Consider the following 57,671-nt stretch of genomic DNA (forward strand, 5'->3'; position numbering starts at 1 on the left):
TGAATGCTCTTCGGTCACTCCAGGCTCCCTGCATCGACCCAAATGCTTTTTCTGAATGCTCTTCGGTCACTCCAGGCTCCCTGCATCGACCCAAATGCTTTTTCTGAATGCTCTTCGGTCACTCCAGGCTCCCTGCATCGACCCAAACGCTTTTTCTGAATGCTCTTCGGTCACTCAAGACTCCCTGCATCGACCCAAACGCTTTTTCTGAATACTCTTCGGTCACTCCAGACTCCCTGCATTGACCCAAATGCTTTTTCTGAATGCTCTTCGGTCACTCCAGACTAACATGCTTTCATAGTGACCGTTACCTCGGTTTCTCCTTCATCTCAGTCACTATAACCCCTTCATAGTGACCGTACCTCTGGTTTCTCCCCCATCTCAGTCACTATAACCCCTTCATAGTGACTGTACCTATGGTTTCTTCCCCATCTCAGTCACTATAACCCCTTCATAGTGACTGTACCACTGGTTTCTCCCCCATCTCAGTCGCTATAACCCCTTCATAGTGACAGTCCTTAATAAATCTCCATCATCTCGGGCTCTATGAAATATTGTTGATAGGGACCGCTGTGTAACATGTTTGAAAAATCTAGCAGCAACCCTACTTTTCACTAAATTTAGTTTGCGAAAATTGTTGTCTCAAAGATATAGAACCAGCAGGGATAATGCACCTTCTAAGCAAAATAATAACCGTAGTACCTTTGCAGGGGGATTACTAAACAAAGTACTTTGGCTTGTTCTTAGTATCCTATCTTATTTTTTCCTGGCGCTTTAACTAATACTATCTTCAATTTGGGTATCACCCATTTTCTCCTCATATACTTTTTCAGCAATTCTACGAATATATATCTTAATCGCTAATAAACTTGCGGCTCCAACCAATAGTGTGGAAAGATTCGGAATAAAAATCGTCCAAATGATCGAAAGCAAATAAAAGAAATAATAGCTACCGATCGATAAATAGGTTTCCTTTACAGAGATTAGCCCGCTTTTCAAAAACTCAAATTTTAATGCACGTAAATATTTGACTGATAAAATCAAAATAATTCCTATAACTCCAGTGAATATATAAATATCTTCTGCTATAAATACAGCAATACAAAAGGCGTAAAACATATAATCAAGTCTAGCAATCGCATGATTGATAGGTGTTTCATCTAATGCTTGCCCCATCTTATAAAATAATTTGACTTCCTTCATGAAATCAAATTGGTGCACTTCGACTATTTTCTTTATTTTATAGTTTAGGAGATTTGAAACTATAAAAAGAATAATGAAAATCGTTATTGGTAATACCATATTCTTTGTATAGATCATATGGCCAAAAATGAGGTATGAAATATTTCCGCAACACATAATTCCTACATTGATATTTGAGTATTTCCTTACAGCGCTAATCTTTTTATTAAAAGATAATACGATGTAAAACGTACATAAAAAAATAAATACCCCCAAAGTGAGTAAAAACAATACCAGTTTAAGAATATTGGCATCCGTTGATAGCTGTGGAATGAATAAGATAAAGAGTAATAGGCATAGATAATAAAGAATATGGAGTCTCATCAGTATTTTCATTTTTATTATCTCCCTTATTTCGAATTTTCTTATTTCTCATTTTATTGTTCCATACTTATCTTATGTCCTCAAGTATTTTTCCGAAAATATACATAAAATACAATGACTGCACGACTACCTATTGTCCTTCTGATAAACGCGAATAATTGCCAGATACAGCGAATACCCATTAAAAGGGGGAACTCGGATGAAAAAATGGATATTTCATTTGATTGTCGTTCTAAGCATTTTGCTCATGTTTATGAATTATATTATACCGGGGGTAGCGCTTCTCCTCATATCGACTTTCGCTTTTACACCTGGAAAAATGAAACCAAATGAAAGGTGGCAGCGGTTTTATCAGAGCCCGAAGATGAAAAAAACAAGGAAAGCAATTATGATTCTTATTTTTCTTAGCATTGTTGTACTGATGATTACCTACCCAAAACTAAATATTATCGTCCCGTTATTTTTTATCGTTGCTTTAATTTCGCCATCCAAAAGAGGTCCAAATACCAGCTATTATAATCATGATATATTTTAACAAAATTTAGTTGAAATTTTTTTGAATTACACTATTGCTATTATTAAAATATATTGATAATATAAAATAGCTAATTGGAAAGCTACTATTCAACCTATCTAGAGTCTTTCCAAGCAGATAATTTTGACCACTTCCTGACGGGAGTTAAGGCCATACGGACAGCCGGGTCAAATGCCGATTGGCAACTTTAGTTGCCTTATTGATTGAGTTAAAAGCTCAAATTTTATAAGTTGGTTACTTTACAACCAGTGCATATGCACAAAACTTGTGAAACGGTCAATAAGAGTGGTAAAAGTAATTATTTGCTATATAGACTCTGATCTCATTATGATATAGTTGAATATTAAAGAGCTTTCTTAGCTATGGTCCTAGGACTTTTATAGTAGACGTATGACGTTTAGTCATTCGTATGCCTTTTAATATTGATATTATATCTAAAGCAAGTGTTGTGCGCAGATGGTGCGCTTTTTACACTTGCTTTTTTTGTTGTTTACTGGGTTTTCACGGGTTATCAAACAAAAACTATTAAGTTAGGAGATAAAGAGAATGGGAAAAGCACTTATTATTGGCGCCGGCGGCGTAGCTTCAGTTGCAATTCATAAATGTGTACAAAACAGTGAAGTTTTCGAAGAAATTTGTATCGCAAGTCGTACAAAATCAAAATGTGATGATTTAAAAGCGAAACTAGATGGCGGGAAAACAAAAATTACCACGGCACAAGTGGATGCAGACAATGTGGATGAATTAATCGCCTTAATTAATGAAGTAAAACCAGATATCGTAATGAACTTAGCATTGCCATACCAAGATTTAACTATCATGGATGCGTGTCTTGCAACAAAGACACACTATATGGATACAGCAAACTATGAGCCAGAAGATACAGCTAAATTTGAATACAAATGGCAATGGGAATACAAAGAGCGCTTTGAAAAAGCTGGCATTACAGCTCTTTTAGGCAGCGGATTTGACCCAGGTGTAACAGGTGTATTCTCTGCATATGCACTAAAGCATTATTTTGATGAAATCGAATATATCGACATTCTTGACTGTAATGGCGGTGACCACGGCTATCCGTTCGCTACCAACTTTAACCCTGAAATCAATATCCGCGAAGTTTCTGCTAACGGCAGATACTGGGAAAATGGTGAATGGATTGAAACAGAGCCAATGGAAATTAAACGCGAATATAACTTCGCTGAAGTTGGCCAAAAAGACATGTACTTGCTTTACCATGAAGAACTTGAATCTCTAGCGCAAAACATCCCTGGAATTAAGCGAATCCGTTTCTTCATGACATTTGGTCAAAGCTATATTACTCACCTTAAAGCACTTGAAAATGTTGGTATGACTAGCATTGAGCCAATCGAATTTGAAGGGAAACAAATCATTCCACTTCAATTCTTGAAAGCAGTATTACCCGATCCAGCCTCCCTTGGACCACGCACAGTTGGTAAAACCAACATCGGCTGTATCTTCAAAGGGAAAAAAGACGGCGTAGACAAAACATATTATGTTTATAATATTTGTGACCACCAAGAGTGCTATCGAGAAGTTGGTTCTCAAGCTATCTCTTATACAACAGGCGTTCCTGCCATGATTGGTGCAGCGATGGTCATGACTGGCAAATGGAATAAACCAGGCGTATTTAACATTGAAGAATTTGATCCAGATCCATTCATGGAAGAATTAAATAAATGGGGACTTCCATGGGTAGAAGATTTTAATCCAGTTCTTGTAGATGCTTTGCCTGAAGAAAAAAAAATTCCGGAGCTTGTCCGATAAATGCGGTTTGAAGAACTACCAACACCGTGTTATGTAGTCGATAAAGAGCTGATTGAAAAAAATCTTAAAATCCTAAACGGTGTTATGCAGCGTACCGGAGCTAAGATTGTTTTAGCACAAAAAGCCTTTTCGATGACAACAATGTATCCCCTCATTGGAAAATATTTAAGCGGCACAACGGCAAGCGGTTTGTATGAAGCACGTCTAGGCTACGAAGAAATGGGCAAAGAAAATCATGTCTTTGCCCCTGCCTACCGTGAGGATGAAATCGACGAAATTATTTCAATTTGCGACCATATTATCTTTAATTCCTTCTCACAGTTGGAAAAATACAAAGATAAAGCACTGAAAGCTGGCAGAAAAGTAGGCTTGCGCATCAATCCTGAATGCTCCACCCAAGTGGGACATGCCATCTATGACCCTTGCTCACCAGGTTCAAGATTCGGTGTAACGCTAGAGCACTTTCGCCCAGAATTGCTGGATGGCGTTTCAGGACTGCATTTCCACACCCTTTGTCAACAAAACTCTGACGACTTAGAAACTACGCTAAATGCAGTCGAAGAAAACTTCGGCGAGTGGCTTCCGCAAATGGAATGGATTAACTTTGGCGGCGGTCACCATATTACAAGAGAAGATTACGATATTCCAAGATTAGAAGCTTGCATTAAGAGAATGCAGGAGAACTACGGATTAGAGGTATATCTTGAGCCAGGCGAAGCAATTGCTCTGAATGCTGGATATTTGATTACATCCGTACTAGATTTACATCAAAACAAGTTAGATATTGCCATTCTTGACACGTCTGCAACCTGTCATATGCCGGACGTATTGGAAATGCCTTATCGCCCACCTCTTTTTGGATCAGGTGAAGTAGGAGAAAAACCATTTACATACCGACTTGGCGGGCAAACCTGTCTGACAGGCGACGTAATTGGAGACTATTCTTTTGACCAGCCACTAAAAAGCGGTGATCGATTAGTTTTCGGAGATATGGCCATTTACACAATGGTAAAAAACACTACCTTTAACGGTATGCCGCTTCCAGCTATTGCAGTTCAGGATAAAGATGGAGATTGCCAAGTAGTACAAAAGTTTGGCTATCAAGATTTTAAAATGAGACTTGCTTAATATAAAAATCAGATTCTGAAACATGAATCTGGTTTTTATAAAAATAAATAAATCTGAATTTTTTGTTAACATGAGATGTTTGGATGGATTTTTGAAGACAGAAGGTTATAATAGAAAGAAACTGGGAAAAAGAAGATGATATTTTGTTGTTGTATAAAAGTCTAGAGTTCAAAAATCTGGCTGGACAGAAAATAAAAGTAATTGAAATCCCTGTAGTAGAAATAAACAATCCATATTACTTTACGATTCAAGTTCGTTTGCAAACCTTTATTTCTTTTATTTACAACAATCCAGATGAAAAAAGCAGCTATTCCTTTCGAGAATATTTGAAACGAAAAATAAGCTGGTCAGATTTCAGGGACTTATACAGTCTTAAAGAAATTCAAAATAATGCTTAATTTAGTGAAATTTGATTTGATAAAAAATCCAGGAGTCATGAGCTTCTGGATTTTTTATATGATATTTAATATTTCGATGCACATCAATCCGAGACGAAATACCAGAAGAGGGACAGATAAGCTGTCTCCCTCATTTTTCATTGAGCTGTTTTAAAAGGATCTTAATAGATCAGGCTTTTAATCGCAGAAAGCAAATGCACCAATAATAATTAATAAAATAAACAAAACGATGATAATGATAAAGCTTTCGCAACCTCGAGTTTGAACACACGGAGCCGCATATCCGTAATTCATTTGCGGTTGAAAACATGGAGCCGCGTATCCGTAATTCATTTGCTGCTGGGGCAGCGCATTAGCCCCCATTGTAAATTGTGGAATCATATTATCCATTGTGACACTTCCTTTCATTTGCATGGATAGCTGGTATGTCAATACATCATATAATATACAAAGAAAAGAAATTGGAGCCCGTCTAGATAAAAAAAGAACCTTGACACACTCTTTAACCAAACAAACCATCCTGCCAAGTAATGTGCAGGATGGTTTGTTTCGAGTAAGTTACTACTCTTTTGAAGTTTGTCTTCTTTTGAAAATTACTACAATTCCTCCGATTACAACAAGCATTAATCCCATTACTATAAGATTAAAATGGTTTGTCGCTGTATTAGGCAGTTCATTTCCAGTATTGTTATTCTTAGATTCGACCACTGGATTAGTAGTATTATTTTCTGAAGAAGCCACTTCAAATACTCCATATGTACTAAAATGACTTACTTCTGCCCAAATATATCCATTCTTAGAATCATTTTTAGTAGGGATGATTTTCTCAGCTTTATTGCCATTTTCGTCAATATAGTATACGACTACATTATTCCAATTTTTAACCTTTGATGGATCTACTTTGAATTTTAAAGTAATTTTATGATTTTCAAATTTATTAATCTTCGTTCCATCTTCCGCTTGGATCGAGAAGTCATAGACTGGACCGATTGCACCATTAAAGGACATTGGCTTTATTTTGACCGTTATCTTTTGATCTATACCTTTGAGTAGAGCTAAAGGCAATTCAACCTCAACATCACCTTTATTAATCTTTACTTTTGCATTTGGATGGCTGCTTAAAATATCATTGACTTTATCAGTTGTTAATTCTAAACTCAATTCCGGAAAATCAGAGTATTCAAATGCAATGTCTCCATCCTTATTAAGTAGACTCTTGTTTAACTCCTGATTATCGCTATATTTTTCCTTAACTGGTGGAAGAGTTGGTTGCGTTACCGTAATGGTAGCTGTCGCTGAGTGAACTCCATTTTTGGTTTGAACAGTAATCGTTGCACTTCCAGCAGCTATGGCCGTTACCAATCCATCTTTTGTTACGGTAGCCACTTTATCATTAGAGCTCGTCCAAGTTACTTCCTTATCCTCTGTTGTATCCGCTGGTTGAATGCCGGCATTTAATTTTACCGTTTCGCCAACTTTAAGACTTGCCTGCGTTTGGTCGAGAGTAATTTCTTCAATAAGTTTAATTGGATCAACTTGAACTTCATTTACAGAAACCGTACCACTTACTTCGTTTCCAACTAAAACAAGTGGACGACCTGTTGGACTTACATCTGCGGCAATAAATTCAAGTCCTTCTGGTGCTACATCTCCTGCAATCGCTTGGGAGAATTCCCTGCTGTTAAGATAGTTGGCAAACTGAGCACTTTGTGGATTTGAAATGTTATAGGTCATAAACCCGCCAATTCTCTCAAGTCCGACAAATGCATATACCTGGTCGCCAATCATGCCCACCTTTACATCTTCAGGCTCAGGTCCTTTTTTCGTGCTGCGTTTTTCAAATTCATCATCATCATTTGACCAGTTGAACACGTCCGGAAAACGTTGAGACGTAATCGTTTCGAACTCACTTCCACTATCATAGACAAGTTCCATGGTGTCTGCATTCCAAATAGAGAAAGAACGTCCGCCTAATGTATAAATGGCATCATTTCCACGATCCGTTAATACTTCAAGTTTATTATAATCCTTTGAATTTTTTATTTTGTCAAATGCGGCTTGTGCTTCATCCGCACTCAACCCTTTAAAAAGTTCAGTGTTTAATGTAATCGTATCTTTTACATCTTTAAAATCAGCTACATTGATAAAAGTTGGGTCTTCCTCAGGCCACTCGGTTGCATCTCCTTCATTAGCCGTAAGCAGATAATCAGTACCGCCAATGTTTACATAGGCAACAGAATCAGGCATATAGGATCCTAGAATCGGAAGTCTTTCGAGTTCGATTTTTCCATTTTTTGCAGCATCCAATTCATTTCCTGCTAAAGAATGGTCCTTATATCCAAGTGATTTTACTGATAATACTTTGCCTGCTTTGATATCAATGGTGGCAATCGCATTATTCTCTTGCAGGGTTACAAATGCTTTGTTGCCATCATTTGAAACGGCAATAAATTCAGGTTCTAAATCTCTAACAGCATCTGCTTTCGTTCCATCTTTACGAATATGCACATCGTCAGCAATAACACTTTCATCATTAAATTTTAATTGGGTTACCTTCCCAGTTTCAGCTTCAACAATCGTAACCGATCCTTCTGGGTCTGCCCCTTCAAGTCCGCCGCGAGGCTCTGCTTCATTTGCAGATAGTATGTACTTGCCATCAGTTGTGATTTTAACCATATCTGGCTGTACACCAGCATCATATGTTTTTTGAATTTCGCCATCATAATTCATCACAACAATTTTTCCGTTTTTTGTATAATCAGCTTCTTGAACAGCTGCCACGATGGTATCGTTAGAAGTATTCATTTCAATGCTTGTTAGATCTCCGTAAACGAAAGTATCTGTGTTTACTGCAGCTGCAATATTAATAGAAGTTTCTTTTTGAAGCTGTTGCACTGTTTCGGTAGATGTTAACCCTTTTAGACTAACAATATCAAGGGTTTGTCCATGGCCATTGATGACGTAAAATTTTTGGTTGTCCGAATTGTATTTAACGATTTCAGCAACGCCGCCATCTTCATTGGTTTGCCCTATGCTATATCCTGCAATTTTTTTGACCTCTAACGTATTAGAAATTCCCGTTTCCGCACTCACATTTTGAACATTAAATGGAACGCCTGTTAATAGTATACTTCCGGCTAATACCATTTTACTGAACATGTTGAGCTTAAAATGACTCTTCATTTCATTTCCCCCTGTTAGTTACTGCTGCCTTATATATAGAGCATTCTACCTATTTTGACAGCTATTACTATAGTAGCAAAGGAATTTATTGATTCCATTGAATATTTGTAAAATTACTGTAAAGATTGGTATGTTGACTCATACTTCTAATTTCTTCTTTAAAATAGCTTTTAAGCGATTCGCTTCGGATACTCGATCATGCAAATCTTCTGCCACTTCCCAAGTGAATTGTCTATTTAAAATAACACTCTTTAATTCTCTTACATTCGTGCATGGCTCATAAAGAACACTGTATACGGATCCGTATTGCATAAAATGATGGGTATCACTTCCACCAACAACAGGTTTATTAAGCGATAAGCCTAACAGCTTTACATCTCTGATATTTTCCTCAATCCCGCGAGTATGCAAATCCTTCCCGTTTAAATCGAAAGCGTCCAGTTGTTTTAACAAAGAAGAATCTAAATCCTTTAATGGCGTAGATGGACGAAAAGGATGGGCACCAATGACAAGCATTTCGTAGTTAGACCGCAGCTTCAATAGCTCAGCAAAAGGAATGAATGATCCCTCTTCTGTATAATCTACTAGCTGCTCTCTCATGGCACGCACATCTTGTAAATCTCCGATACATAAAATATGACCGACTTCTAAAATATCAACTTCCATTCCAGGGAATACCTTTAACCCGAAAATATCATAATAGCCATCTATATATGGAAAATGTGCATCTAATGTATCGTAAACCTCATGAAAATTCTTTGTATTAAAATGCTCCGTTAAGGCTAGACCGTCAAGACCAGATTGCAACGCTTTTTTAGCCATTTCTTCTATATAGGATATTGAAAAATCTGCCTTCTTTGATATTTTAGCATGGGTGTGAAAATCAAAATTCAACTAGAAGCACTCCTTTATTAAGGCTCTTTTAATAAAAAAAGAGCCTGCAAACTAAATTCGAGGAAAAAGTGATTTGGCTTTTTCCCTAAAGCGCAAAATAGCTATTTCCACGTTAAAATCGGCTTTAAGATTTTAACAACAATCTTACGAAAGTAGCCTTTATATAACATAATGTAAAGCATGGACGATAATTAAATAGAATATGGTGATCATGATAAACGCATAATCGATATAGGTTATTTTTAAATAACTCGTTTTCAACTTAATCATCTCTTTGTTCTGGGCACCGTAGCTAAAGCCCTTCGTTTCCAGCGCCTCCACGGTTGTTCTCGAGCGCTTTGCTGTGTTTAAAATAAGTGGATAAAAGGAACGAATAAAAACAATCAAGAAATAAACGATCTTTCGCCAATATAAAATGCCATTTTTAGCAGGTGCTTTGCCCCGCAAGCGATACGATAAAATTATTTGCTGAAACTCTTCTAATAAAGTTGGTAATATTCGATAACCATACGCAACACTAAAAGAAAACTGGGCAGGAAAACCCATTCTTAATAACGCATCACTGAACTTTTCTGGATTTAAGCTTGTAAAAACGGCAACACTTGCCAGCGAAATAGACCCCAGCTTAATGCTTAGCCAAAACATAGGAAGAACAGTCTCCAGATTCCCTCCGAAAAATAATGAAATGATGAAGAGAATCGCCATTTCCCCTAGTAACCCAAGTCCAAGAACTCCTAAAATAAGTGGACTTACTTTGGCTTTAAAGGTTAGAAAAACCATGAATAGTAAATAGCCCAGTAGCACCACATGACTATGAATAAACCAAGGAATAATCGCAAAATAGCTATACCAGATTAGTAGTACGCGAGGATCAAGCTTTGTTAGCAGATTTTCCTCGATCCCATAGGCTGTTCTCACCAGTTCACCTTTCACATATTCAAGCGAAAGTTTTTCATTTAAGAATTTACTAATTTCCATATTAAGCACCTTGCTGTTCCGCTTGTTTCCAGCATTCTACAAAGGAATCAATTGTCGCACAATACGGAAAGTTCAACTGATTGCACAACCTGATTAATTGAGGTGGAACCAGACCAGCCCGATTTAATATCTCTTGTTGTTTAAAAATAACCTCACTGCCATCATCTGCAATCAATTCACCATCATGCATCACCAGCATTCTGTTTGCCCATTCCGCTACAAGCTGCATATCATGCGTGGCAATAATAATGGTGTCGACATGTTTTTTTAAATTCTCGAGCATCATAACAACATTACTCTTCGTCGCCATATCTAAATTTGCTGTGGGCTCATCTAGAATAATGATAGAAGGACGCATAGCTGCACCTATCGCCAGAGAGACTCGTCGCTGTTGACCTCCGCTCAATAAACGTGCATCCTGATTCTGGTAATCTACCAAATCAAAATCCTCTAGAATTTGATCAACTAGAGACGATAAATTTCCAACCTTTCTAGCTTTTAAATAATATTCAATTTCCTTTCGAACACTATCATCGATAAACATTTCCTCTGCATTTTGAAAAACAAAGGCAAGTGTGTCGGATAGTGTTTCAGGTGTAAATTTTTTCAATGGATTTTCGGAAAGCTCCATTACACCTTCTGTTGGCTTCACAATCCCGCCTAAGACCTTTAACAAAGTAGATTTTCCTGCACCGTTATTCCCTACAAGCGCTACTTGATCTCCTTTGTAAAAAGTAGTAGAAACCTGGTGTAGAGCATCTTTTGTTTGCTTATGAAATGTTCGATAACGAACCGATACATTTCGCAAAACGAGAACAGGCACCATCTCGTTTTTGATTGGCTTTGGCAAAGTCTGAAATTCTGGTGAGTCTCCACTAAAATAATCAATTGCTTCGTCCAATGTAATGGGGTAATTATAATCGCGATTCAAGTAATGTGCTGCTAATGTAACTTGCGGCGGAAAAATTTGCTGTGTCAGTAATTCCTCAACAGACGAAAGGGCCGCGCGTACATCCTTTTTCCAACAAACTCTCCCCTGATCCATTAACACCACCTGCTTACAATACGCAGCAATAAACTCTGTATAATGTTCAATCACGATAATCGTCGTCCCATACTCTTCATTCAAGGTTTTCAGTACATCATAAATCGTCTTAGCATGCTGTGGGTCTAACTGGGCAATCGGCTCATCGATAATCAATATTTTTGGCTTCATGGCAATGGCACCCGCTAAAGCAAGTAAATGCTTCTGCCCGCCGCTTAACTGCCAGACAAATTCCTTAGCCAAATGGGAAAGCCCTGTTACCTGCAATGCCCAATTTCCACGTTCTTTAAAATCCGCAAAACCATAATTTAATGGAACAAACGAGGCATCATCTAAGACAGTTGGACGCAGTAGCTGATTTTCAAAGTCTTGATAGACATAGCCAATCGACTTCGAAAGGGTGGCGACATCGTGTTCAGAAGCAGTAAGTCCATCAATCACTACTTCTCCCTCAAATTCACCAACATAAAATTTAGGGATGAGACCATTGATGGTTTTACAAAGGGTTGATTTTCCAGAACCGTTTCCACCAATTATCGCTAAAAAATCCCCTTCTTCAACTGTTAAGTTCGCTTCATTTAGAACCTTTGTGTCATTTCCAGGATATTGAAAAGTCACATTGTGTATTTCCACGATTGGCTTAGACACTCTTATTCATATCCTCTTTTGAATTGGAATCTTTCCCTTTTTTCAATAGATATAAAATAATGGCAACGGAGCATACGGCCGCAACACCAATAATCATCCAGATAAAGGAAGCTCCGTATGTTTCAACAAATTCTGGCTCCCATACGCCTACTTCAAAATCAGATTCTGCTAACGCTTCTGCAAAGAAGGCAACCACCGTTAATACAATACTAATCAAGACAAATTTTGGTGTAAGAATATCCTTTAAAGGAATATTCACCTTGGTGCTTCTTGGCTTCATGCCTAATAAAGGTTCAATTTTTCCATATAAACGAGGAACTAAGTAAAGCGTTGGCAGTAAAGCGAATAAGGTACCAGAGAAAATGAGATCGGTTAAAAATTCAGCACCTTCTACGACAAATATACTTTCTGCTAACCCAGGAACAGCCTCAAAGTCTTCAACCCCAACCACTACTTTGACAATATCAACAATTGTACTTAAAACGAGGAATATACCATAACCAGCAATCGCACCCATCGCTATCTGCGATTTTTTTTGCGGATTACGAACCATCAGTCCTCCGATCACCATACCAAGTGAAAATAAAATGAACTTCTCGACTTCACCAATTCCACCAAACTGCCCTAACATTAACTCGCCAAAAATCAATTCGCCAGTTGCGGCACCAATGGCAGCATACAATGGATGGAATAGCATACATAACGCTAACGGAATAAAGGCAAAAGCATCAATCTGTAATTCTATGGGCCCCACATGGACGGATGGCACAAGCTCGGTAAACATATTACTTAACCCGTAAAGACACATAGACAAAATAAATACCATCATTTTTTGAGATTGCGTTAATTCATATCGCTTTGTTGACATCATTTTTTCCCCCTCAATCCTTTATTACCATTTATTGTAGAGGTGGAATGTAAAGGGGGTATTAAGAAATAATGAGAAAATTGTAAAAAAAATTTATTTTTATAATTTATGAAAAATTATTTTCATTTTGTGATAAATTACATGGGGGAGGTTAAAACTGCTTAAATACACCTATCAGAAACTACAAAATATTTTAAAACCTTTCTAAAGAGATTGCCCTTCTTCCAATAAAACCCTATAATTAACACAGAACCCTTGTTCTAATTAAAAGGAGTGGATGGTATGAAGGTTACAAAAATCTGCTTAATAAGTGATAAGAATGCAGTAGAACTCGAAAAATTAAATCGATTAATGGCTGTTTTTTGTGCTGCATTGCGTTATTCTTTTAATCGCTTAATAGAGGGTGAACAGTCAGGCAAATTAATTAAAAAGGTAAATGCCCTCTTTCGTTTGAATAAGAGATATGCTGAAGATGCTGTGATGCAAGCACAAGCCATTATTTCAAGTCAAAAAAAACTCTTACCATTAAGAATCAAAGAAGTCCAAGGGAAAATAAAAAAGACATCCGTGAAGATAGAGGATTATCAGACAGGTAAGAAAAGACCGAAAAAAGTTTCACTTGAAGTATGTTTAAAAGGTTTGAGGGCCCGCTTAGAAAAACTTCAATTGAGGGAATCTATTTTATTAAAACATCAAGAAGATCAAACTATTCCTACTGTCATCTTTGGTGGAAAAAGGAATTTTTATAATCGTTTGAAGGGTACTCTTTCGAGAGAGGAATGGAAGGATTTACGTTCTAATACGCTTTATTCTCGCGGCGACAAGTCCAAAAGGGGGAATTTAAATACCCGAATCGTGTTTGATGACAAGAAGCAACAGTTTTATTTAGAAGTGGGGAATCCACTGCTCATTGAGGAGAGGGAAATAAGTCCAAGATTACGATTCAAACTCCAAGTTCCAGACAACTATTTCAATGAAATGGTTGCGGTAGTATTACCCAATAAAGTTGGCGTTACCTCAAAGAATAAACCTCTCGAAGAATATAAGCCTTATTCCATTGAGTTAAACCGCAAAAATAGGAAGGTTTATGTCCACATCACCTATGATGAGGATGTCCATGGTTCTATTCTGAACTGGAATGAAAAGATTCAGTCCGATATTGTGGCAGGGATTGATGTGAATGTTGATCGTGTTTCGGTTTCTATTTTAACAAAGCAAGGAAACTTATTGGAGTCTAAAACCTTTTATTGTCATGAAATGGAATATGTAAAAAGCAATCGCAGATCTAATATTTCAGGAGAACTAGCAAAAAACATCGTTCAGTATCTTTTATACTGGAACGTCGGGGCAATGGTCTTAGAAGATATCAAATTAAAACAAGACCATGACACGAATAAACCCTTTAATCGCCGTGTCCATTCGTTTGCTAAAACAAAAATACAAAAGGCACTTATCTCTAGAGGTTTAAGGTATGGATTTAAGATAAAAAAGGTAAATCCCGCTTATACTTCTGTCATCGGACGATTTAAATTTAGTAAAAAATATGGCCTATCTGTTCACGAAGCAGCTTCTTTTGTCATAGGGAGAAGAGGTCTTGGTTTGGATGAAAAAATAACGCAAGAACTCTTAAATCATTTACGTACGATGGTAAAGCCTAAATTGATTTCCATTCTTGGGTCAATGGAAGAATCCGAGAAGGAGTCAAAAGAAGGGAAGCAAAGAAGAAAGTATATTGGGATGTTGTTGAAAAATATTGAAACATTCAAAGAAAACCATAGTTGGAAATTATGGAATGTGATTCATAAAACATTCATGATGAAGAACCAGGAATTACAATTCAAGGAGGTGTAAACTTGGTACTAAAGTCCATTCTTTGCGGCAGGCTGACCAATGGTAGGAATGGTCTGTTGCAAATCGCCGGCTCTAACAGAGCACCGCGGGGTGTCTTGAACAGCAGGTTCATGACAAGGGTCCAAATCCCTTCCTGATGGAATGACGTGAGAATCGTCACGGTATGTCTCTTTTCTTGGTTCGGAGGCGAAATGTAGGTTTTTATAGATTTTAGTAACCAGGGATGAAAATGAAGTGGGATGTTACAAAACTAACTCCTAGCCAAAAAAGAATAGCAGACTTCATCGAAAAAAGTGGGGAACATATTTTATATTTTTCTGAAACGGAATTAGCACAGAAACTGCATGTGAGTAATGCGACCATATCTCGTTTTTGGAAACAGATTGGCTACGACAATTTCAAAGCATTTAAAACAGCAATAAAAGAAAATGAACAGATTTCACCAGAAAGTAAATTGAAAAACTCCTTACTACAAATCCAACATCAGCAGCTTCCCATTCACGAACATTTACTAACCATGACGCAGAATCAGTTTGTTAATACGCTGGAAGCACTGGATCGTGAGCAATTTGAACAAGCGATTACCTTAATGATGAATTGTAGAAAAATTTATATACATGCACCTAGTTCTGCAGAAGGGATAGCGGTGTTAATGAAACACCGTCTTGCACGTTTTGGGCTGGAAATCGAACTGTTACCAAAAAGCGGGCATGATTTGTTTGAGTCTCTCATGCATTTCCAAAAAGAAGATGTTGTATTTATGTTCGGATTTGTTGAGATGAGTCGAGAGGCAGCTGTGCTGTTGGATTATGCAAAAAAAGTGAAGTATAAGACAATTATTGTGACAGACTTGCTGATTTCAGATTTTCATGAGGAGGGAGATTATATTTTCTATACAAATCGAGGAGAGTTGTGGGAATTCCACTCGATGATTGCACCTACCTTTTTAGTAGAAACCTTTATTCTCGGCATTGGCCAGAATCTTGAACAGCAATCACTCGAGAATTTACAAAAACTGAGTGAATTACGAAAAATGTATAAAGACCAATTACCAAGGCTGCCGTAGTTGTTTTTTACGTAGCAAAATTAAGGGACAACAGGCAGTTCCTTTATCACATTACTGTATTTCTTCCTTGTCCGAAGTTGACACGACCTTGCTTTTTTGGCTCTTCTTTGTCCGAAGTTTGCACGACTTCGGACATAATCTTGCTTGTTTAGTGTTACTCTATCCAAAGTTGCTCAGCTTCGATCAATCCTCACCCTTATAGCTTTGCCATTTCAAAAGTTGAACCGATATTTTAAACTAACTCTATTTATGGTAGGGTTCACCTTATTTCTTTGGTAAGTCACTCTAAAAAGTTAGTATCACATTAAAGATGAGTACAACTGATATCCCATATAAATAGCCATAACCCAAATAATAATTGCTGAAACTTGGTTTAAACGTTTTAGGAACTGACCATTTCTATCAATTTGACCAATCTTTCTTCCTAAAATTGCCAATAAAAAGAACCAGATCCAAGATACCACTATACAAGCCAAGGTAAACACCCATTTTTCATATCCTGTATAAACCAATGAACTCGTACCAATAACTCCTATTGTATCCATAATAGCATGAGGATTAAGTAAGGACACTGATGCAGCAAATGTAACCTGACGCCGCGCTGAAAATCGATTTTCCTCTTGCTTAGTGCTTACTTCAGGCGTGTTTTTCCACATAACCCATCCCATGTATGCTAGGAAAAAGAAACCTACTAAAAATAACAAGATTTTTAACCCTTCAAAACTAAAAACAATAATTGATACTCCGGCTACGGCCAAATAAATCAATATTGTATCACAAACTCCTGCTGTTATTATTGCAGGCAAAGCATTGGTGAATTTTTTATGCGTAGCACCTTGATTAAATACAAATACATTTTGAACTCCTAAAGGTAAGATTAAACCAAATGCCAATAGTATTCCATGAAATAATGGTTCCACTATGATTCCCCCTACTCCTTATTAGAATAGCGAAGGATGTCAGGAGTTTCTACTATAAAGCTATTTGATTTAGCCCTTCGAGAAGAAGTTTTATCCTCCTCTATTGAGTAACCACCAGAGTAATAAGCGGAGATTTTCCGGTTAATTTTAGAATGGAGCCCGTTTCGGGGTAAATAAGCGGAGGTTTTCCGCTTATGCAAAGCTAAATTGCCTATTTTCCCGTTTTTCGAGTCAATAGGCGGAATTTCTCCGTCTATTAGGGTTATTTTCAATGATATATACAAATTAGTCGGAATTTTTCCGTCTATTTTTTAGATTGGGTGTTAAACCTGTTCCTATCATTTCTATTTCATTATTAATTCTAAAACCTTACCCGCACACAATTACTTCCCGAGTAAATGCACCTTTTTTCGCAACCGCTCGATCTACAATAACAAATCCAGCACGATTTAAAATCTCATCAATCGGTTCAACTGTTACCACTACGACTCTATCAGCAAACCTCCGCGCACTTTGGAGCATTTCGAGCTGTCCTTCTGGTGATATAACTGAGCACAAGTTGTAGGGTAAATCAATTATTGCTACGTCATAATGTTTGGTAATTTCACGCATGTCTTTAAACTTCACTTCACCCTTAAGCCCAAAGTGTGCGATATTCTCTCTTGTTCCAGCAAGAATTTGAGGGTTATTGTCGCCACCTACGATATCAATTCCCATGGACAACGCCTCCACAAGAACAGTCCCAATTCCACAGCAAGGATCAATCGCCTTGACACCGCTTGGATCAGGAATAGCAATATTCACTACTGCCCTTGCCACACGTGTGCTAAGCGCAGTGGAGTATTGATGTGGCTTCTGTTGATGTCGAAACCAAATAGATTCAGCCTTCACATAATCACCAAAAACCCATCTTCCGTTTACATGCATAATCGCAAACAATCGCTGTGGGTTACGAATATCGGCGACTCCCTTTATTTGTAATCCAACTTCTCGTTCCATCGCACGCCGTTCCTCGAATGATTCCTCACCATTTTTCACAAACACCACTCTAAACGTTTCTCCGGTTACCTCAAAACCACCGACTTTTTCGAGAAGCTCTTGAAGGCTTTCTCCCTCAAAAATCACCGCAATTCTCTCCTTAATAAACGGACTTCGACTAGGATCAATTTTTATAGGACTTTCTAAAACATTCGTTTCCGACTCAACTCCAAACAAGGAGCGCATTTCCAAAGCGCGCAATGACCGTTCATCTTCATAACCTGTGTATGTATAGATATTGGTATCCAATTTGTTCTCATCCTTTAAAATCATGTTTTTTCTAAAATAAGACATCCTATTAATAACCACCTTACTGAAAGGAGATTGATTCGTGAAACTGTATCAAGTACGAAAAGGCCAATTTGTCTATTATAACAATGAATTACACAGGGTATATGGGATAAAACCCATGTATAAACTATCCGTCCATCTTATTAAGCTGCGGGATATGACACAGCATATCACCAATGCCGCAAGTGTAGAAAAATACAAGCCAACGGAACAGGATAGCTTTATCTTCAATCATAAGGCATATACACTCAATAAGGATCGAAAAGCGGAAGAAGGAGATTTTATTTTAATCCATAATCCCCTGCCCGATTCGCTGGATACATATTCGTTAAATGAAATCGATGTGGTTGAAACCGTTGATAAACAAGGGGTCGTTACAAGTAACTCTCACGGAATCAAGCATAATGAGTATTTATTAATGTTACCCGGCCGTGCTTCTGACAGTCACCCTATTGATTATCAAAATAGTGAAAGTGGAGAAATTGATAACGCACAAGACATTCCACCAAGTAATCCTGACATTGAACTGCTGCCATCAATAGGTGACATTTATAAAAAGAACGACATGAATGAAATCGTTGAAGCGATGGTGGTCGCCGTTAAAGGCCATACGGTTTATCTTGGAGGCGGGTTAGAAGTCTCTCAGGAAGAGTTGATGAACACTGAGAAGTGGGAATTTCTCTATAATCTCCTTGATAAGTGATTTTACCTTCAAATGTTGAAAATCTGACTATTCTTCCACTTTACTAGGAGGTTTCTATGACTAGCAAAAAACAAAGCGGTAACAGTGTTTTTATTATCTCATTATTACTAACCCTGATTTTTATTATCTGGGGTGTCTTTTTCACCGACAATCTCGCTAAAGTCACCGATACCATCTATACGGGTTCAATCGATTACCTTGGATGGGTATATCTTAGTGCAACCCTATTCTTTGTAATCTTTTCGGTTTATTTACTTTTTTCCAAATACGGTGATATTCGGCTTGGTAAAAAAACAGACCGACCTGATTTTAACACGGCCTCTTGGCTCGCGATGTTGTTTGGTGCTGGAATGGGAATCGGAATTGTCTACTGGAGTGTTGCGGAACCCGTCACCCATTACACCACCCCTCCTTATGGGGAAGGTTACACCATTGACGCAGCCAATACCGCAATGAAATATACCTTTTTTCACTGGGGCTTGGATCCATGGGCCATCTACACTGTTATCGGATTAGCCCTTGCTTTTTTTCAATACAACAAAAAGCTGCCCGCAGCCATCAGTTCTGCATTTCATCCGATACTGGGCGATCGAATTTACGGACCGATAGGAAAAACCATAGACATCCTTTCTATTTTTGCAACGGTCTTCGGTATCGCAACATCGTTAGGTCTTGGTGCCATGCAGGTGACAGCAGGAATGCATGACATATTTGGCTTTCCCAATACATTATTCGTCCAGCTGGTCGTTATCGTAGTGGCAACCGTTCTATTTATTTTCTCTATCAATACAGGCTTAGAGAAAGGTATCCAATACTTATCGAATGCGGCGATGATTTTATCCTTTGCGATTATGCTGCTGATTTTAATCGTTGGCCCAACCATGACGATTATAAAAGTGTTCTTTAATACGACGGGCCTCTATATTAGTGATTTTATCCATATGAGTTTAAGGCTTAGGCCCTTTGGTGAAGGGGAATGGATTGCGTCCTGGACGCTGTTTTATTGGGCTTGGTGGATTGCCTGGGCACCGTTTGTCGGGATGTTCATTGCCCGAGTTTCGAAAGGCAGAACCGTAAGGGAGTTTGTGATAGGTGTTTTGATTGTTCCCACGCTCGGAACATGTCTTTGGATGTCCATATTTGGCGGCGCTGCACTTGAAATTGTTCAAAACACAGGTAATCGTGATCTAGCCACCTATATTACCGAAAACGTATCATTGGCCATCTTTACATTTTTCGATTATCTTCCATTCAGTTCTTTGCTAAGCATTTTGGGATTTGCTGTCGTAGCCATTTACTATATAACGGTTGCCGATACTGCCACCTTTGTATTAGGTATGCTCAGTGAGGGTGGAACATTAAATCCTTCCAATAAAATTAAAATGACATGGGGGGTCATTCAATCCGCTTTAGCTGGAGTCTTGCTTTTAGCCGGCGGTTTGAACGTATTGCAAACAGCCTCCATCGCAGCGGCGCTCCCATTTACCATTATCCTAATCGTCATGTGCTTCTCTTTACGGAAAGGGTTAAAAAGTGAAGCTGAAATACAAAGAGGGAGTAAACGAGGCGTACCACATTCTTATCCGCAGAAAATAGAATAAATTTAATAAGAAAAGAGCTGCAAACTAAACTCTAAAGCGCAAAATAACTTCATTTCCACGTTAAAATCGGCTTTAAGATTTTAACAACAATCATTTCGAAAGCAACCTTCTTAAAAGAGAAAAAGGCATTAGGTCGATACCTAATGCCTTTCCTTTTGATTATCTAAAAAATACCTTGTCGATATTGTACTTCGCTTTGGACTCATTAACAATGTACGTTTCATAAATTTCTCTATGTACAGGGTCGTCAATCACACAAACCTCAATCCTCGTCACTTCATCGCGATGATTCTTGATTGGCGAAACTGTATCTTCAAAATGCTTCTTAATTCTAGGACGTAGCTTCCTTGCCTTCCCCACGAATAAAAGCTCATTTTCCTTATTATAAAACATGAAAATACCACCCTTTTCACGAGTGATAAGATGAAAATCTGTAAATCCATAAATATTACTCATCTCTGGATTGTCTTGTTTGGTAATCGTAACGTCCGGTTTCGGAACAGTTATATTGATCACGTAAGCTCACTTCCTTTTTCTACAGTGCTTTAAATGCTAACATAAATCCTTAATAAATACTATGTCCAAATCTTGAGGATTCTAACTAAATTGACATAATAGTTGGCTCTACTTCCACTTGCAGTGACCCAAATCCGTTTTCCTCAAGCTCTTCGGTCACTCCAGACCACCTGCACGCTACGACCACGACTCCTGCAATTTTAGAAGTTAAGATGTTTGAAAATCATTAATCCATTAATGAAAGCAACTTTTTCTATGAAATTGTAATCATCCTTAAGCTGTTCCATAGGTATTCTGTCTTGTTAATGGCATATTATTGAATTTGGCCAAAAAAACCCGGGTTTGTGTTGGACCAAACCCGGGATGATAGTGAATCAGAACTAGAAATCGGAAAATCTTATTTTGACACATTCTGCCCCTCGAGGTACTAGAGCTTTTTCCATTAATACTTCAATCGGCCTTAATACGCCCAACTCTGCAGATGATAAGAACTAACCTTAGGTGATTTCTTGTGAATGCATGACTTTTACATCATTACCTATTACAATTGCCATGAGATCCTTCCCAACAACAACTTCCCCAGAAAAATACTTCTTCGTTCTTTCCACTAACCTGGCTTCTTCCTCCGACATTCCACCTAATAAAACGACATGGGTATAAACAGCTAACTTAGGCTGTACTCGGCTGAAAATGTCCCCGGCCTCTTCTGGTGTAGTATGGATTTCCAGTACTCTCTTATATCTGTCAGAATCTTGTTGTTCTAAATCTGCAGCTGCAACCTCATGAATAAGGACATCGATATTTTCGGCATGAAAGATTAAGTTTTCATTATACCTAGTATCACCTGAGATTAACACTGATTTCCCTTTAAAGTCTAAACGATATCCGTAACAAGGTTTTATTTCACCATGATCCACTAGAAAGGCTGTTATCTTTAAACCTTTTTCGTCATACAAAACCCCTTCTTCAATATCATGGGCTTGAATATGCCTGCTTTCTGTATGCGGCCTGCTATTAAGATCAGCACTGAAAGCATTTTCTAAAAAATAAGCCATCTGCTTCGTCCCTTTTGGGCCCCAAATTTTCATAGGCTCGTTTCTAGTATTATAGGTAGCTTTAAGCCTTGTCAGCCATAAATCGGGAAAACCTGTTAAGTGATCTGAATGTAAATGGGTAAAAAACACTTTATCGATATCACCGGGCAAAATATTAAGTTGGCTGAGTCTTAACAATGCCCCTCGTCCAACATCAAATAATATTTTTTGTCCGTCTACTTCTACTAATGTACTATTGCCGAACCTGTTCATATCAATGATTGGAGAACCTGTCCCTAATAGTGTAACTTTAAAAACTGCTTCCATTTATATTCTCTCCAATCCATTTCAGCTTTTATTAAATCCTAGGTAATTATCTAAATATTGTTACTCTGATAAATAATCGACAACGGAAGAAATAAAAACTTTACCAATGGTTAATATCGCCCGCTCGTCTACATCAAACATTGGATGATGGTGTGGATATGAAGCACCTATTTCATCGTTGCGACCGCCTACCATCACATACACGCCTGGCACTTTTTCTAAAAAGTAGGCAAAATCATCTGCTGCCATAAATGGTTCTTTTTTTATCACTTTATCTTTACTAAAAATGCTTTTTGCCACTCTCTCAACGCGCTTTGTTTCAACAGGATCATTATAGACCGATGGATAACCATGGAGATAATTAATTTTCACTGTCGCTCCTGCTTCATCACACAAATTTTGGACAATTGATTTTATTGATTCCTCTAGCTTAATACGTGTTTCTTTATTGAATGCCCTTACAGAGCCAGTCATTTTTGCAGAATGAGGGATAACGTTATGGGCATCGCCACTATGGAATGTACAAACAGAGACAACAGCAGGATCCATTGGTTTGATTCTTCTGCTAACGATTTGCTGTAAGCTCATTATAATTTGGCTGCCTAATACGATCGGGTCAATTGCTTCATATGGATGTGCCGCATGTCCTCCCTTACCAATTATTTCAATTTCAAACTCATCTGCTGATGCTAATAAATACCCTTCTTTAATTCCAACCGTTTCATATGGAAGGTTTGCCAAAACATGTGCACTATAAATAACATCAACGTCTTCTAAGCAATTATCTTCTATCATTGGCAGGGCTCCACCAGGATGTTTCTCTTCGGCAAATTGATGGATAAATACAACATTCCCTTCAATAGAATCTCTTACTTCGCTTAGAACCTTAGCTACCCCAAGTAATGCTGCAGTGTGGAGATCATGACCGCATGCATGCATAACCCCTGGAACACGCGATTTATATTCTACTTGCTTCTCATCTTGAATAGGCAAGGCATCAAAATCGGCGCGCAGCGCCACAGTTTTCCCTGGTCTTCCCCCTCTTAATATACCAACTACTCCTCTTCCGCCCACCTGTGTTCTTACTTCTAAACCTAATTCACCTAAATATTTCGCAACCTTTTTAGGAGTCTCAACCTCTTCATACCCTAACTCCGGATGCATATGAAAATCCCTGCGAATTTGGACTAATTCAGGAAAAATCTCCTCTAATTTATCAAATAAATCAACTACTTTAAGTGTCTCAATCATCATTCATTAGCACCCCACTCATTAATAAGAATCTAGTAGCCATAACAAAAACGGTTACAAATAAACCTTAAAAAGGAGGGGAAAAATATTCCCCTCCATGGAATCTTCCTACTCTTTCTCCCATTGATAAATATTATCTAACATTCCATAGCCTGATTTTCCGACTTTCATCGCCTTCGAAGTTGCATGCAATTGGAATTCTGAATAAAGTGGGAAAACAACAGCTTCATTATTGAATAATTCTTGAACTTCATTAAAAATAGCTTTTCTTTTCTCTGTATCTGGTTCTAGTACAGTTGATTGAATTAATTTATCCAATTCTGGACCGTCATAGTTTGCAAAGTCGTTTGGAAAACCCTTTCTGAAGAAGTTAAAAACATGACTTGGATCTGGTCGAAATGGAATACTTGTAACGGTAATATCGAATTCATGTTCCTTTAATTTTTTAAATGTCGTTGGGAAATCAAATTTTTGTATATTTACTTTTAAACCAATCGAATTTAGGTTTTCCGCCGCTAATTCGGCTGCTCTTTCACGTGTCTTGTTTCCAACAGGTACAACAAAATTAATCACTTGGTCAAAATTCCACCCTGCTTCTTTAAACAATTGTTTTGCTTTTTCTGGATCATACGGGTAAGGTTCAATGTTCTTATTATAATATGGATGGGCACTTGGCAGAACGCCATGAATAATTTCTCCATTTCCATTTAGAAGCTGCTTTACAAACATTTCGCGGTTAATTCCATAGAATAGAGCTTTTCTAACCTTTTCATCTGAAATATTCCCATTGTTAATAATAAAATGGACTGGAAAAGAAATATCAGAATACTCTGCATTTACATTCAATAAATTTGATATCCTTTCATGGTCTTCAGTTGGTATTAGTGCAGTCCCTTCCATATGCATATCTAATTCCCCAGTTTGAAGCTGTGCTACTATATTTGATGCAGGCATAATTTTTACATAAATTTTGTCAACCTTTGGCACACCTAAATAGTAATCCTTATTAATCGAAAACTCCAAATATTGGTCCTTCGCGTATTTTTCTAAGGTGAATGCCCCGAGGGTTACGGTCGGATTGATCATGTAGTCGTGCTTATCTAATTCTTCAGGTTTAGCATCCTTTAAAATATGTTCAGGTAAAAAACGAATTTTGGATGCAAAATCATCTTTGAAGAATATCATGTCAATTGGATACTTCGTTGTAATGTTAAATGTATGGTCATTAACAATCTCAAGGCCCGAAATTTCAGTACCACTTTCTAATTTCCCTGAATCATTTAACCCTTCAATATAATTAAACATAAATGTTGTAGTAACTTTTGGATGTGTCACCATCTTCATCGTAAACTTAACATCTTTTGTTGTAAAAGGAGTTCCATCGCTCCATTTTGCATTTTCATGGAGTGTAATTGTAAATGTTTGATTATCCGTTGTTTCAATGGTTTTTGCTAATTTCTGTGAAAATGTCATGTTGCTATTAATCCCTACTAAATTGTCAGTCATAATCGTCAGCATCTGTTCAGTAGCATTTCCCTGGGCGTTAATCGGGTTTAAATTGGTTGGTGGATTAACCAGGCCAATATATACGGTCTTATCTCCACCCGCATTACTTCCATTATTAGTGTCTGACTCTACAACTTCCTCATTATTACTGCATGCGGTTGCAATCAAGATAAATCCAACAATTAATAGTAAATATAGTATTTTTATTTTAAGCCTTCTCAATTTCCTTCCCCCTGTTCTAATACAATCTTTAAAATACATATTAACGAAGCCATTCATACATACTCATGGAAAAATATAAATCTAGTTAATGAACTCTTTATTATGCCTCCTTTACGCTTTATTGTTTTGGATCAAATGCATCCCTTAAACCATCTCCAACGAAGTTAACAGCTAAAACGGTTAATAGAATCATTAATCCGGCTGGAACCCATAGCCAAGGCTGGCTGCTTAAAACAGAAATCGATTGAGCTTCTGTCAGCATATTTCCCCAAGTAGGAGTGGGAGGTTGTACACCCATTCCTAAAAAGCTCAAACCGGATTCCGTTAAAATAGCGGCCGCTAACCCAAATGTTCCATTTACAATAATAGGTCCGGTAGCATTAGGTAATATATGTTTAAAAAGGATACGTGGAGTGCTGTATCCTAATGAAACAGCCGCTTTAATATAATCTGATTGTTTAATAGAAAGGACACTTCCTCTAACCAATCGAGCAATACTTGGCCATGAAAACAAGGCAAGTACAAAGATGATAGACGGCAAACTAGGCCCAACTATACTTACTACAACTAAAATAACGACCATAAATGGAAACGCCATAAACATATCTGTAATTCGCATCATCATCATATCAACCCAGCCGCCATAGTAAGCCGATAATAATCCGATAATGGTTCCAAAGGTTACATAGACGGCAACGGTCCCGAAACCGACAATTACCGAAATACGGGTAGCATATATAAGTCTACTTAATATATCTCTGCCTAATTGGTCAGTCCCTAGCCAATTTTCACTGTTCGGCGGTGCCGCGAAATTACCCGTTACTTCTGTTGGACTGTATGGTGTGATGAATGGGACCAAAACAGCTATTACTAGTAGGAAAAGAGTAAAAATAAGACCTGCAACAGCAAGTTTATGCTTCATGAACTTCCCAATAATTTGCCGAAATTGATTTTGGGATTTGATGTCATCAAACATAGTTGAACTACTGCTTTTTATTGTTTGAATATTGCTTTCAGACATGTCAGCCTCACCTCCAATGGAAAATTAGTTGTATTTAATTCGTGGATCGGCAATGGAATACAAAATATCTGTTAATAAATTGCAGAATAAGACAACTACAGCGGCAATTAAATTAATAGCCATAATTGTCGGATAATCCCTGGAAAGGATTGATTGCAATGTTAATTGTCCAATTCCCGGCCATTGAAATATTTGTTCTGTAATAATGGCCCCGCCGAATAAGAGTGGAATTTCCAAACCGACAATGGTAATGATAGGAATGAGTGCATTACGAAGTGCGTGCTTATTCGTAACCCAAAACTCATGAACTCCTTTTGCACGCGCTGTACGCAAATAATCCTGATTTAATACGTCTAGCATACTTGCCCGTACATAACGAACTTTCCTACCCGCTATGGCTGTTGCTAAAACAATGGTAGGCAAAATAATGTGCAAGGTTCGAACCCACAATCCGGCATCTCCACCTAGGGTAGTCATCCCTCCGGTTGGCAATAAATTAAGGTTAACTGCAAATATATATATAAGTGCCAATCCGAGGAAAAAATTTGGAATGGAAATGCCTAGAAAAGAAAAGCCAGTCACGAAATAATCGAACTTTGAATTTTGTTTGACTGCACTGATTACCCCCATTGGAATAGCAATAATCAATGCAACAACAATGGAAGTAATCCCCAATGTGACTGTTGGCATGATTCGTTCACCAATCAATTGGGAAACAGGCTCAAAAGAACTCATGGAATAACCCAGATCCCCTTGCAGAATTAACCCTAGCCATCGGAAATATTGGACATAAAGCGGGTCATTTAAACCTAAAGCCTCTTCCTCCGCTTCAATCGACTCTGCTGTTGCATTAGGATCCAAATACATATCAATTGGACTACCTGGTGCTAAATTGATAATAAAAAAATTAATAATGGTTATGCCAATTAAAACGGGGATAAAGATGAATATTCGTCTAAGAATATATGTGAACATCAATTAAACTCCTTTCAAAATCTACGATAAAGGAAAATGACATGCTACAGAATGACTTTGTCCATCCAAAATAGGCTCCGTTTGCCGGCATTTCTCTTGTGCCAATGGACACCTTGTGTGAAATCGGCATCCAGAAGGGGGATTTGCCGGAGAAGGAATATCACCTTGTATAATTTTTTGTTTTTTGTTCCTCATTTTTGGGTTTGGTACCGGGTAGGCATTTAACAACCCTTTTGTGTATGGATGCTTTGGATTGTTAAATAATTGTTCCTTAGAACCTATTTCAACCACTTTTCCTAAATACATAACAGCAATTCGAGTACTGATGTATTTTACAGCCCCTAATCCATGGGCAATAAACAGATACGTTAATCCTAAATCCTTTTGTAATTGTTTAAGTAAATTCAAAATTTGCGCCTGTACCGAAACGTCTAACGCTGAAACAGGCTCATCACATATTATTAACTTAGGATTTAATGAAAGTGCTCTCGCAATTCCAATTCGTTGGCGCTGACCTCCTGAAAATTCATGTGGATATTTGAATTTATAAGAGCTTGGGATCCCAACAATATCTAGTAAACGGTCCACTTCTTTTTCGGCCTCTAGCGGACCTTTTACAATTCTGTGTGTGATAATAGGTTCCTTTAATATGTCTTTGACCCTCATCCATGGATTTAAGGAGGAAAATGGATCCTGAAAAATCATTTGCATTTCAGTACGTATTGGGAGCATCTGCATATTTGAATATGATGTTATATTTTCACCCTTAAACCAAATTTCACCGGAGGTAGGCTTTTCCAGTTTTAATATTGTTCTACCGATTGTTGATTTCCCGCAGCCTGATTCACCTACTAACCCTAAGGTTTCACCTTCATAAATGTCCAGACTTATATCATCCACGGCCTTTACATTGTTAACAGTACGGGAAAATAACCCTTTTCGAATTGGATAGTATGTTTTTAAATGATTAATTCGAAGCAGGGGTTCTTGATCCATGTTCTGTGTTTTCAATTGAACGGTACTCATTACGTCTCCTCCTTTCTTATTAATTACTCCTCAACTAACCAACATCTAATTTTGTGACCTTTACCCACATTCTTTAGCGGAGGCGCATTGTTTTTACATTTCTCGGTTGCAAATTCACACCTTGAGGAAAATCTGCATCCTTTTGGCATGTTCCGAAGAGAAGGAACTGTCCCCGGAATAGATACTAGATTTTCATCGGCCTCAACCAAAATATTAGGAACAGATTTCATTAATCCTTGTGTATAAGGATGTAATGGTTTTTCGAATAAAGTAAAAACATCTGACTCTTCCACAACTTGACCTGCATACATGACTACGACTCTATCTGCCATTTCAGCAACAACACCTAAATCATGAGTAATCAGCATTATAGCCGTTCCTGTATCCTTTTGAAGTTCTTTCATTAAATTTAATATTTGTGCTTGAATGGTTACATCTAATGCAGTGGTAGGTTCATCTGCAATAAGTAGCTTCGGCTTACAGGAAAGAGCGATTGCAATCATAACCCTTTGGCGCATACCGCCGGATAACTCATGTGGAAACGCATTCATTATTTCATTCGCTCTTGGTATCCCAACCTTTTTTAACATATTGATAGCATGGTCTTTTGCCTCTTTTTTACTTAATTTTAGATGTAACCTACTAGATTCCATCAATTGATTTCCAATTGTAAACACAGGATTTAAGGAAGTCATTGGATCTTGAAAAATCATTGCTAGGTCACATCCGCGAATTTTGCGGAGCTGTGATTCAGGTAATCCTACTAAATCCTTGTCTTCGAATTGAATAGAACCACTTTTGATAAATCCATTTTTCCCTAATAATCTCATAATGGACATAGAAGTAACGCTTTTACCACAGCCTGATTCACCGACAATACATAGTGTTTCACCAGTCATTAGTTCCAAATTTACACCGTCAACGGGAGTGACCTCACCCTGATCAGTCAAAAATGCAGTTTCTAACTCATTAACTTTCAGCAATAAATTCACTATACTCACCCCCGAATTTATGATAGAATTTTCGTAATAGTCAAATATTAATTATTATTCTAAATTTTACAACTAGCGGAGAGCTATTGATAGATATTCTTATTATCTTTCTACTCACTTCTTGTCATAAAATTACTCATTTGTTGACAAATCTTATAAGTATGAAGAAGATACAAAATAAAGGAAGTTATTACTATGAAATCAACTCATCAACTGTTTTTAAAACATTTTTTTAGCCTTTTAATTCCTGCTTTTATTCCTTTGTGTATTCTTGGAACTCTATCTTTCTTTATTATTTACCAGTATATCGGCCAAAACGAAAAGCAAACAAACCATAATGTTCATAAGCAGATTCTTTCAAAAATGGATATATTATTTGACGATCTTGGAACACTTAACATACAAATGATTTCCAGTGCAATCGAAATTAATAAACTACAACACTTATTAAATGTCCCCTTCCCTGACCCCACTTCATTAAAAGAGCTATCCACCTTCAAAAATTTTATTGATTCGCCACCTATTACTCGCTCTTATATAGAATCTATCTATATTTATGTGTCTAATCATCAAAATCGTTTTATTAGCTCTACAACTGGGGGACTAATGGAATTTGAGGAATTTTATGATACAAGTTGGTACGATAGTTATAATATTCATCATTTAAACAACTCTCCAGCCGTTTGGTTGGAAAGACGCTCATATAAAAAATACGGAATTGATAACTTTAATACCAACATTCTCTCTTTTTTTCAAACCGTTGATATTATGGGAAAAGGGGATGGAGTAATTGTCTTAAACATTTACGCAGATTATTTACAGGAACAACTTAATCAATCTAATACGATAAAAGGACAAAAAAATTTGATTGTAGATAAAAATGGAAAAGTAATCATTTCAGGCCCTTCCTTTTCGGAAAATGATCAGAATATAATTGGAGTTCAAATAAGTGATATTATAAAAAATGTAGATAAATATTTTGGGGGAAGTTACCTTGGATATACAATTTCAAAATCTGAAGAAGCACATTTTTCCTTTTATTCGTTTACACCGCATAGTTCTCTATATGCATTACCTATTAAATTAGGCATTTATATATTTATTGCATCCCTAATATCCTTACTTGTTACCATTTTATTGAGCCTCTATTTAACAAAGAAAAATACTAAAAGTATTTATGATATTATTAGACTGCTGAATGATGCAGAGTTTGGCAATCATCTTCAGCCTAGAATTGGAAAAGGTGACCTATTTACCCACATTATTGAAAAAATATTGGTTAATTTCTTAGAAAAAAAATACTTAAAGACGCAATTAAATGAGAAGAAGGTTAAATCCGCCTTTATGGAATTAAGTGCTTTACAAGCACAGTTGAACCCCCATTTTCTATTAAATACACTTGAAACGATAAAATGGAAAGCGGTTGCAAAAACTGGAAAAATAGACAATCCTATCAGTGAAATGATAGAGCACTTAGGAGATATATTGAAATCTGCCTTAGATTATGATCGAAAATATATCCCATTTATAGATGAAATTAAACATGCAAAATCTTACATTGCGATCCAAAAGATTCGTTACAAAGACAAGTTCGATGTTATTTGGGATGTGCAAACCAATCATCTTGACTCCCAAATATTAAAATTATTATTACAACCTATCATCGAGAATAGTTTGGAACATGGTTTAAGAACCATTAAAAATAAAATGGGATTAATCAAAATAAAAGTCAGAGAAAAGCCTAATCAATTGATTATTTCCGTTTCTGACAATGGAACAGGATTTGAAACCGACCGGGTCAGAGAGTTAAGAGAAAAACTTCTTGAAACAACATTTCAATCAGAGCATATCGGACTGATCAACACAGGTAAACGACTGCGGCTTTCCTATGGTGAAGATAATTGCATTCAAATTTATAGTAAATCACATTGGGGAACAATGGTGAAAATGACACTCCCCATCGTTTTAAGGCAATAGAAAATGATCATAAGAAAAATAACAGATTAATAGTATAAAACAATGATAAATGAGGTGATGAACATGTATAAACTTTTAATAGCTGATGACGAGTATGAGATTCGCCATGGTTTAAGCAATTATTTTCCATGGCATACTCTTGGATTTGAAATTGAGGAAACGGTTGAAAACGGTCAGCAAGCTATTGATTATATTTCATCAAATCATGTAGACGTACTCCTGTGTGATATTATGATGCCAGAATGTACAGGCATACAAGTAGCCGAGCATTTATACCAGACGAATTCAAATGTAGAAACGATTTTCTTAAGTGCATATCGCGATTTTGAATATGCACATAAAGCACTTCAATTCGGGGTAAGAGATTATATTTTAAAGCCCACAAAATATCAAGAAATATATGATATTTTTCATAAAATGAAGGCAAAATTAGATGAAAGAAAAAAAGGTGAAACACCAAATAGAATAGTAGCTGTAGAGCAAAATCTAATGAATGAAATTAAAAATACCGACCCTATTATTCAAAAAGTGATTCAATACATTGAAGAAAACTTCAAAGAAGCAACCCTAGAAATGGTGTCAAAAATAACATATATGAGTCCAACATACATCAGTAAATACTTTAAAAAGGTTACAAATATGAATTTTTCTGACTACCTTCAACAAGTTCGTATGGAACAAGCTGCAGAAATGATCAGAAAGCAATATAAAGTTTATGAGATCTGTAAGGCAGTCGGATACACTAATTCCCAAAATTTTACTCGTTCATTTAAAAGGCATTTTGGTAAAACACCAAATGACTATAAAAAAGAATTACCTGCGAAAATCGTTACTGAAATTGACGAAGAACATCAAGTAATTATGGAAGATTCAACTAGATAAAAAATGCAGGAAAATAAGAATTATGCCATTAATATAGGCAATAAACGAACAGAAGCACTAAAAGATGGATGCCCCTTTTTCTTTGCGTATTGAATGATTTTTAAGAAAAGCTTTTTAACCTAATAAATATTTTTTCAAACTAATAAGCGTAAATGAGATTTCATCTCGTATACGCTTATTTTTTTACTGTTTTCACTTTGAAATTTCTTATGATTGTCCTTATCTAAAGTCCGGTTTGAATTCCCCAGTAACTGTTTGATGGCCATTATTTTTCTCATATTGCTCTTCTCTTTCTAGATCAAAGCGGTCCATAATTGGAAGGTCATTTACGGAGAATAGGTAAGAATCCTCCGCGGAAACATGTTCATACCATGCCCAGTTTGGTACTACGAAATAGTCGCCTGATTTCCAATCAAAGCGAACACCGTTAATAATCGTATAGCCAGATCCTTTATACGCATGATAAATGGTTGAATGCGTATGACGAAGTGCTTTCGTGTTGAATCCTTGTGGAAGGAACTGCATCCGTGTCCCCATCGTTGGATTCGCGGACTTTCCAGTCGTTGGATTCATATAATCCACCGCAAAGCCGTGGTTTGAATTTGGATCAAATTCCATTAAACCTTTAATCGCATCAACGGTACGACTCCATTTATAATTTGCTAGTGGAGCTACATCATATTGTTCATCACCAACTGGACGTACCATTCCGCCTCTGTATCGTTTTTCGGAGAAGTTATCAGGAACATTGGGTTCTTGTAAGCCATCTGCATATGGTTCAAAGAATGTGCCACCAAGATTGTAAATAGTCGGAATATCCAAAGCATCCATCCAAATCATACGTTTATCTCCAACATGACCATGCCCATGCCATAGATTTTTTGGAGTGATGAGGAAATCTCCTTCTTCCATAAAGATTCGTTCCCCTTGAACAATGGTAAAAGCACCTTCCCCTTCTGTAATAAAACGAAGCGCACTTTGTGAATGACGGTGGGATGGCGCCTTTTCACCTGGTAAAAGAAGCTGAACTGCTGCATATAAAGTTTGAGTAGTTGAAACATGTCCCCAAGGCTGACGGTATGTTAAACCTGGGTTTTGGAAATAGATCGCTCGACGTTCCCCGCCACGTTCTGGTGTAAAGATCTCAGCGGCTTCCATTAACTTCTTTTCTAACAGTTCTCCTGCCCATAAGTAAGCTTGTGCATGAGGTTCTGGATTTTTATTCATTACTTCTGGGATTGCTTCCCATAATGGCCCAAGATTGTACTGCTGAATGTCCTTCGTAAAATCCTTTACATCTTGATCTTTAAGGTAACTTGCTTTTTCAGCCATTTAAACCTCTCCTCTTTTCATTTTTATTTAGCACTTTGGTTACTTAACTTGGTAAGATTGTGCTGAATTTGACCTTCATGTTTGTTCACATGCTGGATAATTAGATGATCAATAATAAAGGACAGCGTCTGCATACCAAAGTTTGGATTCACGCTTGCAGCTTCTGCTGATAGCTGTTCCTCTGTTAACTTTTCAATTCCGGCTTGAACTGTTTGTTTGACCTGTTCAAGCTCCTTTAGCAGTTCGTTTACAGAAATTGCATCGACCGTTTCAGGCTTTACTGCTTCTAATCGCCCTTCATGTAGATGGTTTCTGCCCCATTCTTTTCCTGGGGTTTCCACCAGCTGCTCAATTTCTCCCACCCAATAAGGTAATGCTTCTGTAATATGAGCGACAATTTGCATGATGGACCATTCATCTTCTGATGGCTGCCAACGAATTGTTTCTTCGGATAAGCCGTTCACTGTTTCTATCATTCTATCAATCGATTCATTAACGGAAGTGATATACATTTGCGTCATGTTTCCTACTCCTCTCTATTTTTCCTAACGGTGTTTTCTAGCACACCAACTTGCTCGATTTCTACGCGCACAACATCTCCGTCCCTCAACCAGACTTGAGGCTCCATTGCTTGAATGACCCCGCCAGGAGTTCCTGTTATAACAATGTCACCAGGCTCTAATGTTGCAAGATGTGATAAGAATGATACTAAACGTTTTACTGTAAATACTTGGTTAGCTGTGTTTGTTCGTTGACGCTCTTCCCCATTAACGGTTAAAACCATTTCTAAACTTTGCGGATCTTTTATTTCGTCTGCAGTAACTAACCATGGACCTAGTGGTAAACTGCCATCCACTGTTTTACCTTGAAGCCATTGTAGAGTACGTCGTTGAATATCACGATACGTAACATCATTGGCTACTGTATACCCTGCAACATAATCAAATGCTTCTTTTTCTGAAACGTTTTTCGCACGTTTTCCGATGACAAATGCGAATTCCGCTTCATAGTCCAGTTGTTCCGAAACGGGCTGGAATGGAATATCATCCTGTGGACCAATAATTGTATTCGCAAACTTTGCAAACACGACTGGATGTGTTGGAATCTGACGCCCCATCTCTAAAATATGTTCGCGGTAGTTATGTCCCACCGCAAATATTTTTCCCGGTTTTTGTAATGGTGCTTCTATTTTTACTTCATCCTTGTTGAAAATGAGTTTATGCTGATATGTATCTGAATTTTCTAATGCGTAATTGACCGCATTCTGAGCGATTTCAATACTTTCTTTCCCACCTTGTAAAAACACTTCCATTTCAGATGGAACAAAAGCCTCTGCAATTTCCTTAAAGCGATATTTTCCTTCGCTTTGTAATTGAGCTTGGTATGCATAATTTAGATCGATTATTTTGTCGTCGTTAGTGATTGCCCCAATTCTTGAGTAGCCGTTAGCAGTATAAGTAATAAGTTTCATCATATTCTCCCTTTTATTAAAATTTTGTTGGTTGTTTTCTTGTATGACAATATTTCTACACTATTTATATTGAAAATTGTACATCTTACAGGAAAATCACCCACCTCCCACAAAGTTAACTATTGTTTTACTTAGTTAAACCATATATAAAAGTGACCTTCCAAAGAGTTAACGTGAAAGGTCACTTACTGTTTTTTTATTTGGATTGATAAAATTCGTTTGGAATTGGGCCGAATTGACGGCGGTGATAAAGCATCGGATCTTTCTCTTCGTCAACTCGAATATTTGTTACTTCACCAATTAAAATGGTATGGTCCCCTGCTACAACTGTTTGATGCGTTTTGCATTCTAATACAGCAAATGTCCCATCAATAATTGGTAATTCATTTTCTGATAGCTCCCAATTGCATGTACTAAAGCGATCTACATTTTTACTTGCAAACGTTGAACATAATTGTTGCTGATTGCCTGCTAAAATGTGAATAGCAAATTTCCCTCCATTTGTAAACGTTTCCAATGTAGAGACTTTATGATCGATTGACCAAAGCACCATTAAGGGGTCTAATGATACAGAAGCAAATGAGTTAACCGTTAATCCTACAGGTGTTCCATTCTCATCTGTTGTTGTTACAATCGTCACTCCTGTCGGGTAATTACCTAATGCCTGTTTAAATAACGACTGAATCTCAGTAGTTGAAATTGTCATAATGTCATCCTCCCTAATTTTGTTCTTCAACAGCAAGTTGTGTTTCAACTAACGTTCTCTGATATATTGTTGAAGAGTATTTTTCTTGAACTAGAATAACCATGACAAATGCGATAACGCCTGGAACCGCAAATACTATAAAGTTTTGATAGAATGGTAGGCTAATTGTCATTAGTAGCCCGCCTATCATCGGTCCAGCAATCGCACCTAAGCGACCAACACCCAGAGCCCAACCTAGTCCACTTGAGCGCATTTCAACAGGGTAATACTGTGAAATATAGGCATTCATAATGATTTGAGTACCAATTGTAGTTGCACCAGCGATGGCAACTAAAATGTACATCACAAGTAGGTTATCAATAAAACCTAATAGTGTTAGTGATACACTTGCTCCTAAGAAGAAAATGGCTAAAATAACTTTAGGTCCGAAGCGATCTGCCAATTGTCCACCAAAAATAGCTCCGAAAATCGCACCAAAATTTAGAACCAGTAAGAATGTTAAACCAGATACTTCTAATCCAGCTCCCTTCATTAACTGAGGTAGCCATGTATTTAACCCATAAATCATCAACAAACACATAAAGAAGGCAATCCAGTAAACTACTGTACTGAATGCACGATTATTTCTAAATAGGTTAATAATCGGAGCACCTTTTTCCTCCTCCTTAACGCCCATCACAAACGTATGTGAGTTATTAAATTTATAGCCTGGATCAAGCTTTTGTATAATTTTGCTCAATTCTTCCTTTTTATTATGAGCTATTAAGAATTTAGGTGATTCTTCCAATGTCTTATACATAAATGGAAGTGCTAACAGTGGTATACCGCCTACTAAAAACAGTGCACGCCATCCAAATGGTTCAATAATAACAAGGCCTATTCCAGCAGCCAACACCCCACCTACTGAATAACCGCTGAACATCATTGAGACTAATGTACTCTTTAATTTTTTGGGTGAATACTCAGTCATTAGCGCAACTGCGTTTGGCATAACACCACCAAGCCCTAATCCTGCAATAAATCGGAAAATACCGAATGTAGTAGGATTATGGATAAAAGCAATCCCTGCAGTAAAAACACTAAACAATGCGACAGAGAACAAAATAACTTTTTTACGGCCAATCTTATCCGCTAAAGGTCCAAAAATTAAAGCCCCTAACATCATTCCGAATAGTGCTAGACTTTGTAGACTCCCAGCTTCTTGAGGTGTAATTCCCCATTCAGCTAATATTGCCCCTAGTGCTGATCCATAAACCACTAAGTCATAACCATCAAAAACAATAATAAATGCACACCAGAATAAAACCATACCATGTAACGAATTAAAACGAGACTCATTAATCTTGTTTTCAACGTTTATTGTCCTCAATAATATTCCCCCTTTTCAAAAGTAAGCAAATGCATACTTTTATGATTTTCGTGAAGCATCCCATCCAAATCCCCTTAAATTTCCATCATTCATACAAAATATTAACCTTAGTAGTAACACCTCCACAATAAGTTCACATACAGTAAACACTATTCACCATATGTTTATCTCATAATTAATAATAGTGAATCCCATATATGTTGTAAAGTCATTTTTTTTGAATTCGTGGATTTTTCTGATAATTATTTACAAACGCTTTCATTTTTGATATGGTATTTGTAACCTATAGTTAACACGGTTTATCTATGGTTAACAATAAGGATTTCTTATATCGAAGGAGCTGATTAATCATGCAATCACTAATATACTTTCAAAATGACATTGTAACGGGGATTGTGGTGCAAGGAAAGCAATTAGGGAGAACAATTGGTTATCCTACTGCTAATATTGAGCCTTATAAACTAGTAGATCTGCCAAAAGGTGTTTATGGCGTGTATGTTTACTATGGAGAAAAGCTTTATATGGGTGTAATGAACGTGGGCGAGCGACCCTCTTTTAATGACGGTAATCACATAACTTACGAAGTTCATATTTTAGATTTTAACGACGATCTCTATGGTAAAGAATTAACAGTAGAATTGGCCTTCTATGTACGCAATGAACAAAAGTTTTCCTCATTACCTGACTTGATTCAGCAACTGAACAAAGATGCCCGCTATACTGCTAATCGTAGGAAGAAGGCGCTTGCACTATGGGGACGACTACATGCTTAGTAATAAAAAAATCGAACAACTCATTCATTTGCCTGATTTACAGTTTGTTAGATACTGTGAGGAAACATATTGCGTGAATCGTGGAATTTATAACATAATCGATGCATGGTTCTATGACCAAAACATGATAAATGTCTCAAGTCGTCGAAAAATTATCATCGCATTTTTTAGTTATTTAAATAAAGATACACAGAAAATTAAATTTGGTCCGGGTGGTGTAAAAGCTCACCTAGAAAACTTTTGGAATTTTAAAAAAGACTCTCAAATCGAATCGGCTTAAGAGTCTTTTTTGTTTCTTATAAAATTTACCATTCTATGGTATCTTATTATTAGAATGTTTAACAATAGTGAACAGAACATCCCAGGAGGAAATGTGTGCATGGAAGATAATAAAAAACAAGGGATTCAATCTATTGAAATCGGCGTTTCAATATTACAGTTGGTGGCAGCTGCAGAAAGGCCCATTTCAATCACCGAAATAGCAGAGTTATGTCAAACTTCAAAAAGCAAGATATACCGCTATCTAAATAGTTTTGTCCGTACTGGCATGCTAGCAAAAAATCCTGATTCAAAATACGTACTTGGAAAAGAAATATTACGGCTTGGTTTAAAAGCATCCAATGATATAAAGATTGTTGATATTGCACAACCCTTTTTATTGCAATTAAAAGATAAATTTAATGAAACATGTGGACTTGCTGTTTACGGAAAAAATGGTCCATTCTTTGTAAGTTGGGAGGAAAGCGCAGGCCCTATCGGTATTAAAGTCGGTTCTAAGGTAGGGGTTACAGATAGCGCCACAGGTAAGGTTTTTGCAAGTTATTTGCCAGAAGCTGTGACTGAGCCACTGATTGAAAGAGAGTTAGAAAATGTCCCAAATGCAATAAATGATTTTAAAAAGATCTTACCAAGTATCCGAAAAAACGGCTATAGCTATACAGTCGGTACAATCGTTCAAGGAATTAGTGCAGTTGCGTCTCCAGTTTTCGATCGCAATAACACAATCGTTGCAGTCCTTAGCGTCGTTGGCTTCTACAATTCAATAGATACAACACCAGATTCTGAAATCGTTATAAATTTAAAACAATGTAGTGAGCAAATTTCAACGGAATTAGGTTGGAAAGAATAATTCAATACCCCTTTAAATAAAAAAACCACATTGCAATTACTAGTATTTAGGTAATTGTCGTGTGGTTTTTTGTATCTTATTTGATAGATAAATAGCATTCTCATAAACTACTAAACTAAATATTTACAAATTTTTATATAGAAAACGCTTGCATTGAAAAGACTTTTCTGATAATTTGGTATTACAAGTTAAACAATAGGTGAACAGAGTTAACCTGTTGTTAACAAATGAAAAGAAGGAAGTGTATAAACAAATGAAATTTGGCTATTTTACATTAACTGATAACCCAGTAGAATATGGGGATACTCGTAAAGATCCAAACCAAATGATTTTAGATTTAGAGGAACAATGTATTTATGCTGAAGAATTAGGATTCAACTCTGTTTGGGTACCTGAGCACCACTTTGCTGCATTAGGAATATTACCAGCACCGGCTACGTTCTTAGCGAGTGTTGCTGCTAAAACACATCGCATTAAATTAGCACCAGCTACAGTATTACTTCCTGCTCAACACCCTGTACGTGTTGCAGAGGAGTGGGCACTACTTGACGTATTAAGTGGCGGACGTACTATTTTCTCTGCAGGTCGGGGCTACGATAAGCGGGAATACGATGTATTCGATATCGACTTTAATAAGAGCCGTGAAATTTTCTTCGAATCATTAGACGTTGTTCAAAAGGCTTGGAACAGTAAAGATGGTCATTTCTCTCATCAAGGTGAATTCTTCAACTTCGATGAAATTTTATTAACACCTAGACCAGTTCAAAAAAGTTTACCAATTTACGTTGCGGCATTCAGTGAGCCTTCAATCCGCAAAGCTGCTGAAATGGGTGAAAACGTAATCTTCGCACCATTCGCAGCAAACATGGTATTTGGTTCGATGGAAAATGCTATCAAAACATTTCAAGAAGCTTCTGCAGCACACGGCTTCAGCGGTAAAAAAGCAAGCTGTTCATACTTCATTAATGTGACGGATACACCGGAAGAAGAAGAAGCTACCAAACAACGTATGTTGAAGTACTTCACTGGTTTAGTGCCAGCATTCCCAGAGGATCCAACAAAGGCTCCACCAAACATTCGCTACTTTGCAGAAATCGTAGAAAATTTAAAATCGATGACAACTGACAAGTTAAGTGATAAGAGTATCATCGTTGGTAATGCAGAATACGTTACTGAAAAATTAAAAAAAATTGAGAATGCAGGTTTAGATGAAATCATTCTGTACTTCGATTTCGGTGGTCTTTCTCACCTAGAAACTATGCAGGCGATGGAACGCTTTGCAACACAAGTCCTTCCACACTTTAACCAAGAAGATGCGCTTGTCCAAAAATAATATTTTATTCCAATAAACTTTTCATCTAATAATAGTGGACGGGGGAATCTCTCCCCCTAACGCACATAAAAACCCCTTCCATTGTAGGGGTTGCGTTAGAAAAACACGGAGTTACAACGTTAAGAAAATTTTAATGCCTAATTTCTCAATACTGAAAAATTAGGCATTTTTTAATTGCTCCAATTAAGCACTAGTTGGTACTATATGGTTAGCCATATATTTCGGACCCGGAGTGATTTTTCATGGATATTCCTGTTTCTGGATTCATGTATGCTTCAGATGGTTCAGATTTTCAACAATCTCCTCGGTCAATCCAGACCACCTGTACCTACAATCCATAATAGAAAAAGACAGCTAGTTTGCACCAACTGCCTAATTAATCAATTTCCCTGCAGTATCCCTGTTTTATTTCCTCTAAGTCCTTTTTCCGTTCTACCATGTAAAAAATAGTATAGGACAAGCGCTATGACCACGACTCCTGCCATGTATAAGAACAGGCCACGGTACCCAGTGATTGGAACGATGAATCCAAGTAAATATGGTCCCGCACCAAGTCCTAAGTCATATAAAATGTAAAAAGTAGAGGTTGCTAAACCAAATCGATGTGTTGGTGAGACTTGGATGGCGATCGTCTGAGCAACAGAAACGAAGTTACCGTAGCCCAAGCCGATAAACGCGGCGGCCACTAATAAAATCACTCCAAAATATGCCTGGCTAAACAATACCATCCCAATCGCAAAAACAATCAGACTTGGATAAATGACGATATTTGCCCCTTTTGCATCCATTAAGCGGCCAGAAAATGGTCGTGACAGTAACAGCATAATCGAATACACAAGGAAGAAAAAGCCAGCTGCGTCCACTAAGTTAATTTCCTCCGCATAAAATGACAGAAACGATAGCACACCGGAATAACCGAATCCAACGACAAGTGCCACAAATGAAATCGGCACAGCCTTATATTCAAGATAATTGGACAGTTTAAAGCCTTTTTCGGCTTGTGTACTAACCGTTTTAGGTGATGATAGTTTTGGCGGTTTTACCGCAAACGAGATGACCAAACAAATTGCTGCAAGAAGTAAATTAAACAAGAAAATTATCTGGAAATCCGCATATCGAATGAACAACATTCCCACAAATGGACCGATTGCTGTTGCCAATACAGCGCTCAAACTGAAGAAGCCGATTCCCTCTCCTCTTCTTGCTTTCGGTACTATTTGAGCAATAATCGTACCCGTTGCCGTACTCGCTACTCCGACAGCAACCCCATGAAATAATCGATTCATTAGTAATAATGGTAAATTCGTTGTAACAAAATACAACACAGTTGAAAGGATAAACAGAATCAAGCCGATAAGGAGTGTTTTCTTGCTCCCTGCACCTTCAATCATCCGTCCTGTTACCAACCGTCCAATTAAAGATCCAATAATAAAAATACTCGAGACTAGCCCGGCAACACTTGTAGACGCATGAAATTGTTCAACTGCATAACCAGCAATCGTCACCATCAACAAAAAGTAAACCATTACGACCAAAAAGTTAATCAACGACACGATGGTAAAATTCTTCGTCCACAGCTTCTCCTTACTCATAGTTATCCCCCATTTATGAAATTTGGCCTCAGCCAAACTGCATTCTGCTATTCTTGATAAAATTTATTGTATGATTCTTTTAAAATAGTTGTTCGATACAACTAAATAATAAATTACCACAATCTCTTAACTATGTATAGAGGTAAATACCTCACTCCTGTAAAAATATGGGACCCTCCTTTAACGAAAAACAGCTAATCTGCCAAAATGGTTTGTTTACCTGCCGAATTTACCATTCTATCTGCGAAAATCAATCTTTCACCTGCCAATTAGTATCGAAGGCGAGGCCAGGCAACCAAAAAATCCAGGCGAACGCCTGGATTTAGTAATTTTATGGGAGGACTCTAAATCCCTTCTTAAATTACCAACATCTACATCTAAATATACAGCCAATATTCCTGCATTGTTTATGATCATTGTCTTGCTTTTTGCAATCATCTTGTCTGTGGTTGTTGTCCCGCTTTTTCCAATCATCTCGTTTGTGGTTGTTGTCCCACTTGTTCCAATCATCTCGTTTGTCGTTATCGTCATGCTTTTTGCAATCGCAATCATCATGTTTGTGATTGTTGTCCCGCTTTTTCCAATCATCTCGTTTGTCGTTATCGTCATGCTTTTTGCAATCGCAATCATCATGTTTGTGATTGTTGTCCCGCTTTTTCCAATCATCATGTTTGTGATCATTGTCTTGCTTTTTCCAATCATCTTGTCTGTGGTTGTTGTCCCACTTTTTGCGGTCATCTTGTCTGCGATTATTGCTCTGCTTTTTGCAATTGCAATCATCATGTTTGTGATCATTGTCTTGCTTTTTGCAGTCATCTTTTTTGTGGTTATTGTCCTGCTTTTTGCAATTGCAATCATCATGTTTGCGATCATTGTCTTGCTTTTTGCAATTGCAATCATCATGTTTGCGATCATTGTCTTGCTTTTTGCAATTGCAATCATCATGTTTGCGATCATTGTCTTGTTTTTTGCAGTCATCTTTTTTGTGGTTATTGTCCTGCTTTTTGCAATCGCAATCATCTTTTTTGTGATCATTGTCATGCTTTTTACAATCATCATGCTGATCTTTTTGTTGATTTTTCTTATTATCCTGCTTGTCTTTACCATGCTTGCGTTTCTTATTACCTTTCATAACCTTCACTCCCATCTTAAAAACTTTTTATACTTTAGTTTATTAAGAGTGACAAAGAATGGTTGGACGAACTGTTAAAATAGGCAATAAGTTTAAATAATTGAGTCACTGGGCTGCTTAGGTACATCTATGTCCAACCATACTGTGGTTGGAGGCAGTTTATCCTTTTCAAAATCTCACACCTTCTATTCCAAAGTTGAATAATGTGTTAAAAAGCTTTTTAGGAGGGATATTCATGGATATACCTGTATCTGGCTTCATGTATGCTTCAGATGGTTCAGATGGTTCAGACCCTATGCATTCCCATCGACTTTATATCACTTCCTGGGATGGAAGAGCAGTTCATACCCATGGATTTAGCGGCATTACATCGTTTGATGATGGACACACACACCAATATGCTGGAATGACTGAACCAGCACAGACTGGAATCCCACATACTCACAGATATTTTACCCTTACATCAGTTGATAACAAACATCGGCACCAAATACAAGGGTCCACTGGTCCAGCCATTCCAATAGCGAATGGTGGACATTATCATGAATGTAGTGGCTATACCACTATTGAGGGAGCCAATCCACATAGACACTTTTATAGAGGAAATACAACTCTTTGAAATCAAATCATGCTCACCTTTTTAAGGTGACTTTTTTGATTTCTGCTAGTCAAAAACCCCTAAACATCGATCATATCCGACTCTTTTCTTCTTAACTAATCGATTAATTAAAAGTGCTTCAAGCTGAGTGGCTTCAACATTTCTACAACTTTTTTCATAAAAACAATGTCGATATAATAGTGGACCTGGTCGATAACTCCAGACCACCTGCATTGACCAAAATCCTCTTTCACCCCCCCCCCTTCGCGCACTTCGGATAAACATTGTAAATATATTTTCCAAGACCATGTCCTTTTCGCCTACTTTTTTATATATAAAGGGTGAAAGGAGGTGATAATGATGGCACAAGCAGTGATTACAACATCCAAGTTACGAGTGGTGTTCCAGGTTGGGATGGATGACGATGGCAAACCACTTCTAAAAGCAAAGACATTCAGCAATATCCAGAAGTCAGCAACTCCTGACCAGCTATTACAAGCAGCACAAGCCATTATTGGTTTGTCGAGCGATACTCTCAGCAATATTGAGAGAGTCGACAATTCTGATTTACTAGCGTAGTCCGAAAAATATATTAGGTTAGGAGGTGAATGAAATGGCTAAAACATTAGAGTTAGAGTTTGTTACGGAGTTTGGTAAATCTGCTCGTTTATCGGTAGAAAATCCGAAGGAACCGATTGAAGAAGCAGTAGTGAAGCAAGCGATGGAGGAAATGATCGCGTCTGGGGTTTTCACTTCAGCGAACGGTAACTTTGCTTCTGTCAAAGGAGCAAGAGTGATTGATCGTAACGTAACGGAATATGAGATTGTTTAATAGAGTTGAAGGCCGGTTTCTAATAGAAGCCGGCCTTTTATCGTCTGCCATGCACTTTTTGTAAATTATGGCCATGCACCTAATTTTCTAAAAATTATAGCAGAATACTTTACAAGTAATCTAGCAATGCCTATAATTAGCTTTTATAGTTTCAAATTTCTGTAGAGCTATAATATTCAGAATCAATTTACATCAAGGAGGATAAAGAAGTGAAAACAAAAAAATGGTTATTACTATTAGCTTTTGGACTGGTACTAAGTGTACTTGCTGCATGTTCTGGCGATGAGTCCAAGAAATCTTCTGGTACAAAAACGGATGAGAAGGCAGAGGGAAAAGTACTTAACTTTTTAAACCCAGAATCCATTCCGTCCATGGATCCATCTTTAGCTACAGATGAGTCATCCTTTGTCAATTTGGCTGCAACGATGGAGGGTCTATACCGTTTAGATGAAAAAACGCAATCATCTCCTGGGGTTGCTTCCAGTCATAAAGTAAGTGAAGATGGATTGACTTGGACCTTTACATTACGTGAGGATGCAAAATGGTCAAATGGAGACCCGGTAACGGCTCATGACTTTGTCTATGCATGGCAGCGTGCCGTTGATCCTGCAACAGGTTCAGAATATGGACCATACATGATGAGTGGTGTAATCAAAAATGCTTCAGCGATAAGCAAAGGAGAACTTGCCGTGGACCAGCTGGGAGTAAAAGCTGACGGTGATTTTACACTTGTTGTTGAATTAGAAAACGCAACACCATACTTTGAAACATTAACAACATTCGGAACATTCTTCCCATTAAATAAAAAGTTTGTGGAGGAAAAGGGCGATAGTTTTGCAACTAATTCAGAAAACCTATTATCGAATGGACCATACACGATTTCCAATTGGTCAAGCACAAGCGATTCATGGGAACTAGTAAAAAATGAAGATTATTGGGATGCCAAAACAGTGAAAATGGATAAACTGACTTTCAAAGTCGTAAAAGATCCACAAACTGCTTTAGATTTATATGAAGAAGGAACTGTAGATCGAATGGATCTAACATCAGATTTAGTTGACCAATATTCTACAAGTGATGATTATGTGGTGTCAGCAGAAACATTTTCCTATTTCCTAAAATTTAATCAAACCACATCGGATGCATTAGCTAATAAGAATATTCGTGCTGCCATCAGCAGAGCATTTGACAAAGATGCTTTAGTAGGCGAGATTTTAAACAACGGATCCATCGCATCAAATGGACTTATTCCAACTGACTTTACCCCAATGCCTGAAACAGGTGAGGATTTCCGTAAAGTAAGTGGAGATCTCGTCCAGTATGACCTTAAAGCAGCAAAAGAATTCTGGGCAAAAGGATTGGAAGAGTTAGGTACCAATTCCGTTGAGCTCGAGTTTTTAGCAGATGATGACAAAACTACGAAAAATTTAGTTGAATATGTGGCAAACCAGCTTTCAACGAATTTAGAAGGATTAAAGGTTACGATTAAACAAGTTCCAAAAGAGCAGCGTTTAGATTTAGATTCAAATATGGATTATCAAATGCAGCTTTCCCGTTGGGGCCCAGACTTCCTTGATCCATTTACATTCATGAACTTATGGACCACGGATAGCGGAAACAACTGGACTGGATATTCTAATCCGGAATATGACAAGCTAGTAAGTGACACAGCTTCAACTTTTGCAACAGATGCTAAGGCACGTTATGAAAACTTCTTAAAGGCTGAAAAAGTGCTATTTGAGGATGCGGCAATTGCCCCAGTCTACCAATCTTCTAGAGCACAATTAGTTTCTCCAAAAGTGAAGGGTGTGTTCGTGAACCCATTTGGAGCAACCTATGAATATAAATGGGCAGATGTAGGTAACGAGTAAGAGTTTTTTGTCAAAAGGAATGAGAGGGGGAAAATGCCAATTGGTATTTCCCCCTCTCTTTTTATTTTCGCTTTTCGTAAACTCCGTTGCTCTCCTTTGTGTAAATCTCCCCCCTTGTATAGGTTTTTCGGTTCAATTATTAAGAATCTCTTGAGTTTTTGTTAAACAATTGTATTGTATGAAAAAGTATTCCTTTTCTGTGTTATAACTGGATTGACGATAGTTGATTACGATGGCTTCATGCAAATGTATGCCATAAAAGATGACATTTGAAAGGTGCTGTTTTATTTGTTACATTCCACCGTTCAGTTAAATGATTTTCGTATAAATACTTTACCCTACATGATGAATGATCCGTTTACCCGAATGAAAAAAGTAAAAAATATTATCTTTTTAATCGGTGATGGGATGGGTTTTTCCTACACCACAGGCCTTCGTTATTTTAATCATAACTCCCGAAAGGGGCTCATGAACCCCACCATATTTGATCAATACTTTGTTGGCACACAGTCAACCTATTCATTAGACGCAAAAAGTAATATAACAGACTCTGCTGCGGCAGGGACTGCTTTAGCGACAGGCTATAAAACCTATAATGGTGCTCTTGGATTGAATAGTGAAAAACAGGAGGTTCCAACTATTTTAGAATATGCAAAATTTCGCGGCAAATCTACGGGCCTCGTAGGAACGAGTCAAATCAATCACGCTACACTTGCGGCGTTCGCTGCACATCATGAATCCAGGGAGAACTATAATGAAATTGCGGATGATTATTTCGATGAACGTATTGATGGCAAGCACAAAATCGATGTGCTGCTAGGGGGAGGAACTTCCTATTTTTCTCGAGATGACCGAAATTTAGTAGAAGAGTTCAAAAAAAATGGATTTGGTTATACCACAAATTCCATTGAGCTTTTTGCTGATCGAAACGAGAAAATATTGGGTCTTTTTGCTCCAAAAGAACTTCCTAAACACATCGATCGCTATTTGACAACCGTACCCTCCCTATCACAAATGACTAGCGCTGCACTTCAACGCTTGAAGCAAAATCCAAATGGCTTTTTTCTGATGGTGGAAGGAAGTCAAATTGATTGGGCGGGTCATGACAATGATATCGTGGGAGCCATGAGTGAAGTCAAAGACTTTGAAGCAGCTTTTCATGCGGCCATTCAATTTGCCTTAAATCGAGAGGATACCCTTGTGATTTCAACAGCCGACCACTCCACGGGTGGAATGAGTATCGATCGAAATGATAATTATAAATGGAATCCAAGTGTGATTAGATCGATAAAATCAACACCAGCCAAGATTGCAGCCGATCTGCATAAAACAAAAGAAATATCATCAATAGCACGCCATATGCAACTATCCCTTCATGAAGAGGACTTGAAAGTCATCCAATCTACGCTAGAACTAGAAATCGAAGACACACGACAAACTCTTATCAACATCATCAATCACTATTCCAGTACCGGCTGGACGACCAAAGGTCATACCGGTGAGGATGTTCCCATTTATGCGTATGGTGTTAACAGACATATGTTTAGTGGAAGAATGGAGAATAGTGATATTGGTAGGATTCTTTTTGAGATGATTGATTAAGAGAATTACAATTGAGCCATTGCTAGTTCTTCTGCTTGCACCCGGTCGTTTAAATAAGTAAAAATAAAAATTACCAAGAACAATAAGAACACTGCTATTAACAGTGTTCTCATTGTTTTTTTGTTCGTCATCCACCTATATTAGTTTTCTGAACTATTTGAGAGGTAATCAGCCAGTTGAACGAAGGTTCCTGAAAAGCCCTCCTGAACCATTTCTTGCGACTCCTCGTAAGTTTTCATTTCCTCCTCAGTTGGGGATACAGGTGTCCCAATATATGTAAGAATTGTTTTACCTTCATGCTCGGTGAATGTAAAAGTATTGAGAGTTTCCAAAGGCCAGTTGTCATTAAAAGGAGCACGTACGATGTTACCTTTTTCATCAGAAAAGAAAGAGGTATAAACGAGTTTCTCAGGAGCATTTACTTCATGATAAACAAATTTGACCCACATTTCATGACCGTCAGGAGATGTCTGGCTATAATGGAAGACACCATCCTGTCGAAGCTCAAACTTAGAAATATCAAAAGCCCATCCTTTTGGGCCCCACCAGTTCTGCAGATGTTCCGATTCGGTAAATGCCTTAAATACAAGTTCACGAGGAGCGTTGAAACGATGGGTGATTTCGGTTTTTGTTAACATTTTATTCCTCCAATTATTTTTCATCAAAACTTTATGAATGATATTACCATTGTTATTTGCATGTAAACCTTTCTAACGAATCGATAAAAAATGGCTGTATCCGTGGCGATTTGAATCATCACAGCCACAGATACACGCCACTAATTTAGTCTGGTGCCTCTTTTAAATGCTTGTTTGCTCAGCATATTTTTTGAAATTATCTAGAATAGCCTGCCAGCCTTGTTGTTGTAACTCAATGGGATTTTCCGTTTCGGCATCAAACGATTCAATGACTTCGGTTACGTTATCTTGACCTTTAAAAGTGATGGTAACTTGTCTTCCATCACCCAGTGTATATGCAATAGCCTCATGTAATTTCACTTCATCATAAGTTCCACCAAAATCGAAACCAAAACTGCCATCTTTGGCTTCCATTCTTGAATGGAATTTCCCACCAACTCTTAAATCATTTTCAGCAATCGGTGTGTGCCAGTCTTCTGAAGCTGAATTCCATTTTTTTATGTGAGTTGGCTCTGTCCAATACTCCCATACCTTTGCTACTGGTGCTTGAACGGTTGTTGCTACTGTTACTTTTTTAGATGTTTCCATTCCATTTTCCGCCTCTCTTAATACAAATATTTTAAAGCAATCTGTCCACAAAAGGTGTCTGGCTATATTGTAGATGATGGAGAAAAGTTACGCTACTTTTACATTGTTTCCTTTTAAAATGGTAGGTAATCCAATTTAATCTAGAATTTTTAGCAGAATTCTATTCGATTACTTCCTTATTACCTTTAGCCTTCTTCACCGTGTAAAATAAATATAGTCCAATTAATACATACGCGATTACCATGCTAGTAATTAACTGTGTTACTACATTAAAAGAAGTAAAAGATAATAAAAATGTGGGCAGGTGAAGTGCTAGTAATGTTACAGGCAAAATAGCAGTCTTGGCCCAAACAGAAAATAGGATAATAAAACAAAGAAGAAACAATCCAATGACCCAACTGCCTATAATTCCAAAATCAATCATGGGCGTTTTATAAATAGAATCAACGAATAGTACTCCTCCGATAATAAGCATACTAAGGAAAATTGGCAATAATAAAATGAAAAACTCCATTATTCTCGATACTTGATTTCTAGCTACATAGCGATAAGCAAACATTACTCCTCCAAAGAACAGGATACTATAAACAAGCGTTCCGATAATTTTGAATATACTATAGCTTAATGTACCTTGTATAAGGTCTCCAAAAATAGTAAATGACATGGAACCAATAATAATGAGTGGAACATATTTCGCCCAAGATCGATAGTCGGTCTTCATTTCACTCGAAATACTCATCATATATTCCTTTGGGGAGGCCCCTATAATTTGATCAATCGATTTACCATTTTGTTCAGCTTCATGTAGATGACCCTCAAGTTCTTCCGTAATTTCTTTAATCTCTTGGTCGTTTTTCCCGCTTGAAAACAAATATACCCTTAAGTCATCAATAAACTTCTCACTCTTTACAGATAGTTGTTTTTCTTTCACATTCTCCACCTCGCCTCTTAATTTTCTTGCTTAATAACCGCATTCACACATTTTTCAAGTTGAACCCATCTACTTAAAAAATCACTTAATGCTTGCTGTCCCTCGTTCGTTAATAAGTAGTACTTTCTCTTGGGGCCTGCTGTAGAATTTCTAAGAACAGAAGTGACAAGTCCTTCACGCTGCATTCTCATTAATAATGGATAAATGGTACCTTCACTGATCGTATCAAAACCATACCTGCTTAAGCTCTCAGCCATCTCATAGCCATAACATTCCTTCTTCGCAATGATTGCTAAGAGGCAGCCATCTATTATTCCCTTCATCATTTGTGTTTGTGACATTCACTCACCACTCTCAATATCTTGTATTGCAAGGTATACATCAAGTATAAATTGGTATACCTTGTAATGCAAGGGTATTAGAAAAATATTCCACCACAAAACAAAAGACCGCCGCAGCGATCTCTAACTTTTACCAGTACATTCAAGAATAAACGCCATATCATAACCAATCTTTCAGATAAGCAACTAATCCTAAAACTGCTCCAATTGCAGTACCAAAAACAAAGGAATAACGTAACTGGACTTCTTCTTTTCCTTGCTCTGTATCTTATTATTATCACTCACTAAATTTCACCTCGTTAATTCAATACGAATATATTGGGTGAAGGTTTCAAATTCCTGCTAGTCATATAAGCTAGGTATTTCCATTTTACCCAAATCACTGGTCTTCATAGTTTCGGGCAGGTGGGGAGGTTCTACTTTACCCAAATCACGGTTCTCCCATAGTTTCGGGCAAGTGGGGAGGTTCTACTTTACCCAAATCATCGTTCTCCCATTGTTTCGGGAAGTGGGGCGCAAATCAACAGTCAAGTTTAACATCGCATTTTTATAGAGCCTCTCACCCCCATCGGTGACAGGCACCCACAAAAAAAATGTAGAGCCGAAGACCCTACTTTGCTTTTGACATCAAACATTAACCTCGCAAACCACTCTAGATGTAACGGATAAGGTACTGAAATATAACGCAGTTACCCACTTTAATTGTTCAAATGTCAGGGTTTTGTTTGTAAAGTTCCCTGTGATACATCCTGCCGTAAACTGGTGGCAGTTTCTTGTAAACAAGTTATACCCTCTTGGGTTATCCCTTTTATCCAATGCTCTTTTAGCTATTTTAGGATCAGCCAAGATCCCTTTTTTATTACATAGAGCATAGACAGTAAACCCCGTTCGCACTAGACTTTCACCTGTACTGACAAATTGTTCAAAGCTTACCTCTCTTACAACACCATCCCCAGTTAATTCAACAATCTTATTATCCCCCACATAAATTCCTGAGTGTTCTGCTGAGCCTAATAAAAGATCACACCATACAATGGCCCCCTCAGACAATAAAGGCCTTTCATTCATGATATCCCTGAGGTGATAGCTTAGCCTTTTTACTCTCCCATAAAACAAGACCTTCACCTTCTTGCTCATTTCGGAACATTAAATTCCGGTAAAATTTTAAAAAAATTATAGTATTATATATTTCTGCATCGTTGAAATAATTCCCTTTATTTAGGTTTAAAAGCCATCAGAACTGTCCCCAGGGATTAAAAATAGCTAACGGAGAGGAAAATCATTTTCCCTTTCCGTTAGCTTGCCGCTTTGTTATCTACCCTTATAATTTGGTTTTTCTCTATCTAAAAAAGCACGTAATCCTTCGACGCGATCCTCCGTGGCGAAATTAACCAGCCATGCCTCGGCTTCTAATGTTAAAGCCTTCTCCAGAGCAAGATCAACTCCGTGATTGATTGCCTTTTTTGCTTGCATAACCGCAATGGGGCTATTTTTTAAAATCCGTTCTGCTAAAGCCAAACTTTCTTCCATTAACTGATCTTTTGGTACAACCTTATTTACGATACCTAATTGTTTAGCCTCACTGGCAGGAATTCTATCACCTGTAAACACTAACTGTTTGGCAATGCCTACCCCAACAAGCCGGGCCAACCGCTGCGTACCACCCCAGCCAGGGTAAACACCAACGGTTACTTCTGGTAATCCCAACTGGACATGCTCTGCTGCAATACGGAGATCACAAGCTAATGCGATTTCCAACCCGCCGCCTAATGTAAATCCATTTAAGGCCGCGATGACAATTTTGCGGCTGTTTTCCAATCTGTTTAAGAAGGCTTGGCCTGCATATACAAACTTTTCACCTTCCATAAGTGTCATTTCTTTCATCATGGCGATATCCCCGCCTGCAACAAACGCTTTATCTCCCATACCCGTTAAGATTATGGCTCTTATTTCTTGGTCCTCTTCAATCACTTTTACAATATATTCCAATTCAGAAAACAATTGTTGATTGATAGCATTTAAAACTTCCGGTCGATTCAGTTTAATAATGGCGATATTATTCTTTTTTTCATAAATGATATATTCTAGTGATTTCTCCATTTTCTCTCCCCCAATGCAAGGATTTTTATCCTATAGCCTGTAATTCATGCTTTAATATTTTTCCAGAGTGGTTTCGTGGAATTTCATTAATAAATTCATAATACTTTGGTATTTTAAAACCTGTTAACTTGTCTCTGCACCACTTGGTTGTCTGTTCACCATCAATGGCAGAAGAATCAGGGGCTAATACGACAAAAGCTTTTATTGCTTCACCCCAGGTTTGATCCGGAATTCCAATGACGGCGACATCTGCAATTTGTGGGTGCTCCCTTAAAACCGCTTCCACTTCATTTGGATAAACGTTTTCTCCACCTGTCTTGATTAAGTACCTTTTACGGTCGACCATCTCCAACGTTCCATCTGCAGATCTTCGGAAAACGTCACCAGTATGAATCCATCCTCCATCCAACAGATCTTTTGTTTCCGTCTCTTTATTCCAATAACCTTGAATCATAGAAGGGCCACGAAGTAAAAGCTCACCAATTTCCTCATCGGGATTGTTGCTAATGTTATCGATTTTCCCATCAAAGTTTGGCAGCAAATACCCATATGATTTAAAGTTTTCCATATCTTCCTTATAGTGAATCGCGGTTACAATACTGCTGGCTTCAGTGGAACCATAAATACCAAAATAGGTACAACAAAGCTTGTTATTGATGTCCGTTACAATTTTAGAAGAAACAACGCCAGCCATTGACAACAGATTCTTAAGTGACTCAACCTTTTTCACATCATAAAAATCTGAGTATAGGAATCTACTTAATAGAGGCTCAAGGATAAACATGGTAGAAACCTTTTCTCTTTCAATCAGTTGATATGCTTCTTCTGCATCGAATTTTGCAGATGGGAAAACTACTTTTCCACCATAATGGATATGTGTTAGGAAGGCACCAAACCCCGCAACATGGAACAGTGGAAGTAACGCAATATAGCTGTCTTCCGGTCCATTTTTAATAAACGCATTAATATTATTATCATTCCACAGCCAATTTTGATGAGTGGCTATACATCCTTTCGGAAATCCAGTGGTTCCGCTCGTATACTTAATAGTAAAAATATCCGAAGTCATCACTTTACATTCAGGTTCACTTGAAGGGAAATTCCTGCTCTCCTCCAAGATGGTTTTATCAAGATAGAGTGGGATCATACAGTTATTAGCACTGGTTTGTGCATTCGGATACATCATTTCAGTAGTGATCAGTAATTTAGGAGAGCAATCTTTTAATATGTAATCGATCTCACTGTTGTTTAATCGAATGTTAATGGGAACAAAAATGGCACCAATTTTCGCAATAGCAAAAATAAATAGACCGTAAGAAATTTTATTTTCCGATAGAATTGCCACACGGTCCCCATGTTGAATTCCCTTCGCTTCCAACCAGTTGACAATCCGATTTACCTCTTGATTTGCTTCTTGATAGGTATAGCGATTATTCTCAGAAACAAAAACATCATTTTGAGGATATTGGACTGCATTTTTTCTCATTAAACTACCTAAAGTAAATTGATTCATCCTTTCAGCACTCCTTGTAATAGATGTAATAGTTTTGTGTTTAGACTCCGCGTATCTACAAAGTAGATATACATAAAGAGAGACTTATTCCTTCTTTCGTCAGAATCATCAAATTATATAATATTCAAAAATTTCATACAAAACTATTATACATACCTATTTCTGGACATGCAATATGCCGTGTTTCTTAAAAATGGATACTAAACTATTTTATAGAAATAAAGACACGAAGTTGGTGGGAAAGAAAAATCTATTACTATATAATAAATATCAATCCGAAGGCATGCCCATTTGGTCTTGCCCTTAAAAGGACTTCTCAAGTAATAATTAGAGAGGAAGTTTTTGATGTTCGCAGAAATTATTACCACACTTTTCGATGTGATTGTACCGCTCTCTTTACCTGTCATAGCAGGAGTCTTATTAAGTAGGTTTGGGAAGTTGGAAATCAAGCCGCTTTTAAACTTTGTCTTATATTACATCACTCCGTTCTTGATTTTTGATACATTAATGGAGGCGCGCCTGTCGCGTGAGGACGTCTATTTGACTGTTGCTTATTCCCTATTAAATCTTATTTTGCTTGCGGCTGCAGCCAATCTTTTAGGAAAATTATTTAAACTGCCAGCTAATGATATAGCTGGGTTAACCTTGATTTCTTCCTTCACAAATTCGGTTAACTATGGAATCCCACTCACCTTGCTTGCTTTCGGTCAGCTGGGGCTTGAAAAGGCGGCCATTTACATAGTGATGCAGATGGTCATGATGCATACGTTAGGAATCTTCTTTGCGGCACGCTCTCATTTTACAATAAAAGGTGCCATGAAATCGGTGTTTGCCCTGCCGGCTATTTATGCGGTATTGCTAGCCATTGTATTACGCACATTTGATTTAGCCCTGCCAGGCGGTCTCTCCACCGGAGTTTCCATGATTGCAGACTCCTACCCGCCCATTGTTCTCGCAATTTTAGGAGCACAAATGGCCAATGTGAAAACAGAAAGTATCACCAGGAATACACGAATCACCTTTTGGACAGGCATGAGTATGAGATTATTGATCGCACCACTCATTGCTATATTGTGTTTAAATCTATTAGATATTGAAGGCATCATGTTCTCCACTCTACTCGTATTATCATGTATGCCCGTCGCGATCAACGCCGGTATTCTAGCAGAAAAATTCGATGCATCGCCAAAGGTGTTAACCAAAACGATTCTCTGGACAACCCTATTGTCCTTTGTCGTATTACCGGTATTGATTGTCTTGGTTAAGTAGAATCAGAGAGATATCTTTGATTCCTACTTTTGATTCATACAGCACAGAAAAACAAATTAAACATCGACAAGCATCGACAAAGTTTTAATTTATCTTTTGGTAAAATATAGTAGGAAAAGTTTTCAAATAGATTGTCGGAGGTAGTGGGAGGGAACATAATGGGCATCACCGTTGAACAAACCGTTGTAGAAGATCTTCATTCACAGAAATGGTATAAAAGCTGGAAGATTATCACGTTAAGTCTCATTGCACTTATTCTTGCCGCCGTCAGCTATTATCAAGCCACTCACTTTAATGCTAATAGTAAGATTAATAGCATAGAAGTCAGCGGCATGACGGCAGACCAAGCTCTAAAAAAGTTACAAACATCCGTTTTAACAAATGAAATCTACATAGGTGAACAACAAATAGTAGATGGAAAAGATACGAAGATGGGATTCACAACGGATGATCTATCCAGAGTCAAAAAACTTTTAAGAGACCAGTGGTCATTCTTTCCCTCTTTTAAAGAAAAAGATTATACCTTAATGCCTGACCAGCAGGACCCATATCGCAGCCAAACACTTAAAAACGAACTGGAACAAAAGCTCACCTCAATGAATCAAAGCTTAACAGCTCCTGTTCATGCACATGCGTCCATGGTAGAAGGAGAAATCGTTGTCTCGAAAAGTGTGGACGGGACACAATATGATGTCGCAAGTCTAATGGAGGAATACGAAAAGCATGGATATACGAGTGAAATTCATCTAAATCCTATCTACATGCTTGCACTCAAAGAAGACAGCGAGAGTGTTAAAAATGAAAAGCAAAAGCTGCAAGATCTTCTTCGGCTTTCCGTTGATTATAAAGTTCAGGATAAGGTTTATACCTTATCTGGCAGCGAACTCATCAAAAACGCAACAATTTCTGAGGATTTGCAGGTTTCGTTTGACCCGAGCACGATTAAAAGTAAAATTACCGAAATTAATGCTGCCCAGTCCACATTGGGTAAGGATTTCAGCTTTAAGACCCATTCAGGCTCCATTATTTCTGTTAAGGGGCAAGGCTATGGCTGGGCACTAGATGTGGAAAAGGAAACAGCCCAGATTCAAGCAGCATTTGAAAAAGGAGAGACATCGATTAACGCTTCCAATATCAATGGAAATGGCTGGAGCGGTGAGGGCTATGGCTATGAAACCACGACAAACAACGGCATTGGGGATACCTATGCGGAAGTTTCTATTGCGGAACAGCGTATTTGGCTCTACAAAGCTGGACAATTAGTCCTGACAACGAATGTGGTTACCGGTAAACACAGCACAGGTGAGGATACATCACCAGGAGTATGGTATATCCTGTTTAAACGAACACCATACACACTCAAGGGCAGCGCCGTCGGCAAATCAGATTATTCAGTTCCAGTAAGTTATTGGGCACCATTCACAAACAGCGGCCAAGGTTTCCACGATGCCGGCTGGCGGACAAACTGGAGCAGCACTGCCTATTTAACGGGAGGCTCCGGTGGATGTATCAACGTATCTCCTAGTGTCATGAAAAGTGTCTATGATAATCTTAGTGTTTATCAGCCAGTTGTAGTGTATTAGGAATTTAAATATCAGGAGAACGGCTTAATCCAAGATGGGTTAAGCCGTTCTTTTTTTAAAAAATAATTGGAAGAGAGCCTACCCATCTATTGAATTTTCTTATTAGGCACGTAAATCCCGCGTATTTCGGCACTTAGGAAAACTACTGCACCCTAGAAACGCCCCTCTTTTCCCTGTCTTCAAGACCATTGGGCTCCCACATTTACCACATGCCTCATTAGAACCGCTAGAATCAGAATCTATCATTTTCAATGGAACGGGCTTTGCACTTCCTGGATTTAATAGCAGAATATAATCAATTAACTCATCCCTATTCACCAACATCACTTGGCCTTTAGCGGCTAATTCTCTTGCTGCTTTGGTAAAATAGCTATTCGAAACGACCCATGCTTCCTCGGCCTTATAATACGATTTTGCCCCCAATACCTCTTGAACTGCTTTTATCCCTACATCCTTTGCATACCGCTTCGCTTGCACCACAATCTTTCTTCCGTCCTTCTTAAGCAATAGATCAGCCCCATAATCCCCGCTAGCACTCGTTACTTCTGCAGCATATCCTCTCGATTGATAAAGTTCCTTAAGATAATGCTCAAACTGAATACCATCCATCTTATCGATATCCTCAATCCCAGAATTCCTTAACCGCTCCTTTTCTCTATTACTCTTTAAAACTGCAAGAACAATGATTAATACCATGATCACTCCTACCACCATTAGTGTTAGATAAAGTTGTCCTGTAAA

55 protein-coding genes (1 of these 55 running past the window's edge) are annotated in these 57,671 nt (G+C 37.7%); 22 read left to right on the plus strand and 33 right to left on the minus strand.

The window, feature by feature from the left end; all coding sequences use genetic code 11:
* Nucleotides 1–774: 774 nt before the first annotated feature.
* Nucleotides 775–1,578 (minus strand): hypothetical protein, encoded by an 804-nt coding sequence (locus J2Y03_RS21990; protein ID WP_310198325.1) that lies wholly within the window; start codon nt 1,576–1,578, stop codon nt 775–777.
* A 187-nt stretch (nt 1,579–1,765) separates the two neighbouring features.
* On the opposite strand from J2Y03_RS21990, the gene J2Y03_RS21995 reads away from it, so the two are divergent.
* From J2Y03_RS21995 to J2Y03_RS22010, 4 genes are all read left to right on the plus strand, one after another.
* A complete protein-coding gene (locus J2Y03_RS21995; protein ID WP_310198328.1) occupies nt 1,766–2,101 on the plus strand; it encodes a hypothetical protein in 336 nt (111 codons plus the stop codon).
* A gap of 546 nt (nt 2,102–2,647) precedes the next feature.
* Nucleotides 2,648–3,886 carry a saccharopine dehydrogenase family protein gene (locus J2Y03_RS22000; RefSeq protein ID WP_132096423.1) on the plus strand — a complete coding sequence of 413 codons (1,239 nt, stop codon included), beginning with the start codon at nt 2,648–2,650 and terminating at the stop codon, nt 3,884–3,886.
* Entirely contained in the window at nt 3,887–5,014 is a 1,128-nt protein-coding gene (gene nspC, locus J2Y03_RS22005) for a carboxynorspermidine decarboxylase (RefSeq protein WP_132096421.1), read from the plus strand.
* A 146-nt stretch (nt 5,015–5,160) separates the two neighbouring features.
* Nucleotides 5,161–5,412 (plus strand): DUF2535 family protein, encoded by a 252-nt coding sequence (locus tag J2Y03_RS22010; RefSeq protein WP_310198670.1) that lies wholly within the window; start codon nt 5,161–5,163, stop codon nt 5,410–5,412.
* A gap of 177 nt (nt 5,413–5,589) precedes the next feature.
* On the opposite strand, the gene J2Y03_RS22015 is transcribed toward J2Y03_RS22010, so the two are convergent.
* The 6 genes from J2Y03_RS22015 to J2Y03_RS22040 form a co-directional block, all read right to left on the minus strand.
* The gene (locus J2Y03_RS22015) at nt 5,590–5,844 is read right to left on the minus strand and encodes a YjcZ family sporulation protein (protein WP_310198333.1); all 255 of its coding nucleotides are present in this window, start codon (nt 5,842–5,844) and stop codon (nt 5,590–5,592) included.
* Nucleotides 5,845–5,973: 129 nt separating this feature from the next.
* Nucleotides 5,974–8,595: a choice-of-anchor I family protein gene (locus J2Y03_RS22020; RefSeq protein ID WP_310198335.1), complete on the minus strand. Its 2,622-nt coding sequence runs from the start codon at nt 8,593–8,595 to the stop codon at nt 5,974–5,976.
* Nucleotides 8,596–8,733: 138 nt separating this feature from the next.
* The gene (locus J2Y03_RS22025) at nt 8,734–9,489 is read right to left on the minus strand and encodes a PHP domain-containing protein (protein ID WP_310198338.1); all 756 of its coding nucleotides are present in this window, start codon (nt 9,487–9,489) and stop codon (nt 8,734–8,736) included.
* A gap of 159 nt (nt 9,490–9,648) precedes the next feature.
* Entirely contained in the window at nt 9,649–10,467 is an 819-nt protein-coding gene (locus J2Y03_RS22030; RefSeq protein WP_310198340.1) for an energy-coupling factor transporter transmembrane component T family protein, read from the minus strand.
* Nucleotide 10,468: 1 nt separating this feature from the next.
* The gene (locus J2Y03_RS22035; RefSeq protein ID WP_310198343.1) at nt 10,469–12,160 is read right to left on the minus strand and encodes an ABC transporter ATP-binding protein; all 1,692 of its coding nucleotides are present in this window, start codon (nt 12,158–12,160) and stop codon (nt 10,469–10,471) included.
* Entirely contained in the window at nt 12,153–13,028 is an 876-nt protein-coding gene (locus J2Y03_RS22040; RefSeq protein ID WP_310198346.1) for a cell division protein FtsQ, read from the minus strand. The genes J2Y03_RS22035 and J2Y03_RS22040 overlap by 8 nt, the downstream gene beginning before the upstream one ends.
* A gap of 282 nt (nt 13,029–13,310) precedes the next feature.
* Here J2Y03_RS22040 and J2Y03_RS22045 point away from each other — a divergent pair, with 282 nt between their 5' ends.
* Both J2Y03_RS22045 and J2Y03_RS22050 read left to right on the plus strand, forming a co-directional pair.
* On the plus strand, nt 13,311–14,879 hold the full coding sequence (locus tag J2Y03_RS22045) for an IS200/IS605 family accessory protein TnpB-related protein (protein WP_310198348.1): 1,569 nt from the start codon (nt 13,311–13,313) through the stop codon (nt 14,877–14,879).
* Nucleotides 14,880–15,108: 229 nt separating this feature from the next.
* The gene (locus J2Y03_RS22050) at nt 15,109–15,945 is read left to right on the plus strand and encodes a MurR/RpiR family transcriptional regulator (RefSeq protein ID WP_310198352.1); all 837 of its coding nucleotides are present in this window, start codon (nt 15,109–15,111) and stop codon (nt 15,943–15,945) included.
* 20 nt (nt 15,946–15,965) lie between these two features.
* Here J2Y03_RS22050 and J2Y03_RS22055 read toward each other — a convergent pair whose 3' ends face one another.
* The 3 genes from J2Y03_RS22055 to J2Y03_RS22065 all read right to left on the minus strand — a co-directional run bounded on the left by J2Y03_RS22055 (nt 15,966) and on the right by J2Y03_RS22065 (nt 18,176).
* Nucleotides 15,966–16,112, minus strand: a complete 147-nt coding sequence (locus tag J2Y03_RS22055) for a hypothetical protein (protein ID WP_310198355.1) — start codon at nt 16,110–16,112, stop codon at nt 15,966–15,968.
* Nucleotides 16,113–16,244: 132 nt separating this feature from the next.
* Complete coding sequence (locus tag J2Y03_RS22060) at nt 16,245–16,865, minus strand: LysE/ArgO family amino acid transporter (RefSeq protein ID WP_310198359.1); 621 nt, start codon at nt 16,863–16,865, stop codon at nt 16,245–16,247.
* 369 nt (nt 16,866–17,234) lie between these two features.
* A complete protein-coding gene (locus J2Y03_RS22065; protein WP_310198360.1) occupies nt 17,235–18,176 on the minus strand; it encodes a TRM11 family SAM-dependent methyltransferase in 942 nt (313 codons plus the stop codon).
* A 58-nt stretch (nt 18,177–18,234) separates the two neighbouring features.
* Between J2Y03_RS22065 and J2Y03_RS22070 the strand changes: the two genes are divergently transcribed.
* The gene (locus J2Y03_RS22070; RefSeq protein WP_310198362.1) at nt 18,235–18,897 is read left to right on the plus strand and encodes a hypothetical protein; all 663 of its coding nucleotides are present in this window, start codon (nt 18,235–18,237) and stop codon (nt 18,895–18,897) included.
* A 56-nt stretch (nt 18,898–18,953) separates the two neighbouring features.
* Nucleotides 18,954–20,498, plus strand: a complete 1,545-nt coding sequence (locus tag J2Y03_RS22075) for a glycine betaine uptake BCCT transporter (RefSeq protein WP_310198365.1) — start codon at nt 18,954–18,956, stop codon at nt 20,496–20,498.
* A gap of 159 nt (nt 20,499–20,657) precedes the next feature.
* Here J2Y03_RS22075 and J2Y03_RS22080 read toward each other — a convergent pair whose 3' ends face one another.
* The 8 genes from J2Y03_RS22080 to J2Y03_RS22115 all read right to left on the minus strand — a co-directional run bounded on the left by J2Y03_RS22080 (nt 20,658) and on the right by J2Y03_RS22115 (nt 29,368).
* Complete coding sequence (locus J2Y03_RS22080) at nt 20,658–21,014, minus strand: nucleotide excision repair endonuclease (protein ID WP_310198368.1); 357 nt, start codon at nt 21,012–21,014, stop codon at nt 20,658–20,660.
* A 497-nt stretch (nt 21,015–21,511) separates the two neighbouring features.
* Nucleotides 21,512–22,375 carry an MBL fold metallo-hydrolase gene (locus J2Y03_RS22085; protein ID WP_310198370.1) on the minus strand — a complete coding sequence of 288 codons (864 nt, stop codon included), beginning with the start codon at nt 22,373–22,375 and terminating at the stop codon, nt 21,512–21,514.
* A gap of 60 nt (nt 22,376–22,435) precedes the next feature.
* Nucleotides 22,436–23,629, minus strand: a complete 1,194-nt coding sequence (locus tag J2Y03_RS22090; protein WP_396954245.1) for a M20 family metallopeptidase — start codon at nt 23,627–23,629, stop codon at nt 22,436–22,438.
* Nucleotides 23,630–23,734: 105 nt separating this feature from the next.
* The gene (locus J2Y03_RS22095; RefSeq protein ID WP_310198373.1) at nt 23,735–25,354 is read right to left on the minus strand and encodes an ABC transporter substrate-binding protein; all 1,620 of its coding nucleotides are present in this window, start codon (nt 25,352–25,354) and stop codon (nt 23,735–23,737) included.
* Between the two features lie 118 nt (nt 25,355–25,472).
* A complete protein-coding gene (opp4C, locus tag J2Y03_RS22100) occupies nt 25,473–26,375 on the minus strand; it encodes an oligopeptide ABC transporter permease (RefSeq protein ID WP_396954246.1) in 903 nt (300 codons plus the stop codon).
* A 24-nt stretch (nt 26,376–26,399) separates the two neighbouring features.
* Nucleotides 26,400–27,350, minus strand: a complete 951-nt coding sequence (locus tag J2Y03_RS22105; RefSeq protein ID WP_310198374.1) for an ABC transporter permease — start codon at nt 27,348–27,350, stop codon at nt 26,400–26,402.
* 21 nt (nt 27,351–27,371) lie between these two features.
* Nucleotides 27,372–28,376, minus strand: a complete 1,005-nt coding sequence (locus J2Y03_RS22110; protein WP_310198376.1) for an ABC transporter ATP-binding protein — start codon at nt 28,374–28,376, stop codon at nt 27,372–27,374.
* Nucleotides 28,377–28,399: 23 nt separating this feature from the next.
* Nucleotides 28,400–29,368 (minus strand): ABC transporter ATP-binding protein, encoded by a 969-nt coding sequence (locus tag J2Y03_RS22115; RefSeq protein WP_310198378.1) that lies wholly within the window; start codon nt 29,366–29,368, stop codon nt 28,400–28,402.
* Between the two features lie 195 nt (nt 29,369–29,563).
* On the opposite strand from J2Y03_RS22115, the gene J2Y03_RS22120 reads away from it, so the two are divergent.
* Both J2Y03_RS22120 and J2Y03_RS22125 read left to right on the plus strand, forming a co-directional pair.
* Complete coding sequence (locus tag J2Y03_RS22120; RefSeq protein ID WP_310198381.1) at nt 29,564–31,345, plus strand: sensor histidine kinase; 1,782 nt, start codon at nt 29,564–29,566, stop codon at nt 31,343–31,345.
* 63 nt (nt 31,346–31,408) lie between these two features.
* Nucleotides 31,409–32,227: a response regulator transcription factor gene (locus J2Y03_RS22125; RefSeq protein WP_310198383.1), complete on the plus strand. Its 819-nt coding sequence runs from the start codon at nt 31,409–31,411 to the stop codon at nt 32,225–32,227.
* A gap of 219 nt (nt 32,228–32,446) precedes the next feature.
* On the opposite strand, the gene J2Y03_RS22130 is transcribed toward J2Y03_RS22125, so the two are convergent.
* From J2Y03_RS22130 to J2Y03_RS22150, 5 genes are all read right to left on the minus strand, one after another.
* Nucleotides 32,447–33,559 carry a cupin domain-containing protein gene (locus tag J2Y03_RS22130; RefSeq protein WP_310198386.1) on the minus strand — a complete coding sequence of 371 codons (1,113 nt, stop codon included), beginning with the start codon at nt 33,557–33,559 and terminating at the stop codon, nt 32,447–32,449.
* A gap of 23 nt (nt 33,560–33,582) precedes the next feature.
* Complete coding sequence (locus tag J2Y03_RS22135) at nt 33,583–34,080, minus strand: DinB family protein (RefSeq protein WP_310198388.1); 498 nt, start codon at nt 34,078–34,080, stop codon at nt 33,583–33,585.
* 5 nt (nt 34,081–34,085) lie between these two features.
* Nucleotides 34,086–35,030: a fumarylacetoacetate hydrolase family protein gene (locus J2Y03_RS22140; RefSeq protein WP_310198391.1), complete on the minus strand. Its 945-nt coding sequence runs from the start codon at nt 35,028–35,030 to the stop codon at nt 34,086–34,088.
* A gap of 196 nt (nt 35,031–35,226) precedes the next feature.
* Nucleotides 35,227–35,736, minus strand: coding sequence for a flavin reductase family protein (locus tag J2Y03_RS22145; RefSeq protein ID WP_310198394.1), 510 nt, complete (start codon nt 35,734–35,736; stop codon nt 35,227–35,229).
* Nucleotides 35,737–35,749: 13 nt separating this feature from the next.
* Nucleotides 35,750–37,105 (minus strand): MFS transporter, encoded by a 1,356-nt coding sequence (locus J2Y03_RS22150; protein ID WP_310198397.1) that lies wholly within the window; start codon nt 37,103–37,105, stop codon nt 35,750–35,752.
* A 350-nt stretch (nt 37,106–37,455) separates the two neighbouring features.
* Between J2Y03_RS22150 and J2Y03_RS22155 the strand changes: the two genes are divergently transcribed.
* The 4 genes from J2Y03_RS22155 to J2Y03_RS22170 all read left to right on the plus strand — a co-directional run bounded on the left by J2Y03_RS22155 (nt 37,456) and on the right by J2Y03_RS22170 (nt 40,340).
* The gene (locus tag J2Y03_RS22155) at nt 37,456–37,878 is read left to right on the plus strand and encodes a riboflavin kinase (RefSeq protein ID WP_310198400.1); all 423 of its coding nucleotides are present in this window, start codon (nt 37,456–37,458) and stop codon (nt 37,876–37,878) included.
* Entirely contained in the window at nt 37,871–38,158 is a 288-nt protein-coding gene (locus J2Y03_RS22160) for a hypothetical protein (RefSeq protein WP_310198403.1), read from the plus strand. Before J2Y03_RS22155 ends, J2Y03_RS22160 begins: the two co-directional genes overlap by 8 nt.
* A 99-nt stretch (nt 38,159–38,257) precedes the next feature.
* Nucleotides 38,258–39,007: an IclR family transcriptional regulator gene (locus tag J2Y03_RS22165; protein ID WP_310198406.1), complete on the plus strand. Its 750-nt coding sequence runs from the start codon at nt 38,258–38,260 to the stop codon at nt 39,005–39,007.
* Nucleotides 39,008–39,224: 217 nt separating this feature from the next.
* The gene (locus tag J2Y03_RS22170) at nt 39,225–40,340 is read left to right on the plus strand and encodes an LLM class flavin-dependent oxidoreductase (protein ID WP_310198409.1); all 1,116 of its coding nucleotides are present in this window, start codon (nt 39,225–39,227) and stop codon (nt 40,338–40,340) included.
* Nucleotides 40,341–40,720: 380 nt separating this feature from the next.
* Here the strand turns inward: J2Y03_RS22170 and J2Y03_RS22175 are convergent, their stop codons facing one another.
* Nucleotides 40,721–41,932 (minus strand): MFS transporter, encoded by a 1,212-nt coding sequence (locus J2Y03_RS22175; RefSeq protein ID WP_310198411.1) that lies wholly within the window; start codon nt 41,930–41,932, stop codon nt 40,721–40,723.
* Nucleotides 41,933–42,341: 409 nt separating this feature from the next.
* Between J2Y03_RS22175 and J2Y03_RS22180 the strand changes: the two genes are divergently transcribed.
* Both J2Y03_RS22180 and J2Y03_RS22185 read left to right on the plus strand, forming a co-directional pair.
* The gene (locus tag J2Y03_RS22180; protein ID WP_310198413.1) at nt 42,342–43,142 is read left to right on the plus strand and encodes a hypothetical protein; all 801 of its coding nucleotides are present in this window, start codon (nt 42,342–42,344) and stop codon (nt 43,140–43,142) included.
* A 157-nt stretch (nt 43,143–43,299) separates the two neighbouring features.
* On the plus strand, nt 43,300–43,683 hold the full coding sequence (locus J2Y03_RS22185; RefSeq protein ID WP_310198415.1) for a YmaF family protein: 384 nt from the start codon (nt 43,300–43,302) through the stop codon (nt 43,681–43,683).
* Between the two features lie 45 nt (nt 43,684–43,728).
* On the opposite strand, the gene J2Y03_RS22190 is transcribed toward J2Y03_RS22185, so the two are convergent.
* The gene (locus J2Y03_RS22190; protein WP_310198417.1) at nt 43,729–43,896 is read right to left on the minus strand and encodes a hypothetical protein; all 168 of its coding nucleotides are present in this window, start codon (nt 43,894–43,896) and stop codon (nt 43,729–43,731) included.
* 126 nt (nt 43,897–44,022) lie between these two features.
* On the opposite strand from J2Y03_RS22190, the gene J2Y03_RS22195 reads away from it, so the two are divergent.
* The 4 genes from J2Y03_RS22195 to J2Y03_RS22210 all read left to right on the plus strand — a co-directional run bounded on the left by J2Y03_RS22195 (nt 44,023) and on the right by J2Y03_RS22210 (nt 47,967).
* Nucleotides 44,023–44,241: a DUF1659 domain-containing protein gene (locus J2Y03_RS22195; RefSeq protein ID WP_132096383.1), complete on the plus strand. Its 219-nt coding sequence runs from the start codon at nt 44,023–44,025 to the stop codon at nt 44,239–44,241.
* A gap of 34 nt (nt 44,242–44,275) precedes the next feature.
* Complete coding sequence (locus tag J2Y03_RS22200) at nt 44,276–44,494, plus strand: DUF2922 domain-containing protein (RefSeq protein ID WP_310198423.1); 219 nt, start codon at nt 44,276–44,278, stop codon at nt 44,492–44,494.
* Nucleotides 44,495–44,703: 209 nt separating this feature from the next.
* The gene (locus J2Y03_RS22205) at nt 44,704–46,365 is read left to right on the plus strand and encodes a peptide ABC transporter substrate-binding protein (RefSeq protein WP_310198426.1); all 1,662 of its coding nucleotides are present in this window, start codon (nt 44,704–44,706) and stop codon (nt 46,363–46,365) included.
* Nucleotides 46,366–46,731: 366 nt separating this feature from the next.
* Nucleotides 46,732–47,967: an alkaline phosphatase gene (locus tag J2Y03_RS22210; protein ID WP_310198429.1), complete on the plus strand. Its 1,236-nt coding sequence runs from the start codon at nt 46,732–46,734 to the stop codon at nt 47,965–47,967.
* Between the two features lie 140 nt (nt 47,968–48,107).
* On the opposite strand, the gene J2Y03_RS22215 is transcribed toward J2Y03_RS22210, so the two are convergent.
* The 7 genes from J2Y03_RS22215 to J2Y03_RS22245 form a co-directional block, all read right to left on the minus strand.
* Nucleotides 48,108–48,605, minus strand: a complete 498-nt coding sequence (locus J2Y03_RS22215) for an SRPBCC family protein (RefSeq protein ID WP_310198432.1) — start codon at nt 48,603–48,605, stop codon at nt 48,108–48,110.
* Nucleotides 48,606–48,767: 162 nt separating this feature from the next.
* Nucleotides 48,768–49,193 (minus strand): SRPBCC family protein, encoded by a 426-nt coding sequence (locus tag J2Y03_RS22220; RefSeq protein WP_310198434.1) that lies wholly within the window; start codon nt 49,191–49,193, stop codon nt 48,768–48,770.
* A gap of 160 nt (nt 49,194–49,353) precedes the next feature.
* The gene (locus J2Y03_RS22225; RefSeq protein ID WP_310198437.1) at nt 49,354–50,124 is read right to left on the minus strand and encodes a DUF1129 family protein; all 771 of its coding nucleotides are present in this window, start codon (nt 50,122–50,124) and stop codon (nt 49,354–49,356) included.
* A gap of 17 nt (nt 50,125–50,141) precedes the next feature.
* Nucleotides 50,142–50,465, minus strand: a complete 324-nt coding sequence (locus tag J2Y03_RS22230; RefSeq protein ID WP_310198441.1) for a PadR family transcriptional regulator — start codon at nt 50,463–50,465, stop codon at nt 50,142–50,144.
* Nucleotides 50,466–51,092: 627 nt separating this feature from the next.
* The gene (locus tag J2Y03_RS22235; protein ID WP_310198443.1) at nt 51,093–51,533 is read right to left on the minus strand and encodes a lecithin retinol acyltransferase family protein; all 441 of its coding nucleotides are present in this window, start codon (nt 51,531–51,533) and stop codon (nt 51,093–51,095) included.
* 243 nt (nt 51,534–51,776) lie between these two features.
* Nucleotides 51,777–52,565 (minus strand): enoyl-CoA hydratase/isomerase family protein, encoded by a 789-nt coding sequence (locus tag J2Y03_RS22240; RefSeq protein WP_310198446.1) that lies wholly within the window; start codon nt 52,563–52,565, stop codon nt 51,777–51,779.
* A gap of 25 nt (nt 52,566–52,590) precedes the next feature.
* Nucleotides 52,591–54,078, minus strand: a complete 1,488-nt coding sequence (locus J2Y03_RS22245) for a class I adenylate-forming enzyme family protein (protein ID WP_310198449.1) — start codon at nt 54,076–54,078, stop codon at nt 52,591–52,593.
* A 345-nt stretch (nt 54,079–54,423) separates the two neighbouring features.
* Between J2Y03_RS22245 and J2Y03_RS22250 the strand changes: the two genes are divergently transcribed.
* Nucleotides 54,424–55,347 (plus strand): AEC family transporter, encoded by a 924-nt coding sequence (locus J2Y03_RS22250; protein ID WP_310198677.1) that lies wholly within the window; start codon nt 54,424–54,426, stop codon nt 55,345–55,347.
* A gap of 143 nt (nt 55,348–55,490) precedes the next feature.
* Nucleotides 55,491–56,930, plus strand: coding sequence for a L,D-transpeptidase family protein (locus J2Y03_RS22255; RefSeq protein ID WP_396954247.1), 1,440 nt, complete (start codon nt 55,491–55,493; stop codon nt 56,928–56,930).
* 102 nt (nt 56,931–57,032) lie between these two features.
* Here J2Y03_RS22255 and J2Y03_RS22260 read toward each other — a convergent pair whose 3' ends face one another.
* Nucleotides 57,033–57,671, minus strand: the 3' portion of a protein-coding gene (locus J2Y03_RS22260) for a restriction endonuclease (protein ID WP_310198453.1). It continues 90 nt past the right edge of the window; the window shows 639 of its 729 coding nt (coding positions 91–729); the start codon falls outside the window, past its right edge; its stop codon occupies nt 57,033–57,035.

Origin of the sequence: Neobacillus niacini (genome assembly GCF_031457145.1) — a bacterium.
Taxonomy (GTDB): domain Bacteria; phylum Bacillota; class Bacilli; order Bacillales; family Cytobacillaceae; genus Neobacillus; species Neobacillus niacini_J.

What these genes read in the sequence shown, in the direction of transcription:
- J2Y03_RS22215 (WP_310198432.1), bottom strand. Translation starts at nt 48,605, where the DNA reads ATGTTAACAAAAACCGAAATCACCCATCGTTTCAACGCTCCTCGTGAA.
- J2Y03_RS22110 (WP_310198376.1), bottom strand. Translation starts at nt 28,376, where the DNA reads ATGAGTACCGTTCAATTGAAAACACAGAACATGGATCAAGAACCCCTG.
- J2Y03_RS21995 (WP_310198328.1), top strand. Translation starts at nt 1,766, where the DNA reads ATGAAAAAATGGATATTTCATTTGATTGTCGTTCTAAGCATTTTGCTC.
- J2Y03_RS22160 (WP_310198403.1), top strand. Translation starts at nt 37,871, where the DNA reads ATGCTTAGTAATAAAAAAATCGAACAACTCATTCATTTGCCTGATTTA.
- J2Y03_RS22240 (WP_310198446.1), bottom strand. Translation starts at nt 52,565, where the DNA reads ATGGAGAAATCACTAGAATATATCATTTATGAAAAAAAGAATAATATC.
- J2Y03_RS22045 (WP_310198348.1), top strand. Translation starts at nt 13,311, where the DNA reads ATGAAGGTTACAAAAATCTGCTTAATAAGTGATAAGAATGCAGTAGAA.
- J2Y03_RS22175 (WP_310198411.1), bottom strand. Translation starts at nt 41,932, where the DNA reads ATGAGTAAGGAGAAGCTGTGGACGAAGAATTTTACCATCGTGTCGTTG.
- J2Y03_RS22235 (WP_310198443.1), bottom strand. Translation starts at nt 51,533, where the DNA reads ATGAATGAAAGGCCTTTATTGTCTGAGGGGGCCATTGTATGGTGTGAT.
- nspC (WP_132096421.1), top strand. Translation starts at nt 3,887, where the DNA reads ATGCGGTTTGAAGAACTACCAACACCGTGTTATGTAGTCGATAAAGAG.
- J2Y03_RS22075 (WP_310198365.1), top strand. Translation starts at nt 18,954, where the DNA reads ATGACTAGCAAAAAACAAAGCGGTAACAGTGTTTTTATTATCTCATTA.
- J2Y03_RS22020 (WP_310198335.1), bottom strand. Translation starts at nt 8,595, where the DNA reads ATGAAGAGTCATTTTAAGCTCAACATGTTCAGTAAAATGGTATTAGCC.
- J2Y03_RS22135 (WP_310198388.1), bottom strand. Translation starts at nt 34,080, where the DNA reads ATGACGCAAATGTATATCACTTCCGTTAATGAATCGATTGATAGAATG.
- J2Y03_RS22130 (WP_310198386.1), bottom strand. Translation starts at nt 33,559, where the DNA reads ATGGCTGAAAAAGCAAGTTACCTTAAAGATCAAGATGTAAAGGATTTT.
- J2Y03_RS22085 (WP_310198370.1), bottom strand. Translation starts at nt 22,375, where the DNA reads ATGGAAGCAGTTTTTAAAGTTACACTATTAGGGACAGGTTCTCCAATC.
- J2Y03_RS22250 (WP_310198677.1), top strand. Translation starts at nt 54,424, where the DNA reads ATGTTCGCAGAAATTATTACCACACTTTTCGATGTGATTGTACCGCTC.
- opp4C (WP_396954246.1), bottom strand. Translation starts at nt 26,375, where the DNA reads ATGTCTGAAAGCAATATTCAAACAATAAAAAGCAGTAGTTCAACTATG.
- J2Y03_RS22050 (WP_310198352.1), top strand. Translation starts at nt 15,109, where the DNA reads ATGAAGTGGGATGTTACAAAACTAACTCCTAGCCAAAAAAGAATAGCA.
- J2Y03_RS22185 (WP_310198415.1), top strand. Translation starts at nt 43,300, where the DNA reads ATGGATATACCTGTATCTGGCTTCATGTATGCTTCAGATGGTTCAGAT.
- J2Y03_RS22140 (WP_310198391.1), bottom strand. Translation starts at nt 35,030, where the DNA reads ATGAAACTTATTACTTATACTGCTAACGGCTACTCAAGAATTGGGGCA.
- J2Y03_RS22210 (WP_310198429.1), top strand. Translation starts at nt 46,732, where the DNA reads ATGAAAAAAGTAAAAAATATTATCTTTTTAATCGGTGATGGGATGGGT.
- J2Y03_RS22065 (WP_310198360.1), bottom strand. Translation starts at nt 18,176, where the DNA reads ATGATTTTAAAGGATGAGAACAAATTGGATACCAATATCTATACATAC.
- J2Y03_RS22145 (WP_310198394.1), bottom strand. Translation starts at nt 35,736, where the DNA reads ATGACAATTTCAACTACTGAGATTCAGTCGTTATTTAAACAGGCATTA.
- J2Y03_RS22155 (WP_310198400.1), top strand. Translation starts at nt 37,456, where the DNA reads ATGCAATCACTAATATACTTTCAAAATGACATTGTAACGGGGATTGTG.
- J2Y03_RS22200 (WP_310198423.1), top strand. Translation starts at nt 44,276, where the DNA reads ATGGCTAAAACATTAGAGTTAGAGTTTGTTACGGAGTTTGGTAAATCT.
- J2Y03_RS22120 (WP_310198381.1), top strand. Translation starts at nt 29,564, where the DNA reads ATGAAATCAACTCATCAACTGTTTTTAAAACATTTTTTTAGCCTTTTA.
- J2Y03_RS22180 (WP_310198413.1), top strand. Translation starts at nt 42,342, where the DNA reads ATGATCATTGTCTTGCTTTTTGCAATCATCTTGTCTGTGGTTGTTGTC.
- J2Y03_RS22245 (WP_310198449.1), bottom strand. Translation starts at nt 54,078, where the DNA reads ATGAATCAATTTACTTTAGGTAGTTTAATGAGAAAAAATGCAGTCCAA.
- J2Y03_RS22090 (WP_396954245.1), bottom strand. Translation starts at nt 23,629, where the DNA reads ATGATGATTGAGACACTTAAAGTAGTTGATTTATTTGATAAATTAGAG.
- J2Y03_RS21990 (WP_310198325.1), bottom strand. Translation starts at nt 1,578, where the DNA reads ATGAAAATACTGATGAGACTCCATATTCTTTATTATCTATGCCTATTA.
- J2Y03_RS22030 (WP_310198340.1), bottom strand. Translation starts at nt 10,467, where the DNA reads ATGGAAATTAGTAAATTCTTAAATGAAAAACTTTCGCTTGAATATGTG.
- J2Y03_RS22230 (WP_310198441.1), bottom strand. Translation starts at nt 50,465, where the DNA reads ATGTCACAAACACAAATGATGAAGGGAATAATAGATGGCTGCCTCTTA.
- J2Y03_RS22195 (WP_132096383.1), top strand. Translation starts at nt 44,023, where the DNA reads ATGGCACAAGCAGTGATTACAACATCCAAGTTACGAGTGGTGTTCCAG.
- J2Y03_RS22105 (WP_310198374.1), bottom strand. Translation starts at nt 27,350, where the DNA reads ATGTTCACATATATTCTTAGACGAATATTCATCTTTATCCCCGTTTTA.
- J2Y03_RS22190 (WP_310198417.1), bottom strand. Translation starts at nt 43,896, where the DNA reads ATGCAGGTGGTCTGGAGTTATCGACCAGGTCCACTATTATATCGACAT.
- J2Y03_RS22165 (WP_310198406.1), top strand. Translation starts at nt 38,258, where the DNA reads ATGGAAGATAATAAAAAACAAGGGATTCAATCTATTGAAATCGGCGTT.
- J2Y03_RS22040 (WP_310198346.1), bottom strand. Translation starts at nt 13,028, where the DNA reads ATGTCAACAAAGCGATATGAATTAACGCAATCTCAAAAAATGATGGTA.
- J2Y03_RS22000 (WP_132096423.1), top strand. Translation starts at nt 2,648, where the DNA reads ATGGGAAAAGCACTTATTATTGGCGCCGGCGGCGTAGCTTCAGTTGCA.
- J2Y03_RS22125 (WP_310198383.1), top strand. Translation starts at nt 31,409, where the DNA reads ATGTATAAACTTTTAATAGCTGATGACGAGTATGAGATTCGCCATGGT.
- J2Y03_RS22220 (WP_310198434.1), bottom strand. Translation starts at nt 49,193, where the DNA reads ATGGAAACATCTAAAAAAGTAACAGTAGCAACAACCGTTCAAGCACCA.